40 protein-coding genes and 2 pseudogenes (1 of these 42 only partly in view) are annotated in these 57671 nt (G+C 42.3%); 15 read left to right on the top strand and 27 right to left on the bottom strand.

Features of this window, described 5'->3' with window-relative positions; translation table 11 throughout:
* Nucleotides 1-149 precede the first annotated feature (149 nt).
* Entirely contained in the window at nt 150-4319 is a 4170-nt protein-coding gene (locus ACSAZL_RS15035; protein WP_440945435.1) for a DUF7286 family protein, read from the top strand.
* Nucleotides 4316-4918: a sarcinarray family MAST domain-containing protein gene (locus ACSAZL_RS15030; protein ID WP_440945434.1), complete on the top strand. Its 603-nt coding sequence runs from the start codon at nt 4316-4318 to the stop codon at nt 4916-4918. Before ACSAZL_RS15035 ends, ACSAZL_RS15030 begins: the two co-directional genes overlap by 4 nt.
* A 145-nt stretch (nt 4919-5063) precedes the next feature.
* Here ACSAZL_RS15030 and ACSAZL_RS15025 read toward each other — a convergent pair whose 3' ends face one another.
* From ACSAZL_RS15025 to mmrce1, 7 genes and pseudogenes are all read right to left on the bottom strand, one after another.
* Nucleotides 5064-5612, bottom strand: coding sequence for a rubrerythrin family protein (locus tag ACSAZL_RS15025; RefSeq protein ID WP_440945433.1), 549 nt, complete (start codon nt 5610-5612; stop codon nt 5064-5066).
* Nucleotides 5613-5922: 310 nt separating this feature from the next.
* A complete protein-coding gene (locus tag ACSAZL_RS15020) occupies nt 5923-6435 on the bottom strand; it encodes a GNAT family N-acetyltransferase (RefSeq protein ID WP_440945432.1) in 513 nt (170 codons plus the stop codon).
* 231 nt (nt 6436-6666) lie between these two features.
* Entirely contained in the window at nt 6667-7344 is a 678-nt protein-coding gene (locus ACSAZL_RS15015; protein ID WP_440945431.1) for an endonuclease/exonuclease/phosphatase family protein, read from the bottom strand.
* Nucleotides 7345-7543: 199 nt separating this feature from the next.
* On the bottom strand, nt 7544-7756 hold the full coding sequence (locus ACSAZL_RS15010; protein WP_440945430.1) for a hypothetical protein: 213 nt from the start codon (nt 7754-7756) through the stop codon (nt 7544-7546).
* Between the two features lie 59 nt (nt 7757-7815).
* Nucleotides 7816-8075 (bottom strand): annotated as a pseudogene (locus ACSAZL_RS15005) (MmRce1 family CPBP family CAAX prenyl protease); the annotation flags it as partial.
* Nucleotides 8076-8106: 31 nt separating this feature from the next.
* Nucleotides 8107-9438 carry an MFS transporter gene (locus ACSAZL_RS15000; protein ID WP_440945429.1) on the bottom strand — a complete coding sequence of 444 codons (1332 nt, stop codon included), beginning with the start codon at nt 9436-9438 and terminating at the stop codon, nt 8107-8109.
* Complete coding sequence (mmrce1, locus tag ACSAZL_RS14995) at nt 9435-10304, bottom strand: MmRce1 family CPBP family CAAX prenyl protease (RefSeq protein WP_440945428.1); 870 nt, start codon at nt 10302-10304, stop codon at nt 9435-9437. Before mmrce1 ends, ACSAZL_RS15000 begins: the two co-directional genes overlap by 4 nt.
* A 415-nt stretch (nt 10305-10719) precedes the next feature.
* Here mmrce1 and ACSAZL_RS14990 point away from each other — a divergent pair, with 415 nt between their 5' ends.
* Together ACSAZL_RS14990 and ACSAZL_RS14985 are read left to right on the top strand one after the other, a co-directional pair.
* Nucleotides 10720-12624 carry a metallophosphoesterase gene (locus ACSAZL_RS14990; protein ID WP_440945427.1) on the top strand — a complete coding sequence of 635 codons (1905 nt, stop codon included), beginning with the start codon at nt 10720-10722 and terminating at the stop codon, nt 12622-12624.
* Entirely contained in the window at nt 12621-15845 is a 3225-nt protein-coding gene (locus tag ACSAZL_RS14985) for a DNA double-strand break repair ATPase Rad50 (protein ID WP_440945426.1), read from the top strand. The genes ACSAZL_RS14990 and ACSAZL_RS14985 overlap by 4 nt, the downstream gene beginning before the upstream one ends.
* A 221-nt stretch (nt 15846-16066) precedes the next feature.
* On the opposite strand, the gene ACSAZL_RS14980 is transcribed toward ACSAZL_RS14985, so the two are convergent.
* From ACSAZL_RS14980 to ACSAZL_RS14955, 6 genes are all read right to left on the bottom strand, one after another.
* Nucleotides 16067-16861, bottom strand: a complete 795-nt coding sequence (locus ACSAZL_RS14980) for a C15orf41 family protein (RefSeq protein WP_440945425.1) — start codon at nt 16859-16861, stop codon at nt 16067-16069.
* 601 nt (nt 16862-17462) lie between these two features.
* Nucleotides 17463-18212 carry a hypothetical protein gene (locus ACSAZL_RS14975; RefSeq protein ID WP_440945424.1) on the bottom strand — a complete coding sequence of 250 codons (750 nt, stop codon included), beginning with the start codon at nt 18210-18212 and terminating at the stop codon, nt 17463-17465.
* A gap of 61 nt (nt 18213-18273) precedes the next feature.
* On the bottom strand, nt 18274-19125 hold the full coding sequence (locus ACSAZL_RS14970; RefSeq protein ID WP_440945423.1) for a ribose-phosphate diphosphokinase: 852 nt from the start codon (nt 19123-19125) through the stop codon (nt 18274-18276).
* Between the two features lie 97 nt (nt 19126-19222).
* On the bottom strand, nt 19223-19690 hold the full coding sequence (gene moaC / locus ACSAZL_RS14965) for a cyclic pyranopterin monophosphate synthase MoaC (protein ID WP_440945422.1): 468 nt from the start codon (nt 19688-19690) through the stop codon (nt 19223-19225).
* A 278-nt stretch (nt 19691-19968) separates the two neighbouring features.
* Entirely contained in the window at nt 19969-20154 is a 186-nt protein-coding gene (locus ACSAZL_RS14960) for a hypothetical protein (protein ID WP_440945421.1), read from the bottom strand.
* A 243-nt stretch (nt 20155-20397) separates the two neighbouring features.
* Nucleotides 20398-21900 carry an NAD(P)H-hydrate dehydratase gene (locus tag ACSAZL_RS14955; protein WP_440945420.1) on the bottom strand — a complete coding sequence of 501 codons (1503 nt, stop codon included), beginning with the start codon at nt 21898-21900 and terminating at the stop codon, nt 20398-20400.
* A gap of 719 nt (nt 21901-22619) precedes the next feature.
* On the opposite strand from ACSAZL_RS14955, the gene ACSAZL_RS14950 reads away from it, so the two are divergent.
* Complete coding sequence (locus ACSAZL_RS14950) at nt 22620-24086, top strand: DHH family phosphoesterase (protein WP_440945419.1); 1467 nt, start codon at nt 22620-22622, stop codon at nt 24084-24086.
* A gap of 228 nt (nt 24087-24314) precedes the next feature.
* Here the strand turns inward: ACSAZL_RS14950 and ACSAZL_RS14945 are convergent, their stop codons facing one another.
* The 3 genes from ACSAZL_RS14945 to gmd (ACSAZL_RS14935) all read right to left on the bottom strand — a co-directional run bounded on the left by ACSAZL_RS14945 (nt 24315) and on the right by gmd (ACSAZL_RS14935) (nt 29010).
* On the bottom strand, nt 24315-26816 hold the full coding sequence (locus ACSAZL_RS14945; protein ID WP_440945418.1) for an oligosaccharyl transferase, archaeosortase A system-associated: 2502 nt from the start codon (nt 26814-26816) through the stop codon (nt 24315-24317).
* A 101-nt stretch (nt 26817-26917) separates the two neighbouring features.
* Nucleotides 26918-27946 carry a GDP-mannose 4,6-dehydratase gene (gene gmd, locus ACSAZL_RS14940; protein WP_440945417.1) on the bottom strand — a complete coding sequence of 343 codons (1029 nt, stop codon included), beginning with the start codon at nt 27944-27946 and terminating at the stop codon, nt 26918-26920.
* 26 nt (nt 27947-27972) lie between these two features.
* Complete coding sequence (gene gmd / locus ACSAZL_RS14935; protein WP_440945416.1) at nt 27973-29010, bottom strand: GDP-mannose 4,6-dehydratase; 1038 nt, start codon at nt 29008-29010, stop codon at nt 27973-27975.
* Nucleotides 29011-29399: 389 nt separating this feature from the next.
* Here gmd (ACSAZL_RS14935) and ACSAZL_RS14930 point away from each other — a divergent pair, with 389 nt between their 5' ends.
* From ACSAZL_RS14930 to ACSAZL_RS14905, 6 genes are read left to right on the top strand one after another with little or no spacing between them, the layout of a single operon-like run.
* The gene (locus tag ACSAZL_RS14930) at nt 29400-30470 is read left to right on the top strand and encodes a glycosyltransferase (RefSeq protein WP_440945415.1); all 1071 of its coding nucleotides are present in this window, start codon (nt 29400-29402) and stop codon (nt 30468-30470) included.
* The gene (locus ACSAZL_RS14925; protein WP_440945414.1) at nt 30460-31239 is read left to right on the top strand and encodes an ABC transporter permease; all 780 of its coding nucleotides are present in this window, start codon (nt 30460-30462) and stop codon (nt 31237-31239) included. Before ACSAZL_RS14930 ends, ACSAZL_RS14925 begins: the two co-directional genes overlap by 11 nt.
* Nucleotides 31239-32459 carry an ABC transporter ATP-binding protein gene (locus ACSAZL_RS14920; RefSeq protein ID WP_440945413.1) on the top strand — a complete coding sequence of 407 codons (1221 nt, stop codon included), beginning with the start codon at nt 31239-31241 and terminating at the stop codon, nt 32457-32459. Before ACSAZL_RS14925 ends, ACSAZL_RS14920 begins: the two co-directional genes overlap by 1 nt.
* A gap of 17 nt (nt 32460-32476) precedes the next feature.
* Nucleotides 32477-33844 carry a methionine biosynthesis protein MetW gene (locus ACSAZL_RS14915; protein ID WP_440945412.1) on the top strand — a complete coding sequence of 456 codons (1368 nt, stop codon included), beginning with the start codon at nt 32477-32479 and terminating at the stop codon, nt 33842-33844.
* Between the two features lie 11 nt (nt 33845-33855).
* A complete protein-coding gene (locus ACSAZL_RS14910; protein ID WP_440945411.1) occupies nt 33856-36231 on the top strand; it encodes a glycosyltransferase family 4 protein in 2376 nt (791 codons plus the stop codon).
* Nucleotides 36231-37415: a glycosyltransferase family 4 protein gene (locus ACSAZL_RS14905; protein WP_440945410.1), complete on the top strand. Its 1185-nt coding sequence runs from the start codon at nt 36231-36233 to the stop codon at nt 37413-37415. Before ACSAZL_RS14910 ends, ACSAZL_RS14905 begins: the two co-directional genes overlap by 1 nt.
* A 125-nt stretch (nt 37416-37540) precedes the next feature.
* On the opposite strand, the pseudogene ACSAZL_RS14900 reads toward ACSAZL_RS14905, so the two are convergent.
* The 7 genes and pseudogenes from ACSAZL_RS14900 to ACSAZL_RS14870 all read right to left on the bottom strand — a co-directional run bounded on the left by ACSAZL_RS14900 (nt 37541) and on the right by ACSAZL_RS14870 (nt 46671).
* Nucleotides 37541-38718, bottom strand: a pseudogene (locus ACSAZL_RS14900) (IS256 family transposase).
* Nucleotides 38719-38989: 271 nt separating this feature from the next.
* Nucleotides 38990-41230 carry an ArnT family glycosyltransferase gene (locus tag ACSAZL_RS14895; protein ID WP_440945409.1) on the bottom strand — a complete coding sequence of 747 codons (2241 nt, stop codon included), beginning with the start codon at nt 41228-41230 and terminating at the stop codon, nt 38990-38992.
* Between the two features lie 92 nt (nt 41231-41322).
* Nucleotides 41323-41910 (bottom strand): class I SAM-dependent methyltransferase, encoded by a 588-nt coding sequence (locus ACSAZL_RS14890; protein WP_440945408.1) that lies wholly within the window; start codon nt 41908-41910, stop codon nt 41323-41325.
* Between the two features lie 126 nt (nt 41911-42036).
* Nucleotides 42037-42930, bottom strand: a complete 894-nt coding sequence (locus ACSAZL_RS14885) for a lysylphosphatidylglycerol synthase transmembrane domain-containing protein (protein ID WP_440945407.1) — start codon at nt 42928-42930, stop codon at nt 42037-42039.
* Nucleotides 42908-43849, bottom strand: coding sequence for a glycosyltransferase family 2 protein (locus ACSAZL_RS14880; RefSeq protein ID WP_440945406.1), 942 nt, complete (start codon nt 43847-43849; stop codon nt 42908-42910). The genes ACSAZL_RS14885 and ACSAZL_RS14880 overlap by 23 nt, the downstream gene beginning before the upstream one ends.
* A gap of 512 nt (nt 43850-44361) precedes the next feature.
* Nucleotides 44362-45534, bottom strand: a complete 1173-nt coding sequence (locus tag ACSAZL_RS14875) for a glycosyltransferase family 4 protein (protein ID WP_440945405.1) — start codon at nt 45532-45534, stop codon at nt 44362-44364.
* Nucleotides 45535-45543: 9 nt separating this feature from the next.
* On the bottom strand, nt 45544-46671 hold the full coding sequence (locus ACSAZL_RS14870; RefSeq protein WP_440945404.1) for a glycosyltransferase family 2 protein: 1128 nt from the start codon (nt 46669-46671) through the stop codon (nt 45544-45546).
* A 387-nt stretch (nt 46672-47058) separates the two neighbouring features.
* Between ACSAZL_RS14870 and wrbA the strand changes: the two genes are divergently transcribed.
* Together wrbA and ACSAZL_RS14860 are read left to right on the top strand one after the other, a co-directional pair.
* Nucleotides 47059-47688 (top strand): NAD(P)H:quinone oxidoreductase type IV, encoded by a 630-nt coding sequence (wrbA, locus tag ACSAZL_RS14865; RefSeq protein WP_440945403.1) that lies wholly within the window; start codon nt 47059-47061, stop codon nt 47686-47688.
* Between the two features lie 1147 nt (nt 47689-48835).
* Nucleotides 48836-50863, top strand: coding sequence for a glycoside hydrolase family 15 protein (locus tag ACSAZL_RS14860; protein ID WP_440945402.1), 2028 nt, complete (start codon nt 48836-48838; stop codon nt 50861-50863).
* A 225-nt stretch (nt 50864-51088) separates the two neighbouring features.
* Here ACSAZL_RS14860 and ACSAZL_RS14855 read toward each other — a convergent pair whose 3' ends face one another.
* Nucleotides 51089-51526 carry a GNAT family N-acetyltransferase gene (locus tag ACSAZL_RS14855; protein ID WP_440945401.1) on the bottom strand — a complete coding sequence of 146 codons (438 nt, stop codon included), beginning with the start codon at nt 51524-51526 and terminating at the stop codon, nt 51089-51091.
* 152 nt (nt 51527-51678) lie between these two features.
* Nucleotides 51679-52905, bottom strand: coding sequence for a M20 metallopeptidase family protein (locus ACSAZL_RS14850; protein WP_440945400.1), 1227 nt, complete (start codon nt 52903-52905; stop codon nt 51679-51681).
* Nucleotides 52906-53418: 513 nt separating this feature from the next.
* On the opposite strand from ACSAZL_RS14850, the gene ACSAZL_RS14845 reads away from it, so the two are divergent.
* Entirely contained in the window at nt 53419-54360 is a 942-nt protein-coding gene (locus ACSAZL_RS14845; RefSeq protein WP_440945399.1) for a nucleotidyltransferase domain-containing protein, read from the top strand.
* 43 nt (nt 54361-54403) lie between these two features.
* The gene (locus tag ACSAZL_RS14840; protein WP_440945398.1) at nt 54404-55684 is read left to right on the top strand and encodes a condensation domain-containing protein; all 1281 of its coding nucleotides are present in this window, start codon (nt 54404-54406) and stop codon (nt 55682-55684) included.
* 60 nt (nt 55685-55744) lie between these two features.
* Here the strand turns inward: ACSAZL_RS14840 and cas6 are convergent, their stop codons facing one another.
* Both cas6 and ACSAZL_RS14830 read right to left on the bottom strand, forming a co-directional pair.
* The gene (gene cas6, locus ACSAZL_RS14835) at nt 55745-56380 is read right to left on the bottom strand and encodes a CRISPR system precrRNA processing endoribonuclease RAMP protein Cas6 (protein WP_440945397.1); all 636 of its coding nucleotides are present in this window, start codon (nt 56378-56380) and stop codon (nt 55745-55747) included.
* Between the two features lie 293 nt (nt 56381-56673).
* Nucleotides 56674-57671 carry the 3' portion of a PGF-pre-PGF domain-containing protein gene (locus ACSAZL_RS14830; protein WP_440945396.1) on the bottom strand. The gene runs 502 nt beyond the window's last position, so the window shows 998 of its 1500 coding nt (coding positions 503-1500); its start codon lies beyond the right edge, outside the window; it ends in the stop codon at nt 56674-56676.

The following is a 57671-nucleotide window of genomic DNA, read 5'->3' as shown; positions in this document are numbered from 1 at the left end:
TAATTATCGAATCTTTTTCTTTTGATTTTAATCTCTTCCGATCTAAAGAAAAGTATTTATGCATATAACTCTGTAATATTTTTTACTTTAAACTCTCAATTCTTCTATCGTTTATAATCTCTCAATTCTTCTATCGCTTATTTTCCGGGGTGAAGCACATAGCTGGGAAAAGATCTATCAAGTGTTCCTGTTTTTTTCAGAATACCCATGCTTATATTCCTTATTCCATAATCGGGATTTTCATTGTCCTTGTCGCAACCTTCACCTCTGTCTACCTTCTGAAAATGGACAGTGAGGTTGCCGAAACAATCTATACTACAGAGAAAAGTGACCCCCGGCAGACAGCTATATCCCTTGCGGCATCCGATCTTGCTCGCTGCCTTAACTATGCCGGGATGGAAGCCCTGGAGTGGCAGGGAGAGCACCCCGTGATCCTGCCCGAAGGCGTTCCGGTTGAAAGGTTTTCTGAAGACAATTTCATGGTAACTCCGCAAAACCAGAACTCTGAGAAGGGAGACAGCCTTCAAATCTCCATAAACCTGCCTTCGGATGTCTGGGGTAAAATCGAGTCGCTATGGAAAAAAAGGAATGTTGTCCTGGTCGTGAACGATTCTGCAGGACGGGAAATCAAACGTGTAAATTATGGGCAGGCTACCGGTTTTCTTCAGAAAGTATCATTCGACGAATATCTGGAAGTTCCGGAAACGGCAGAAGCCGGGTATGCATCCATCGAACTTTATTACGGAGACGAACTCAAAGCCTCGGACTGGTTCCAGATTGAAGCAAGCCCCATAAAAGATATTACGGCAGAAGCTTTTAACCGGTTACTTCTGGCAAATTACCAGGACAACAGCCACACTTTTCTCGAGTATGCCATTAACGTGGAACCTGACATAGAACCTGGCCAGATAAGGGTAAGGAAAGTTAATGGGACCCTGCAGCGGGAAATTTCCTCTGATGACAAAAAATACACGAACAAAAAATATACGATCTACTACATCTTCGAAATCCCGGTTTTAAATTACACCTTTGTGGATCTCGAATCCGGAGAAACGTACAATCTGAGTATGAACCTCTCCACCCTTATCCCCTCAAGGGAACCCCTGCTTGAAGAACTTGTAAGGGAATATGAAACCGCACTCGGGACCTCCTCAAGCCTGGACTCTACTTCAAATGTCGTGCTCGGGGCAACAAACCTGAGGACTTTTATCTACGGCCCCTGGCAGCATTATGCAAACGGGCCTCTGAACATCCTGACAAATCCTGCCCTTGCAAGTTCGGTTAACGGGGCCACGCTCTACACCCAAAAAAGAGTCTTTGACTCGGTTGATCCCCTGGCTCTTGCATACACAACTTACTACAACGGAAAGGTTCTTTATGAAGACGTCTGCGCCTCCAGCAATTCAAAAACCAGCCCAAGCCTGCTGAATTCAACCAATTTGAATGCAGCCGGATTAAATACGACTGGTTCGAGTGCTTCTGTGCCTTCTTATGAGGCGGATGAAGGAATAAACCTTACGACTGCGTACTCTTCCCTTGCAGCAAACAGGTCTTTTTGCCTGAATGTGAAAGAAGGTATAGAACAGTCTCTTGAAGAGGTAAACACTTCCTATGAAGAGCTTTTCAGATATTCGGAAATAACAGTTTCAGCCTCCGACTACACACAGGGAGTCCTCGACGGCTGGGTCTTCAACGATCATGTGTGGGCCGAGAAAACCCCAGACCTTATCCATGATGTTGCCGACAGCGTTTACACGGCTCCGGTTAAGGGCCAGATCCGGAGGGACGGGTTCAATTCTCCTGTCCCTCTAACTTCGGCAATTACAGCGGATTTTGACCCGGATTCGGTTTCATATAGCGGACACGCTGTTGGCTGGGACTCGGATTATTTGGCATCGGGTACGCACAGAGGTTCACTTGTGCCCTCTTACACCTGGAGTGATTCCGTTACTAATTCTTATTCGAAAACTCTTGACCCTGAAATCGACCCTCCAAGAGGGCGGCTAAAAAGCTGGCAAATTACGGATACCTCTATTGATTTAAAATCTGTGGAGATAGCTGCTGTAAGAGTTGAGCCTCTATACTACTACAGGGCTAATGACCGGCTTCTTGCCGAGCACAGGACCGGTGACGGCTATCTCAGTAGCGAGGACCATATTTTTGATTGGGGCATCCGTTATGCTATATATTATGACATAAGGACAACGTGGGAAATTGATTACGACTATAAATATACATATGTCTGGTATACTGTCAGCCATAACGCGGACGGAACCGAAACCGAAGAAGCAAATTACGGCACATCAAGCAGCTCTGATTCCGAAACCGTAAGCAAAACCGATCTGGAATCTTTCTACCATACAGAAACCGAATCCGAAAACCTTACAGTAATCTATCACCAGCGCCCACCCACCGGAGGCTATACGGGACTGTTAACCTATACCGACCCTGTAGAAAGAGAATACAGGAAAACAACCCTGTATACTGCCGGTGCAGAGAGGTTTGACCCTTGCTGTTCCGATGCTGCAGACAAGTACAGGGCTGCCTATGTGAATATAAGGACACTCGAAAGCACCTTCCGGAATTACCCTGACAGGATGTATCTCACACAGCGTACTGTCAAATGCGATATCCCACCCTGGCTGCACAGGGTAATGGCTGAAGAGGTGCTGGCAATGCTTGATGCCATTGAAAAAGACAACCCCACCTTCAATTATTCTCTTCTTGAATCCCCAGGCCAGGACCCTACAGACCTCCAGGTGGAAACTGCCAAAAAACTCATTCTTGACCTCAAGGCAAGCCGGGAAGCCTACGTAAACAAAAAGCAGCACCTCACCCCAGCCGGCAAGATGTACGTATCCAGTGACTCCGCCCGCTATATTGCAAGAAACGAAGCTTACAACAGGCTGCTCAAAGATATCGATCAAAAGAACAAAAAACTGGATTCTAACCTTAACTCTTACATCCTTGATGCTCTTGAGGAAAAAGGCCTCAGTACCGGCGCGTTTGACAGCGTGACTTCAGGCCCAATGACCCTTTTCGATAACCCTGCAATGGAGAGGGCTGCCTCGGCTCTCGGGCAGGATATGGGCATTATCTCCACAATGAAAGTTACAGGCCAGCCCGAAAGCAAATACAACTGGACCGAAAACCTCACCCTCATCGTTGACCAGAAGCCGAACTACCTCTACCACGATCCGGACTTCGACCTCAGGGGAGAGTACGAATGGGCTGATTCCATGGGCGGGAAAACTATTTACCCCCTCGGCGTCCGGAATACCTGCATTTTTACAACCAACATCTCCGAAGAAATTGCAGATGCCATCTCTTCAAGCGGCGAATACGTAAAAACCGAAACTTCACAGCAGATCAGCCGGAGCATTTCCACCCTGAACACAGAAATTAACCTGCTGGAGCAGAATCTCAGCGAACAGGAAGTTTCTCTGGACACAAGCCGCCTTAACACAGAAGTCTACAACCTGAAACTGGTCTACGCCCGGGAAATGAGGTATCAGATTACTGAAGAGGTCGCCGCTGAGATAAGCTCGAACCCTGTTGTTTCCGGCTGGATAGGAGAAGCCCGCGTCCGTGCAGTCACAGTCGGTTATCTTAACAGCCTCTCCGATGAAGAGATTATCGAAAAATCCACCACAGACCAGCTCGCAACCGAACTTGCCGCCATCGTAAAAACAGATATTCGTAACTCAAAGCCTCCGGTCGAGCCTGATGAACTTGAAGCCACTTTGAACAGGGTCGATACGGATGTTAGAATCGGTGTTGCAAACGGCATCTGTGCGGTTACGGCCAGCAAAGGTGAAATAATTGATATTCTTTTTGGACATATTGATGGTGAACTGAAAAACCTGGCAAATGAGACCGTTGATATGTATTCGGGAGAGGTAGCTGACAGAGTCACAAAAAGGCTGGATCGGACAATGGCAGCTGTTCCATGCGGGCTCCCTGTATTGCCACCACACTGGGTTTTTACGGTTAATGTTTGGACATATGAAATTGTGGGGAAATATCAAGTGTTTACTGTTATTGACAGCGATAATGAGGTGATCCCAAAACCTTACTTTGGGCATAAAGGACAGAGGTACGTGAGACAAGATTCCGATGTTTATGACCCTATAAAAACTGATGAAGACGGATACTACTTGTTATTAGGAGGTAATGCACCAATTTATTTTAGTTTTGATGGATATGCAGCAACCGTAGTCGGACCTGGAGTAAAAGGTGTTGGCGATAAATTTGGAGGGAGCGTTGAAATCTCAACTGGTTATGGAAACCTTTCATCTGAATATGAGGGATTATCGTGAAAATTAGATACTTATTGATTGTAATAGTTTTTGGAATCTTTTTTTTACCAGTTACAGCTATTGCTATCAGTTCTTATGGAGAAATGGATGTTTACTTTAATGATAATATTTTGCCAGGTAAGGAAATTGCAAAACCTACTTTAAAAATCAATGAGCCCTTTAATATCAAAATAAACATGACTGCCTATCAAGAGTGTAAAGTTTCTGGTAAACTTACAGAATTAGGAGAGGGTTACTTCGAGGTTATAGAGGGGCCTTCTGAAATGAACCAGTATTCAAGAACAGTTTTGATGGCAAATGAATCTCACATTTTTGAATGGACTGTTATACCAACCGACAAGTGGGCTGGTGGATCAATGCCTATTAACTTCCATTATTCAATTATAGAAAAAGGTAATCCTGAACCTGTAGTAAATAGCGAGTTCACAGTCGCCTACTGCACCATTTCCAATGAATATTACGAAGGCGAAACTCCTACTTCTAAAGAGCAGCCAGTTCCGGAAACCGAACCTTCCTCCACATCCGCAGCCGCTCCAGCCTTTACACTTGCCTGTGCGCTTTCGGTTCTTGCATTGGCTTTTGCTCTGTTCCGCAGGTGAAAATCCTGTTTAGAACTTTATTTTTGAGCTTATCCTGATACCGTGCTTAAAAAACAAGATCAAAAGAAGTAAATTTTGAGTTGGGATAAGCTCGCCTGTCATAGATGAACTTATCCGACAAAAACTTCCAAAACAGGATAGGCACTTATCTAAATGCGGTGAATTTCTCCTTTACCGCATTGCATACGGGACATCTATCGGGTGCCTCTCCTTCGAGAGTGTATCCGCATACCTCGCAGACCTGGATATCTCCGAGTTCGACATCATTTCCTGAATTAACTGCCTCTAATGCTTTTTCAAAAAGCTGTCTATGCAGTTTTTCGCTGGCGTATGACCATTCAAAGCTTCTCTGTGCGTTTTTTTCTTCTTGGAACTTAGCTACTTCTATGTATACGGGATACATTTCCTCGATTTCGAATGTCTCGCCATCTATTGCAAGTTGAAGATTTTTCAGGGTATCTCCCGGTCCAAAGGCTGCCATGCTGTTTGCAACAAATCCCCCATTGAGGTGTTTTAACACCTTGTAATGGTCGCCTGCATGTACGTATTCAGCGTGAGCGATTGCGCGGAATAAGCGGGTTACGTTAGTGAAATTCTCTTCTTCGGCCTGGTTTGCAAAATGCAAGTATCTCATGTGTGCCTGACTTTCCCCACCAAATGCATTGATCATGTTCTGTTCTGTCATTTTTCTCATTTATATAACCCCTAGTTTATAAAATTCGGTAGTTTATATCCTCAAGACTTACGTACTTTGGGAGTAAAATAAAGTGTGGTCAGGTCTGTCACTGAAATTCTTATCGAGACCTTTTGAAGTTACATGCTATTTCTTCGGTTTAACTGTGTAAGTCTGAGTTCACGCTTTATTTGAGTTTAGAGAATAAAAGTCTTTTTAATCTGTTTAATTATTTTGTACAGTTTTTTCTAAATTATGATTACATACTACATAGGTGAACGTGCATTTTTTACATCGATTTTTACATTATTTTCTACAGGGGTATTGCAAACTATGTTTCAAAAACTCTGCTTTCCTGTGCAATTTCCTTAATAAATAATATTCCTAAATTTTTCATGCCAACTTTCTTTGCAACAGCTTCGGAGCTTGCATTTTCAATATGGCAATATGCCCTTATCTTCTTCTCACTTTGAGATTTGAGATTCTGCAATAATGCTTTTGTTGCCTCGGTTGCATAACCATTATTCTGGAACTCCCTGTTAATGGACCAATAAATTTGTATGTCCTTTCCGTTGAAATCAGGAGCATAACCCACAGAACCAATATAATCATTTGTGTTTTTAATTGCAATTGCAAAAGACACTGCATCCATGTCCTCTGAATAAGAATTTATAGTATAATCAAACAATTCTCTGATTTCGTTTTCAGTTTTCTGCTCATCAGAAAATAATAGATATTTGGTAGCTTCGGGATCTGTCATAAAATTGTGAAAAGCTTCAAAGTCTCCTCTTTCAAATTTTCGAATTACCAGCCTTTCGGTTTTTATTTCCCTGGTGATTTTCATTTTATTCTCCTTTTTCGGTTCTTCGGTGTTTCGAGTGGGTAATTAACATCCATTTCCTAACTATAAGAGTTGCAGATATAAAATTTGTAAACATTTGTTGATGAAAATAACATTCGAGCTCGATGTTTATTCTTTTGACCAACGACTTTTTAAATCACAGTCATTTTCAGCCCACACGAAACTGCGAAGAGCCGTTTTGTTCAAAATTGACGACTCGAGAAAGCCAATGAATTACTCGAATTCCGCCATTAAAGGCATGTGATCGCTCAGCGAAATCCAATCTTCATATTTACCAATAGAAAAAGTCTTAATCTGATCTACAAAATCCGTTGATGCAAATATGTAATCAATATGGTAAGGGGTCTTTTTATTTTTCCTGAAGAATAAGGTTGGTTCTTTCTCATGACCAAAATCTACATTTGCAGATCTATGGTATGCGCTATATATCTCAAGTTGTTTTAGAAAGCAAATTACATTGGTGAGTGTTCCGTAAAGAGGATACTCAGGTTTTCTATCCCAGATTACGTTCCAGTTGAAATCTCCTGCAATTATCACCGGAGATTTGAGCATATCTTTATAATAATTCAGCGATTTCCAGACCTCTCCTATGTACCTTCTTTTAGGATCTTCTTTATTATTCTGTGACCATATTGCAATAAGGTTTGTATCTTTCGGGTTGGCTATTTTAATCGGGAGAATATATTTATATTCTTCACAATAGGACTCATGCAACGAAATTTCGATGTCGTTGAAACTGAAAACTCCTAAGCCTTTGTTTTTATTGTCTCCTATCCACAAAACATTGGAATAAAAATCATCAGTAAATTTGCCCGGATGTTCGCATTCCGGAACAATCAGTAAATCTGGATTGTATGGAAGAATTTTCTCATACTTTTTCCTGAATGCCATATTACAATTCCAGCTTACAATTCTCATTTTGACACCATTAAAATGATGATATCCAACGTTGATACGTTTTCAAAGTGATGATTCTTCAGTGCATGCTCGTTTTTCAGAGATCTTGTGATATTTTTGATTGATACTATTAAAAAAGTAGATGATTTGTCTCTCTACTTTTCCGGCGTGATTGATGATTTCTCTCTGATTCTCAAAGCACATCGGTTTCAGCCGTTCGTTTAAGGTTGATGCAATTCTCCTCGGGGGCTACCAAAAATACAAAAATAAAGGTAGGGGAGACCTGGGTCACATACTCGGGCAGTACCGAACACAACAGTGCGTCCGAAAATGAGGTCCGTCTTACAACATTATCACTCTTTCCATAGAAGGGCTGGAAATCAGCAGGAGGACTATTCCTACCCACAATTTCCTTTTCATTACGGCAAAAATTGATAGGGAAATTTAGTTAACCTCAGAAATTTGTCACTCAGTTAACTCCAGTGGTCCTGTCATTTTTGGTAACTCGTCAACTCCAGTAGTAAGATGTTCTTTCGAAAAGGCCATCTCTTTGTCTAATATGATAATAATGGCAGCAACGACAGTAACAACCACAGTTTCAATGCACTTTTCAAATTGGGTCATTTGCAGAGCTTCCTGCGAGATATTGATGCAAATGTGAATGAGAATCATTGCCAGAACACTTTTTCCGTTTTTTATGCAGATCAGCTGATAATCACTCCCATAGCCGTATCCAATTTCCTGAGAATTCTAAATTTACGTTTCAACATAGTATTTATTTTGGGATAGTTCCCCATCCTTATCCTCAACATCGTCTAATTGTTTTATTTTTCTATTTTTCCGGATCAACAGAGCAACCACAGAAATCATTATTCCGGAAATTATAAACATTAAGGCAATTCCTCTGCTTTCTCCCGATCCTACAATTAAACCAGCTGTTCCAACCAGCAAACCGTCAGATTCTAAAAGTGGATTGAAAATCTTATCTGCTAAAAAACCTGCAACTGCAAAAGCTATGATGGAGCCAAGATAGGTAACCATAGAAATAATCGACCATATACGCCCCTGTTTACTGTTCTCAATGTTTTTTCGAATTAAAACTTCAATAGAGGTGTTAATAAAAGGCAACGTGGCAAAAAACATAAATCCTGCTACAGTAATAAAAATCACATTTGTTGAGAGTCCAAGATTAGCAAAAAATATACCTGATACAAATAATGAGATAGATAATGTCTTTACATATTTGTTTTTGCTGCCAAATACCCCAATAAACAAGCTTCCAACTAATATGCCGGATGCACAGATTGATTGAATGGTTCCAACTGCTTTTACTGTTGTTAAATTTAGCATCATTGGAATAAAAAGAGATTGAAGCAATCCAACAAAAAAGAGTATGAGTGTGGTAGTTATTACCAGATTAACTATTCCTCTATTTTTTGAAAATTCCCGAATACCTTCTCTAAGGTCAGCCATGTTGTTTTGTTCTTGTTTCGTTATTTGGGTTCTGCCTAAGATTTTTCCTATCCATATGACAATGGAGCTGGCAATTAAGAAAGTGGTAACATCAATTAAAAAAACAAATTTGATATCCATTATTGTGAGTATAATTCCGGCTAAAAACGGGGAAATTAAGTATTGAGCTGAACTTGCTAATTGCATTAATCCACTTGCTTTAGCATATTGATTTTCAGGTAGAAGGTCCGTAATCAGGGCCTTATAGGCTGGTTCCTGAAAAGCTGAAAAAACTGAGCTGATTGCAATCCCAAGGTAAATTTGCCAGAGTTCAATATTGCCTTTTAGCATCATAGCAAATATGAAGAGAAGCCCGAGCGTTGATCCTGAATCCCCGAAGACCATCATTAAACGTCTGTCATGACGATCTGCCAGTATACCTCCGTAGGGCTTTAGTAAGAAGGGGGGCAAAAAAGCACACATAAGTATAAAGACGTAGCTTGAGGCTGTACCGGTTTGTTGATATACGTATATTCCTAAGGAAAAAGTAGTAAGGCCACTACCTATTATTGAGATGAATTGTCCAAACCAGATAAAAAGAAATTTGGAATAGTGATCTGTACAATTATTTGTCACTCAGTTAACTCCAGTGGGCCTTTCATTCTCGGTAACTCGTCAACTTCAGTAGTAAGATGTTCTTTCGAAAAAGCCATCTCTTTGTCTAATATGATAATAATGGCAGCAACGATAGTAATAAGCACAGTTTCAATGCATTTTGCAAATTGGGTCATTTGCAGAGCTTCCTGCAAGAAATTGATGGAAATGTGAATTAGAATCGCTGCCAGAACACTTTTTCCATTTTTTATGTATGTCCAGCTGATAATTACTCCTATAGGGACTATGCTGACAAAAAAATTCACCGCATACCAGACATTCTCATGAAAAACCTCGTACTGATACATGTTATTGATAAAGATCAGCGGGAAGTGCCAGAGCGACCAGAGTATACTGAAAACAACCGATGCCGTAAAGAAAGTGTGCCGGCTTTGCAGGCTTTCAAAGCCGTATCCTCTCCATCCAAGCTCTTCAAAAATTGAAGCCAGGATAAGGGTCAGATACGCAGGGATAAACCCTGATGAAAAAGAGTAACCTTCAGCAAATTGAAATTGAGAAGTCGATCCACCAAATGGAAGAGAAAGAAGAATAGATACCAGAACAGTAAGTGGCATTAGTAAAATAAATGTCAGTAGTACTTTTGGGTTTATTAACCTGAGATTAACAAACCGGTTGATAAAATCCCTTTTTAAATCCGAATTTTTAGACGTAAATATCATAAATAATGCAGTAAGAAAAGGCACCATCAGTCCAAGAAATAGTAATAATTCATACAGTCCGTTATCATCACCAAAACTTAAATATGCCGCTGGAAACCAGAGAGCATAGGTTATAATATAAACAATAATATAATAGACTCCGGGTTTGTACTTATAGTTAGGAATCATCTTCCTTCCACCTGAATTTTAGATGCTTTGGTATTGGCCTTACTTTTTGTACGCAGGTTCATTTTTAATAGTCAAAGGTATAAAAAATTTATTAATTCTTTTTGAATTAGATAAAAAAGTGAGAATAGTAGAACCAGTTATCTAACCCCCAATATATCCTTAGTCCTTGTTATGTAATATGTTTCAATAGTAAAAAAGGAATGTCAGTTCACCTTTATTCCTGTCGGAAGTGTTCCGATTTTGATATGTATATGGGAGGACAGGCTAAGCAACGAAGAAGTAAAAGTGATAAGATTCCTATTTTTTGACGGGTTATCTGTATTAGTTTCCATATCCGGCTGAGCCACGAGTCTGTGGAAATCAGTTAAATACTAATATACAAATCCCTATACCGTAAAAACTGGAGACTGATATTATGGACCGGGAAATAAGGATACTCCACACTGCAGATACGCACCTGGGATACCGGCAGTACCACAGCGAGGTACGGAGGCAGGACTTTTTTAAGGCATTTGAGACGGTCATTCAGGATGCGGTTGACATGCAGGTTGATGCTGTCGTGCACGCGGGGGACCTTTTTGATTCGAGGAACCCGACCCTTGAAGACCTTCTTGAGACTATGAACATCCTTTCCCGGTTGAAGGCTGCAAACATACCTTTTTTTGGCATTGTCGGGAACCACGAGAGCAAGCAAAATACCCAGTGGCTGGACCTCTTTGAGGAGATGGGGCTTGCGGAAAGGCTCGGGAAAACGCCGAAGCTTGTCGGGGATACGGCAATCTACGGGATTGACAGTGTTCCGAAGTCGAAGATTCCTCTTTACGATTATTCAGGGTTTGAAGTGCCCGACTCCCTGCCGGAAAACTGCAAAAAGCTCCTTGTGATGCACCAGATCGTGCAGCCTTTCCCGTATGCAGACTGGGACTGCGTTGAGGTGATTGAAAACCTTCCCTTTAAGGTTGATGCAATTCTCCTCGGGGACTACCACAAATATGAGAAAATAAAAGTAGGGGAAGGAGAGACCTGGGCTACATATTCGGGCAGTACCGAAAGAAACAGCTCATCCGAAAATGAGCCCCGTTCTTACAATATTATCACTCTTTCCGGGGAAGGGCTGGAAATCAGCAGGAGGACCATCCCTACCCGCAATTTCCTTTTCATCACGGCAAAAATCGACGGGGAAGAAAAGCCTTATGAACAGATCTTTTCTGCCGTAAATGAGCACCTTGAAGAGCTTCCGGAATCGGTTGTCTTTCTGGACATTTCCGGAGACTCGGGGACAGTCCTTTCCTTCAGCGAGATCGAAGAATACCTGCTGAGCAAAGGGGTGCTGGTGTCAAGGGTTAAAGACCTCAGGCTAAAAGAGATCGTTCCGGAAGAGGTTATAAAAGTTGCATTTTCTGACCCGGACCATGCGGTTGCCGAAGAGATCCGCAGGATGAGTTTAAACGACGGCGGGCTGATAGTCGATGAGATCATCCGGAACCCTGATGTGGCAAGGTCAAGGGTGGACGAAGAAACCGAAAACCGGCTTTCGAGATTGATTGAAGCAATAGATTTCAAAGACCCGGATTTCAGAATAGAGATCCCTGCCAGCCCTGTCATAATTGAAATCCCTGGAGCGCCCATGCCGACAGATGCAGTTGAAAAGGTTGAAACTCTTGACCCTGCCGGAGAGACCGAATTTGCGGCGGGAATTGCCGGCAGAGCTGAAACCTTGAGGGCTCCTGCAAGAATTAAAAGCTCCGAATCTCTTAACGACGCTCTCAAGAAGAGTTTTGAAGCTCCTGATAAGGTCCGTGAATCCCTGGATGTGAAACCTGAACCTCTTCAGGCCAGCTCAGCATTTGAAAGCGCCAGATCCCCTGAAACCGCCAGAAAGTGTGAGAATACTAATACTGTTTCAGCAGGTACGGCTGCAAATGTTGAAACGCCCGGAGTTACTACTGGTCCTAAAATTGATGTTAATTCTTCGGTTGAAAAGCCTGCACCCCCCGAAATTTCACAGGAAACATCCGGGATCCCTGCAGAAATTTGCGGCGAAGGTGGAAAAAGAGCTGATTCCGAGATCGGTGCCGTCAATAAAACCGAAACAGAGGCTGGAAAGCTGTCCGGGTTCGGAGTAGAGGAGATACCCGAAAAAGAGGGGGCGAATAAAGTAGAAAAGCCTGCAGCTGAAAAACCTGCGGATGGAAAGCTCCCTGATGAGAAAACGGCTCAGGTTCCTGACAAAACTGCAAAACCGGTAAAACAGAGTCAGAGGAAAGGAAAAGAAAAGTCTGCTGTGCCCAGACAGTATAACCTTGGTGATTACCTGTGAAGCTGAAAAACCTGTACATAGAAAACATCCGGAGCTACAAAAAGCTGGACTTCACTTTCGAAGACGGAGTGACCGTAATTTCCGGGGTAAACGGGAGCGGGAAATCAAGCCTGCTCGAAGCCTGCTTCATGGGGCTTTTCGGAAGCAAGATCCTTTCAAAGGACTTTGTGCTTGCGGATATGATCTTTAAGGGAGCCGAGAATGCAAAAATCAACCTGGGCTTTGAACATCTCGGGCGGGAATACCTTATTGAGCAGGCTTTCAGGTACTCTTCAAAAAGTGAAAACGCTTCCAGCTCAAAGTGCGTGCTCTATGCTGACGGGGAAAACGTTGTTGACCAGGCGACCCGAACCTATGAAGAGGTCTGTGCCCTCCTTAACATGGATGAAGAAGCATACCGGAACTGTGCTTACATCCGGCAGGGGGAGATTGACGTGCTTATCAACGCAAAGCCAAAGGACAGACAGCGCATGATCGACGACCTGCTCCAGCTCGGAAAGCTGGAAGAGTACCGCGAAAGGGCGGGCTATGCAAAGACGGCTGTCCGAAGGCTTGAGAGGGACACAAAAAATAGCCTTTCGGGCGTGAAAACCGAAATCGAAGGGATTGAGATCACGGAACCCTTTAAAGCCCTGAACGGGCTCAGGCAAAAGGTGAAAGAAACTGACGCTGCTTTAAACGAGTTGAATGAAAAAAAGGAATTTGCAGCTGCCCGTAAAGGAGAACTCGACCTCAGGATTGCCGAGTACAAAGAACATCTGCAGGAAATTGAGGCTTTAAAAGAGGCTATCCATAAGACTCAGGAAGATAAAGTCGGCTGTTTTAAGGAGAAGGAAACTTTTTCAGGGGAAGTGCAGGGACAGAGGCGTATTTTGCTCGAACTCGGGGAAGAAAATGCCGGTTTGAAAGAAGAATGCGGCTTTGGCAACCTCGAAATTGAAGCTCTGCTTTTGCGCCAGGAAAAAGAGGAGTCCTCTGCCAGGGAAAAGGTAAACGCTGCATCAAAAGAGCTTGCCCTTCTCCTGAAAGAAGAAGAAAACTGTTTACAGGCCTTACAAGAGCTTGAAAATGAGAAAACTGAGGCTGAACGCACCCTGCTTGAGTGCAGGGCCAGCATCGGGGCTGCAAATAAGGAAATTGAAGGGTACAGGGAAAATATAAGGAAGCTCGAAGGGGAAAGCAAAGGGCTGAGAGAAAAGGCAGGCTTTAAAACAGACTCAGGGACAGCGGATGGAATTGCCCTGTTGGTAAAGGAGCTTGAAGAAAAGGAGAGCCTTCTCAGGGATCGGAAAAATGAGGTCTCAACAAAGCTTGGGCTTGCCCTTAAGGAAAAAGAAACCCGAGACCTGAACCTTGTCGAGCTTGAAAAGGAGCTGCAAAACTCAAGAGCTGCAGTCCGGAAGGGAAGCACGGAAATTGAGGTTCTTGAAAAGGAACTCAGGGATAACTCTAAAGCTGTATTGGATATCCAGGAGCAGAAATCCGAAGTTCTGGCGGAGCTGAAGGGGCTGGGCTTTGCCGCCGACCAGCTCGAAAACCTGGAGGATTTCAGTGAACTTCTGCTGGAAAACAAAAACAGGCTGCATGGAAAGGAAAAAGAGCTAGAGGTTACTCTGAGGGAACTTGAAAACAGCCTCCGTAAAAACCGGGAGCTGCTCGCCGCGGGAAAGTGTCCCACCTGCGGGCAGGAACTCAAAGGGTCAGAAATTGCCTGCACAGCCGAGGAATGCGAAGAGAAAAAAGAAAAACTTACCTCGGAACTTGCGGACATAAAACTCCAGCACACGGAACTTGAGAAAAAACTCACCCGGCTCAAGGACGCAAAGAAGCTGGAAAAACGAACCTCGGATTATGATATTGAAATTGAAAAACTCCTGGAGAAAGCAAAAGCTTCCGGAAAACTGATAGAGACACACGGGGCCCGGATAGAGGAGGACTCCCACAAACTTGAAAGCCTCGGTGCGCGAAAACAGGAACTTGAAACCTCAGGGAGTCAGCTCCTTTTAAGTATTAAAGCTCTGCAAATCAAGGAAGTGGAGGCTCAAAAAGCACACAGCGAAGGTGAAAAAGCCCTCCGCGAGGCAAAAGCCTTTGACAGGAAGTTTGCCGAAAACGCCGCTGAAATCGAAGCCCTGCACGGAAAAATCCGGACCTCTCTTGCGCTGATCGAAAATTACGGGCAGAGGCTTGGGGAGCTAAATGATAAATTAAAGGGATTTGCAGAAAAGGATGCTCTGTTAAAAGAAAAACTCAAAGCTTTCGAACTTGCTCTCGAAGCTGTACGGAAGAAAGAAGATGAGGCAAAAGAAGCCCATGCTGAAAGTGAAAAACTCCTCAGGCAGGCGAAAAAGCTCCAGGCTAACCTGCTCCGCATGGAAAACATCAAACATAAAATCTCCGAGCTTGAGGCTGCCATAAGGAACCTGACAGAAAAGGTGGGTTTCTTTGACCGCGAGATCCTTGAACGCGGTGAGCGTATAAGGCAGCTGGAAGAAAAACTGGAAGGGAACAGGCTTTCCGAACTCCAGCAGAAACGAGCTCAGTTTGAGCAGGCGCAGGCAAAAATTACCGAAAACATCCGGGAAAAAACCACAGAAAAAGATGCCCTTCTCAAAGAAATCGGCATGCTTGAAAACAGCTTAAAACGCCTCATGGAACTCAAAGAGGAACTAAAAGCTCTCGAAAACAGGCGGCTTTACCTTGAAGCCGTATACGGCAATGCCGAAGAGCTTGAAAATACCTACATGCGCATCCGGGCTGATATGCGGGCAAGGAATATAGGAGCCCTTTCGGTTCTCTTGAATGAGATGTTTGGCTTCATGTACACAAACAACGCTTACTCCCATATAGAGCTTGACCCCGAATACAACCTGACCGTCTACAGAAAAGACGGCACCCCTCTCGAACCCAAACTCCTCAGCGGAGGCGAGCGTGCAATCTTCAACCTCGTCCTGCGCTGTGCCATATACAGGCTCCTTTCTCTTGGTTTTGGCGGAGATAAAGCCGACGGGCTCCCTCCCATAATACTTGATGAACCCACCGTTTTTCTGGACCGCGGGCACATCAGGCAGCTCTTGAAACTCATAGACATGATGCGCAGCATCGGAGTCGGACAGATCATAGTGGTCTCCCACGACGACTCCCTCATCGATTCTGCAGACCATGTCTTCCAGGTGGAAAAAGACCCTCTCACCAATATGTCTTCAATTACAAGGCTGTGAAAAAAAACCCTTAATATTCGTAATTCGGAGTTCACCAGTCCTCCTGGCCGAAAATAACTGCTATAACCCATGAGTTAGATAACCCATAAGTTAATCCTTTTGAGCGAGCGAAGCGAGTGAAAAGGACCTCGGGCTGTTGCGATTACATCGCAACTCCCAGAAAATCTCCGATTTCCTGCAATCCAGAATCGCAATTCGGGTGGGATAACGAACTTACTTATTTACCAGTACACAAGGTAATTGAACAGTTCGTCAGTCTGCTCCTGATATCCCTCAAAAAAACTGTAGTCTTTTATCAGGTAGCCTTCGTCATCGGAGGGGAGGTCTTCAAGGTATCCGTACCAGTAAACTACCATGCCTTCTCCGAAAATGTCGGCATACTCCCGGAACTGTTTCTTTGCGTAATGCTTGTGTTCGAAGTCGTCTCCGAAGAGGGCTTTGCTTTCAATCCACTTGACCATATGGTCCTCTATGCAGATCGGGGCTGAAAGGACGAAATCCGGGGTCTTGCCGTCTCCCTGAGCCCTGATTTCAGCTTCGGTGCAGTAGGGTATCTCCCTGTCGTCAAGCCATTTACGGATGATCTCTTCCCCCATTTCGCCTTTTTTGCACTGCATCTCATGGGCGCGGGGAGAAAAGAAATAATCGGCATCAAGGGCTTTTTTGACCTCTTTTCTTAAGCGGCGGTTTTCTATGCAGTCGAGGTGCTTGAAGAGCCAGTTTATGCTTTTTCGGGAGAGGTCACAGTTCTTGAGGATCAGGGAAGCCATGAGGGTTGGAGGGAAATATGTATACTCAGCAAGTTCAAGAATGGACCTGCCCTGTTTCCACCTCATAAAGAGTTCCTTTTCTCTGGAATAAACCCTCCTGTGCTTGAACCTTGTCATTTTCACGATCTTCTGGTTAAGAATGGTAGCAAGCATCCCTGCAGGTCTGGAATATTCTTCTGAGAGGCGGAAAACGTCTCCAAAGTTATGCAGGGAGCCGTATATCTTCTGGTATGTCTGGCGGTCCATCCTTAATCATCATAGTCCTGTTCTTGTTTTAACATAGAAAATAAAATCGAATAACATGAACGAAAAGCGAGTTTTTTACAGTATGCAGGAGCCTTCTTAAATCCGAGCCGTTTATCCCTCTTATCCACACGCTCTTACAGCAATTCTCCTGCTTTACTTGAGGACGCAAAATCTCAGGAGGCTAAAGTCGGAGTCAAGTCACAATGCCGGAAGACATTCGTCAGGCAGGTTCTGCAGACCTGTCTGGAAACTCAGGAAACGAAGAAAGCATTTTTCTCATTTATTGGGCTCTATGCGTTTTTTTTGCGTTTTTTTTCCGTGACTCCGGCCTGTGGCTCCGTTTTAAACTAATTCTAATAATTTCGGGCAATGATAAGTTTATTCCAGGTCAATTCCGGGTAATGATAAGTTTATTCCAAGTCAATTCCGGGTAATGATAAGTTTATTCCAGGTCAATTTCTAAATTACCTCTAATAATTTCGGAAAACTCCGGTTTACTCTGTTAACCGAGTTGCCTGAAGTTATCCTTAATTAATTCTGCTCTTATAAGTTAATTTTGACTTATTCCAGGGGTCATTTCTTCCCTCAGCAGAGGAATTTTTTAACTCCAGAACTCCTCTTCGTAATTATCGGGGAGGTCTATGTCCATTACTTCATCAAGTTTTTTACGTTTATCCCTGTTTTCAGTTGTTTTTCCTGGTTTTTCTTCCCTGCCGGAAGGATAAATAATTTTCTTTTCTCCTTCGTCACAGGACGAAAAGATTGTTGCATGCTTATCCCTGGAGATTACTTTCTCCTGGACTTTTGGTTTTTCCTGAACCTTTGGCTGTGGCTTTGCATATATAATCGTGTCTTCTTCGACAGGATCTTTTTTCAGCCTGGCTTCCAGCCGGAGGGAAGCTTTCTCAGCCTCGCTTGAGGCTTGCCTGCCCTGCATCCTTTTCTCGGGGCTTTCTTCGGGGTGTTTCTCCGTTTTTTCGTCCACGATTGCTTCATGGCGTCCGAAGAAACATTTCTGGGCATCTTTTTCCTGAGAAGGTTTTACCTCTCTTCTCTCAAGATGTTTTTCAGGAGATTTTTCAGGAGGTCTTTCAACAGGTCTTCTAGGGGTCCAATCTCCTTTCTCCGAGGTGTTCATCCGGGGGAGGGGCTGTCTTCCTAACTTGCGGAAAGTTTCTTCAGCGTAGGTGTCTTTTTTCCGGTCATCCCTGCCGGACCTGACTTTACTTGTTGCATTGTAGCCTATAATGCAGGTGGGTTCTCTCGTTCTCCATTCCAGGCAGAAGAGGTGGCATTCCCGCCCTTTACATGTCTGGTTTTCATCAAGTGGGCAAACTTCTGGGAGGGTCATAATACTAAGAATACGCAGAATATAAAAAATAGTTAACGGTAATAAAATTGGAGTAAAATGATCAGAGCCTTTTCAGGGCTTCTGCAATAAGAGGAGAAACACTCAACAGGCTTTCGGCCTTTTCGAGGGTATCGGTTGCGATTATATCTTTTACTCCTGCATTGAATAGCCTTAGAACTGCATTTCTTGTAAGGACAGGGTGCACACAGGCAAGGTGGACATCAATTGCTCCCTGGGCTTTGAGCATCCGGATTGACTCGGCCATCGTCCCCCCGGTAGCAATCATGTCGTCTACCAGGACAACGTGCCTGCCGGTTACATCAAGGTTTTTTGTCTTGATCACAACAGTATCCCCGCTGAGCCTTGTTTTCTGGAGGTGGTCATAGTCAAAACCATGCCCTGAAGCCACATTCTTCACAAGCTCCTGGGCTCCTTCGTCGGGGGCGACCAGCATGGGGTTTTCGAGGCCCGAACCTGCGATGTATTTCCCCACAAGGTTTGCCGCATCAAGATTTACTGCAGGGCAGGGGAAGTGCTCAAGTATACTTCTTTCGTGAATGTTTATCGTGAAGACCCGGTCGGCGTTAATACAGCGAGCAATAGCGCGGGCACTTATGGGTTCTCCCGGCTTGAACTTCTTGTCCTGCCTGGCGTACCCCATGTAGGGAATTACAACATTGATTTCAGCCGCCCCCTCGCAGGCATCGATAAGCTGGAGCAGGGAAACAAGATCGGAATCCGTGGGCGTGCTCTGGATAAGGGTCACTTTTTCGTTTTCTATTTCGGCTGCGATTTTAAGGTAAAGTTCCCCGTCAGGGAAACGGTTAAACTCGCAGAGCACAGGCTCTGTCCCGAGAGCCCTGGCCGTGCGGCTGGCAAGTAACTGTGATGCTGGTCCACCTATGATCTTCAAGATACATACCTCAGTTTGCCGTCTTGATATATTCCATCCTTTAAAAAGCTTATTTTAAATGGACCCCATTTTTTAGGCTTTTACCTCTTCGAACCTTTTACCCTTTGAGCTTTTCAAGCACCCTGATGTTTCTTATCAGGGTATGCGGGTAGTTCCCGGTTTCATCCTTTTCGGCGGATTTTACCATGTCCCAGACGGTAAGCAGCGCAACCGAAACTCCTGTCAGAGCTTCCATTTCCACTCCTGTCTTCCCGACAGTCCGGACCTCTACCACTGCAGAAACCGCATCTTCTCCTATCTCGAAGTCCACATCTATCCCGGTTATCGGGATCTGATGGCACATAGGAATTATCTCGGGAGTCTTTTTAACTGCAAGCACGGCTGCAACCCTTGCAGTTGCAAACACATTTCCTTTCTCCACGGTTCCTGTCCTTATTTTCTCTATTGTTTCTGCGGAAAGTACGATTTCTCCTGCAGCCCTTGCCATCCTGGTAACATTGTTTTTTTCGCTTATATCGACCATTCGCGCCCTGCCGGCTTCAATATGAGTAAATGACTTTTCCACAAAAATCACCGCGTTTTTTATCTCTCTGGAGCTCTACACAGCTATCTGGAAGGCTACAGAACTTTTAATCTTTTTGTAATTTCTGATCTTTTTGCCAGACTTTTTGCTGGAACCTCTTTGCTAGAAGTCCATTTTGTCCGCAGTCCCTGGTTCCTTAATTTTCTGTTCAGCCAATTTTCTGCTCAGTCAATTTTCTGTTCAGTCAATTTTTTGTTCAGCCAATTTTCTGCTCAGTCAATTTTCTGTTCAGTCAATTTTTTGTTCAGCCAATTTTCTGTTCAGTCAATCCGGATTTGTTTCCGCTGCGAATAGTCCTCAATTGCCTGTCCCAGTTTCTCTGCCAGTTCCTCGGCTTCTTCAAGGTTAAGTTTTACAACTTCTTCATCTTCCCCATGGAAAATCGTAAGCCTTATTCTTGTCCTTTCAATTTCCACATCTATTTTTCTCTCAAAATCGTGTGTCATTCTCCGTTCCCCCTTCATGGTATAGAATTTATGTTGCAATACAGAAATATTACTTTTGCATTACTTCAGTTTTTTCAGCTACTATTTGAGTATTATCCGAACCATTTTTGTCCACACCTTCTTTATCTGAGCTTATTTTGGTCCGACCTTTTTGATACGATCTACTTTGATCTGAGTGGTGCCTGATTTTTATCCATATATTGCTTCCGTACCATTTTCAGAGCTATTTTAACTGCAAGTGTTTCACCCGATTCCTGCCTCTTTGATTATTTCAGGAATCATTTCAATCATGTCAGTTGCAAGCAGTGAATTTCCCGCTTTCTCAAAGGCCAGGTCTCCGGCTGCCCCATTGATGTAAGCTGCACAGGCTGCGGCAAGGAACGCCGGGTTTCTGGAAAACAGCGATCCTGTAATGCCTGCCAGTACGTCTCCGGTCCCTCCTACGGTCATGCCCGGGTTTCCTGTCCTGTTCAGGAGAGTCTGTTTTCCGTCAGAAATAATGTCCACCTTTCCCTTCAGGAGAGCCACCACACCTTTTTCCTCCGCAAATTCCCTGACAGCTTTTTCGCGGGCTTCAAGGGAGTCCGGAGTTTCCATGTCTCTCAGGCGTGCAAATTCTCCTGAGTGGGGGGTCACTATTATTTCACAGTTCCCTGCAAGGGTTTCGAAGAGCGTGCCTGAAAGGGCTGAAAGGGCATCGGCATCAAGGACCGCTTTCCTGCAGAAGGGCAGAAGCTTTCGGACAGTTTCCAGGGTCTCTGTTGCTCTCCCAAGCCCCATTCCCATTACAACCACATCATTGGAGTTGATGAGGTCCGGGAGGATGGATAGGTCTTCGGGGCAGAGTACGCTTGAAAAGAGTTTCCGGACAATAAGGTCTGGAGAGTAAGAAGCTACGATTCCGGCTACTGATTCGGGTGCTGCTACCGTTACCAGATCCGCCCCCGTCCTTAAGGCTGCAAGGGCTGCAAGTGCCGGCGCTCCGGAGTAAGGCCCCCCTCCGATGATAAGGATCCTCCCTGCATTTCCTTTGTGCGCTTCCGGCTTTCTCTTCTGAAGCATCTGCAGGTCGCCGGGGCCTGCATAGTGTTCGGCATCCGCGCAGACTCCGATCTCTGCAACCTTTATCATGCCTGTATACTCTTTTGCCTGCTCATTCAGGAGCCCGGCTTTCATGCGGTGAAAAGTTACGGTAAGGTCTGCATATACAGCTTTTTCAAAGCTCCCTCCGTCAGGATCAAGCCCCGACGGGATATCCACGGAAATTACTGTTTTTCCGGCTTTCCCTTCGCTATTTATAAGGTCTATTGCAGTTGACTCGGGCTCCCTTATGCTTCCCTTAACCCCTGTACCGAAGATGGCATCAATAAGCAGGTCAGCCTCCGAAAACCACCCTGAGGCTGCAAGCTGACCTGAATCTCTGATTTCAAGGGTCTGCACCCTGCTGAATTTCAACAGGGAATAATTGTGAAACGCTTCTTTTGTCCCTATATCCCGGTCTTTTCCGAGCAGGGCCACCCTGACACTATATCCTGGAATGCCTGCAAGGTGTCTGGCAGCAACAAAAGCATCGCCTCCGTTATTCCCTCTACCTGCCACAAACAGTACCTTTCCGCTGGCAAGCTCTTCCTTTACACTTTGTGCAACAGCTGCACCCGCATTTTCCATTAACTGGAGCGGGGATAATCCAAGGTAAGAACAGTTGGTATCGATTGCCTTCATCCGTAAAGAACTGATATATTTCATGCTGATTGCCTGCAGGTCTTTTTATCTGATTTTTCTGGTTTTTCCGGTTTATCTGGTTTTTCCGGTCTTTGTATTTGTTGCTTCATCGAGATTCTTCAAGAATCCGTATGTTCGATAATGCACTTATCTTTTTACGAAATCCGGATTCTCCATATTACCCGAATTTCCTGGCTATTTTTATACCGAGATAATTCAAACTGAAAAAAATTCATATGGAGTCATTAAGTATATACGCTACATTCCAATATAACATGTATACAGGGTAGAGTCCCTGGTTAAACCGTAAGAAACCGGGCTATGCCATCACATTAAACAGGCTTATACGGAAATTAAGGCAAGGCTGTTGCCGGGAATGCTGATTCCATAATAAGTAACTTCATTAATAGTAACAAATGTATAGTAAGAGGCGCTAATAACTAAAGTTAGAAGAGCTGAGGATAAAGGTTAATATCAGCGCTTAAATTGTAAAAATGAAAATGAAGCCAATTAGTTACTTAAGATTAATTTAAAGCCAATTATTAAGATTAATTTATATAGTGGATTCTGTATTGAAATAATCTTAAATAGCCCTATGTCTAACAATGTAATGTTTTTACTTAATTCCTTTATCGGGATTTAAATAGAGAGAAATGTAAAAAATTGTAACCAGGCAGGAATCTGTTAAATGTTTGCTTTCCTTTTCACATGTCTGGACTTACAGGAGAGCAGGAGGATAACTTTTGGCTAATTCTTCAAAAGATGCGGATAGCAGCCTTAAGAGCACGGTTAAACCCAGATACCTTATTCTGGGTAGCGGCAGTGTTGGTTTTGCACTTGCAAAAGAGCTCAGGGAAAGCAATAAGCTTGTAATTATTGTAGATAAGGACGAAGCCAAGGTTGAGACTCTCAGAGAAGAAGGCTTTGAAACCATTCTTGGAGACATCTCTGACACCGAGCTTGTTAATAATATTGACCTTAAAAATGTCGTTGCAATACTCTTCCTGAGTTCCAACAACGAGGCTAACAGGAAAGGAATTGAAAACTTCAAGAAAGTATTAAACCCTGATATCCAGATCTTTTCCCGTTCTTCGGACATAATCAATAAAGAAAAGATGGAAGACCTGGGGGCAGACTACGTCTTCATGCCCTCGAAGCTTGTTGCCAGCTCCCTTTCCCGTTCCCTTGAGAGGGCTGAATCAGTCCACAGAGGCAATAGGCTTGCCCGGTGGCTGAAAGGGATCAGAGATAAAAAACTTGCTATCGTAATCCATGACAACCCGGACCCGGACGCGATCTCAAGCGGACTTGCTTTAAAGGAAATCGCAAAAAACCTTGGAGTTGAAGCGAATATCCTTTACCACGGCAGGATCGGGCATCAGGAAAACAAGGCTTTTGTAAACCTTCTCGGGATAGACCTCAGCAAGATGGAAGAGCATGACCCGAAGAACTTTGATGAAATTGCCCTGATAGACTGCTCCATCCCCGGTGTTAATAATATGGTCCCCCTCAACTCCTATGTGGGGATCGTGATAGACCACCACCCGCCCGGAGAGACCGAGATAAAGGCTGATTACATAGACATCCGGCCCAACTTCGGGGCAACAGCCACTATTATGACAAAGTACCTGCAGCAGCTCAATATCAATATCTCGAAGACCCTCGCAACGGCTCTGCTTTACGGGATCAGGACGGACACGCAGGACTTCAAGCGGAAAACCGATCCTGCAGACCTCTCAGCTGCGTCGTATCTTTATCCCCTTTCGAACCACGGGATCCTGGACCAGCTCGAGCAGCCTTCAATGGCTACCGAAACCCTCGAAGTGCTCGGGGAAGCCATCCGGAACCGGCAGGTAATCGGGAGTTACCTCCTCTCAAATGTCGGGAACATCCGGGATAGGGACACTCTGCCTCAGGCTGCGGACTATCTCCTTAGCCTTGAAGGGATCTCCACAACCGTTGTCTTCGGAGTCACTGAGGACCGCATCTATATCTCGGGCCGCAGCACGGATATCAGGGTCAACCTGGGAGAGATCATGCGCCAGGCTTTCGGAGAAGACGCTGGAGGGCATGCAAATGCAGCAGGTGCCCAGATCCCCCTTGGAGTTTTCAGCGCCACAAAAGACCGGCAGACCCTCTTGAGGCTCGTTAACGAAGCAGTTGTCAAGAGATTCCTAAATGCCGTTGGAGTTGAAAGTACGGGAGAATAAGCCGGAAAAAAATAGTGGTCGGAAAAAGTATTGTTTTCAGCGAAAGGAAAAAAAATACTTTTTTCAACGAAAGTCATCATTTATCTTTCGATCATTTATCTTTCGAAGGGAGAAAAGAAGGAAAGATTTTTCTCTTTCCCTCTATTATTTTCGGATTTCTTATTCTCTGGGTTTCTTTTTATTTTCAAATTTTTTCATTCCCCGACTTTTTCCACTTCTAAAGCCTTATTATTCGTTGTCTGCTTCATTCAGGGGAATATTTGCCTCTATTCTGGTCCCGTTCAAAATGTCGTTCTCAGTTACCTTAATCCCTTCAATAGTTGAGTTTTCTCCTGCAGTCAGCGAATAAGCAGAGGTTGCATAAACTTCATTTCCTGTATTTTCGGTCGAATAGGGCACGGTTATTTCAAATGAGCCGTTCTCATCTGCGATATCCCCGTTCTGGTATAAGAATTTCCGTCCCGTGTTTGAACTGACTTCAAGTTTTGCAATAACGGTCTCGTTAGGGCCTGCAGTGCCTGAAAGTGTGGCTCCCTTAACATATTCAAATACCTTTACAGTGTTTCCGTTACTGCTTTCATTCTCTGTGGTATTCGGCGTACTTTCATGGATCAGCCTGAGGTTTCCAAGACCTATTCCGTCAATTTCGTGAAGCTTGTATACCTCTGTATCCATATAGGCCTGTTTGGCAGACGCAACTGTCCTGATGCCTGTTTGTTCTTGAACAGTCGTGACCTCGTAATAGTCTTCAATCTCTTTTCCTGCGAGTTCGACAATAGATCCGAACTTACCTTTTGCCATCTGCGTGTCGGTTATAACATATTTCACATTGAGTTTATCCATTATTTTTTTAGCTTCTTCTTCGGAATTAGAGATAAAGAAGCTTGCAGAATCTTCTACCCCTGCCTGGAAGTTATTGGAGATTGCGGGCCTTTTTCCTATATATATGATCCAGTTTCCGTAGTCCCACCAGCTAAGGACCCCGTACTCAGGGGTTTCTGCGGGTTCGAGATAATAGGAAGTTGCAGGGGTTGAGGCTTCAAGCCATTTGAGAGAGTCCTGCCATCCAGGGTCGATTGAAGCGGCATCCTTTGCAAAAGCAATTCCTAACCATATGGAAGGCACAAAGACAAGCCCTATCAAAGCCACTCCTGAAACCAGTTTGAAGTAGTCAGGTTCGGTTGACGTGCTCTTTGATTCTGTTACATGTCTGTTTTTTGATTTCGTTTTTGATCCCGTTCTTTTTCCTTTTTGGAGAGGGGAATCCGAGGTTTTCTCTGTCACTTTTCCAGATTTTGCCAGCTTTTTAACTTCTTTTCCGAAATCAAGAGATTCCAGTAACACCCAGAGGATATACGCGGTAAGAATTGAGATATTTACTGCAAAAAGGTAGGTAAAGCGCCTCTGGGAAAGGGCAAGGTATGCATAAAAAAGTGTCCATAACAGGAAAAATATCCCTTCTGGCTTTGCCTTTTCGCCTTTTAACTCAAGGCCGAACAGGAAAAATCCTGCCAGTGCAGCAAGGAGAGTAAGCCCGAAGCTTCCCAGTACCGATGAGAAGGTAAGTTTTCCCTGTGAGGTCAGAAACAGGGGCACTGCTTCGGAAATTGTGCCTATGTATTCCCCTTTTCCCGAAAAGAACCTCAGGCCTTCAATAATGAAACCATAATATTCGATGGAAAATATCCGGACGAGAAGAAGCCCTGAGCCTAAGACGAGTATTAAAACGCCGGGGTAGTACTTCCAGTCCATTTCTTTCTTTGAGATGTATGTTGAAAAGCCCCATAAAAGGAGTAAACCTGCTAACAGGATCAGTACATACACTACCTGGAACCAGGAAAGATACACTGCACTCATTTCAAGCCCGGGGCGGATTTCCCCTGCTGAGAGGGGAATTGTAAACAAAAGTGTTGCAAACAGAGTTATAGCCGAGCAGATAAAGAGGTAATCTGACCCTTTTCCTACTTTAAGGTCGATTGTTCTCTGAACCAGTGCATAGAGGACAATAAAGCTGATAAAGACAGGAGCTCCTACCCAGGTAAAGATAAGGAGCGAAAAAAATATTCCTGAAGCTGCTGCAAGTCCCAGGGGATTTAAGAGGTTTTTATCGGAAGATATGTTCTTGAGCGAACTTAATGTAAGGTTTCTTTCCCCTGCCAGTTTTATGGCAAGTATGAAAAGTGCATAGGCTGCTGTTGAGAGTAACACTTCAGCTACATGGTGGTCGGCGGCCCCAAAACGGGATATATATACATGGGCAGGGAGAACCGCAAAAATGAGAGCTCCGAGAAGCCCTGTTTTTTTGTCAAAGACCGAAGCTGCCACCACATAAACCGGAATTACTGTCAGGACTCCAAGCAGTACCGGCAAAAGAGCCCCTGCAAATTCGACAGTATGCGTGTCAGGCTGTCCTCCTCCCAGAATTATTGCAAGCAGCGCGCCTAAGAGGTCAAAGAATGGCGGCCATCCGACCTCAAGACCATAAGGATAGTTGAGATAGGTGTCAAAGTTCAGGGAATGAGGGAAATTGGAGACCGTATATAGAATGCGCCGCATATGATAATAGTCATCATATCCCGTGAAGGTTATGCTCCCGTCTGCAGTGAGTGAAGAATAGGTGAGCATGCGGATAATGAAGCCGGCTAAGAGTGCAGCTCCAAGCACGAGAAGATTTTTTGAGAATCCGTTTCGTACATTTCTGTTTTGGTTGATTTTTTCTGACTTCTCCATACCACTCACGTTTATTTTTTAACTACTTATATATTTTAGATCTAATTTAAGAAATCAAGCTTTTCAACAAAAAGGATTTCTACCCTCACCCGGAGAGATACTTATCTCATATCGCCTTTTACCATCATTCTGACCAGTTCTTCAAAGCTGACCTTTGTTTTCCAGCCAAGTTTTTCTCTGGCTTTTGAAGGGTCTCCTATCAAAAGATCCACTTCAGTCGGTCTGTAAAACATCGGATCAACTTCTACGAGTATTTTTCCGCTGTTAGCATCCCTACCGATCTCGTTAACTCCTTCTCCTTCCCATTCAATATCAATGCCTGCCTCTCTGAATGCAAGCTCGGTAAATTCTCTAACGGAGTGGGTTTCTCCTGTTGCGACAACATAATCTTCGGGTTTATTCTGCTGTAAAATGAGCCACATGGCCTCCACATAATCTCCGGCAAATCCCCAGTCACGTTTGGCATTGAGATTTCCAAGGTAGAGTTTATCCTGAAGCCCTTTTTTAATCTTTGATACAGCTATTGTAATCTTCCTGGTAACGAAAGTTTCTCCTCTCAAAGGAGATTCGTGATTAAACAGGATACCGTTGCAGGCAAACATGTCGTAAGCTTCACGGTAGTTTACGGTAATCCAGTAAGCATACAGTTTAGCTACCGAATAGGGACTTCGGGGATAGAAAGGAGTGCTTTCTTTTTGTGGGACTTCACGTACTTTCCCGAATAATTCACTGGTTGATGCCTGATAAAACTTAGATTTGTCTTCAAGCCCGAGAATTCTTATTGCTTCCAGAATACGAAGGGCTCCAAGTCCGTCCGAGTTCGCAGTGTATTCGGGAGTCTCAAAAGAAACCTGGACATGACTTTGGGCGCCGAGGTTGTAAATTTCATCAGGTTCGATTTCCTTAATAAGTCTGAAAACGTTTGCCGAATCGGTCAGGTCTCCGTGGTGCAAAATAAATTTGGAGTTTTCTTGACAGGGATCTTGCAGGAGATGATCTATACGTCCGGTATTGCTCAGAGACGATCTTCTGTGCATCCCGTGCACAGTATATCCTTTATTCAACAGGAGTTCGGCAAGGTATGCTCCATCCTGCCCGGTCACTCCTGTAAGTAATGCGACTTTAGACATTTTTACCACGCAATTTCAAATATATTTTAACATTTTACGAATTCCAGGTCATTTTTGACCATCATTCTAACCAGTTCTTCAAAATTTACTTCTGGCATCCATCCAAGTTTTTCTCTGGCTTTTGAAGGGTTTCCGACTAATAAGCTTGACTCAAGGGGCCTGTAAAACCTGGGGTCTACCTCGACCAGGACCTCACCTGTTATAGCATTTCTCCCTTTTTTCTCAAGCCCCTCTCCTTCCCATTCGAGTTCAAAACCGACCTCTCTGAATGCAAATTCCACCATTTCCTGTACCGAATGGGTTTCACCTGTTGCAATCACATAATCATCCGGTTTATCCTGTTGCAACATCAGCCACATAGCTTCAACGTAGTCTCCTGCAAATCCCCAGTCTCTTTTTGCATTCAGATTCCCAAGGTACAGTTTTTCTTGAAATCCTTTTTTTATTCTGACCGCAGCCCTGGTAATTTTTCTTGTAACAAAATTTTCGGGCCTTATTGGGGATTCATGATTAAAAAGGATACCATTGCAAACAAACATATCATAAGCTTCACGATAGTTTATGGCAATCCAGTAGGCGTACAACTTGGACACTGCATAAGGGTTCCTGGGGTGAAAGGGGGTATTTTCATTTTGCGGGTTTTCCGGGGAGTTCCCGAATAAATCCCCGGTAGAAGCCTGGAAAAATCTTGTTTTCTTTTCCAGCCCAAGAGTACGGATAGCTTCGAGGAGGCGCAGGGTGCCAAGTGCATTAATTTCTGCTGTATATTCCGGTCGGTCAAAAGAGGTCTGAACATTGCTTTGGGCTGCCAGATTATAGATCTCATCCGGACGTACCTCTTGAACAATTCTTAGAAGCTTCGAATAATCGGTCATGTCACAGAAGTGAAAATGAAGATTTGTGTTTTTCTGCTCTGTGTTTTTCTGCTCTTTATCCTTGTCTTCGTTTCTGGTAGAAGATTCTCTTTTTATTCCATGTACTACGTACCCCTTATCTAATAAAAGCTTTGAAATGTATGTTCCATCCTGGCCTGTTATGCCTGTTATCAGTGCGACCTTTGTCAAGGAATCACCTGGTTTACTCCCAATTCTTCTCCTGCAGAAGATCGGATATTTATTACCTTAAAAACGTAGCTCCCTTTGCAAAAAGCATATCTTCTTAATCTATATAAACTAATTGATACACAATATTTTTGTTAACTTACTGTTAAATTGTTATTACTCTATATGATTTGAATGGATGCCTCCAGGTTATTCTTGTTAAATCCTTTGTTCAGGTTGTAACTGGAGACTCCTGTGGGATAATTAAAGTCCAGCTAAGCGAATCTGGACATTAAATGGGGCTATATTTCGAAGTAAGTGACGGAATTTTTATCAAAATTAGAATTCGGTTCGAAACACATATAAATCCCAATTTAAATTTAACATGAAATAATTAAAAAATGAGAACAAACATGAAAACAGCAATCTTTCATGATTACTTCGGAGCTATTGGTGGTGGGGAAAAAGTTGTCATCACTCTAGCACATTTATTGAACGCTGATATTATCACTACGGATATGGATGCAGTTGATAAACTGGATACAGAAGTAAATGTGATATCTCTAGGGCATACACAGAAAATCCCCCCGTTAAAGCAGATTTCCGCAACCGAAAAATTTTATTCCTGTAATTTTTCAAATGATTACGATTTTTTCATCTTCACAGGGAACTGGAGTCATTATGCAGCTCACAGGCACCATCCCAACATGTGGTACTGCTACACGCCTGTAAGGGCTTTTTACGATCTCTACGATACTTTCTTACAGAGGCAGGATTTTATTACAAGGCAGGCTTTTCGTACCTGGGTACACGGCCACAGGTGGCTTGATCAAAAATCCATTAAGAATATCAATCAGATTGTCACGATTTCAAAAAATTCCCAGAAAAGAATAGAGAAGTATCACCACAGAAACGCTGACATAATTTATCCCCCTGTTGATGTTTCTAAGTTTAAATGTGAGGAATACGGGGATTTCTGGCTCTCGGTGAACAGGCTTTATCCTGAAAAAAGAGTCGAATTGCAAATTGAAGCTTTCAGACAAATGCCTGATGAGAAACTCATTATCGTGGGTGGCTATGCAAAGGGGGACCATGCTGAAAAATATGCAAAACATATAAGTAATAAGCTACCTGACAACGTGAACATACTTGGAGAAGTTTCGGAAAAGGAATTAATTGACCTTTACTCCAGGTGCAGAGGTTTTATCTGCACGGCACTTGACGAAGACTTTGGCCTGACCCCTGTGGAAGCAATGGCAAGCGGAAAACCTGTTGTTGCGGCAAACGAAGGAGGGTTTAAAGAGACCGTTACTGAAAAAACGGGTCTTCTTATAAATGCGGATATTCACAGCGTTATAGAAGCTGTCAAATTCGTATCTCGTGAACCCGAAAGTTACAGGGATGCCTGTCTTGAACAGGCAAAATGCTTTGATCTTTCGATTTTTAGTGAAAAGATAAAAAATGTGGTAAATAATGATCGTTAAGCATCTGAAAGAGCTCTATGGATACAGGAACCTTATCTGGCAGCTGGCATGGAGCGAATTTAAATTGAGATATAAAAATTCTATACTGGGTTATTTCTGGTCACTTCTGGAACCAATGCTTATGCTCCTGGTTCTATATGTGGTTTTTTCGAATTTGATGAAGGTCCAGGTAGAGTACTACCAGTTGTTTTTGCTTCTTGGAATCATTTTATGGGGTTTTATGAGCAGGGCTACTACTATTGGAATGTTTTCCATAGTAGGAAAGCCAAATATGGTTAAGAAAATCTACTTCCCAAGGGATATATTTGTTATTTCCTCATGTATAACAGCTTTGCTGATGAGTATTTTCGAGTCTTTGATATTCATAATGTTTATGTTATTTTTCCGCGTACCAATTTCCATCAACCTTGTCTACACGCCGTTTATTCTGGTCTGCCTGTTTATCGTCTCACTCGGCCTCGCTCTGGCGCTTGCCGCCTTGAATGTATATTACAGGGATGTACAGTTTATCTGGCAGGTTCTTTTGCAGATCGGATACTTTGCAACTCCTATCCTCTACACCATCGACATATTCCCTGAAAATCTACAAAAATTCGTTCTATTGAATCCGATTGCACGGGTACTTACTTCTGCACGGGATACTATTATTTATTCATCTCCAGCTAAAACAGAAGACCTTTTATTTATGGCCCTTTCATCAATAGTCTTCCTTCTGATAGGATATGTTATTTTTTCCAGATTGGAATCAAGATTTGCGGAGGAAATCTGATGACGGCAATTGAGGTTGAGCATCTGCACAAAACATTTCGTATACCTCATGAAAAAAGAACAACTATCTTTGAAACTCTGACCGATGCTTTCAAGCCTCCAACTTATGAAACTTTCCATGCACTCAGAGATATTAATTTTACAGTTGAAGAAGGTGAAGCTCTTGGAATTATTGGAGAGAATGGAAGTGGAAAGAGTACTTTATTGAAAATTATTGCAAACATTCTTCGCCCGTCATCCGGGAGAGTTACTGCCCTAAAGAAAATCACACCTTTCCTTGAGCTCGGGGTCGGTTTCCAGTCCGATCTGACGGCTGCAGAGAACATAAAAATCTATGCAACCATCATGGGCATGCAAAAGAGGGAAATTAACGATAAACTGGACGATATTATTGAGTTTGCAGGGCTTGAAAAATTCAGGGATACCAAGCTCAAAAATTTCTCATCAGGTATGCAGGTAAGGCTTGCTTTTTCAACAGCAATTCAAACTGATCCGGAAATTCTTTTGATGGATGAAGTTCTGGCAGTGGGAGATATGGAGTTTCAGCAGAAGTGTCTGGACGTCCTTAGCCAGTATCAAAAAGATGGAGTTACAATTGTTTTCGTCTCACACGACCTTGGGTCAGTAAGGAGGTTCTGTGATAGAACACTGCTTCTGAATAAAGGAGAGCAGGTTGTTTTAGGGGGCACCGGAGAAGTAATTGACCGTTATGTGTATGGCGGTGGAGATGAAGCACCTGTATCGGAAAGCCAGAATGAGTTGGAAGTTGTTGAGTCGGATGCGGAGTCTGAAGGTAAAAGTTCTAGGTGGGGAGATAAGACCATTGAGATCACAGGTGTGGACTTCTATGATAAATTCGGCAATAAAGGCTCAAGGTTTAACTCCTTTGATCCTATGACAATCAGGATTTTTTATAGTGCAAATAAAAAGGTCTCTGATCCAGTGTTCGGAATTGCTCTGTATTCCGAAAACGGAGAAAACCTTTTTGGAACGAACACGGAATTAAAAAATATCGAAATTGGCACTCTTGAGGGCAAAGGGCATGTTGACCTGATGATAGAGAGAATTCCTATGATAACAGGAAGATTTCTACTGACAGTAGCCGTGCATACTCACGATCAAAAACCGTACGATTGGCATGATAAACAGTATTCTTTTAATGTAATGCCAACCAGTAGAGATGCTGGACTTTTTGAAGTGCCTTGCAACTGGAAAATCTGAGTTCGGATGTGGGATTTATGGATTCATTTGACATTAATACTGAAACTGATGAAGAGGAAATCAACGTTGAAGAAATAATGAGAAAAATAAGGGAAAATATCAGTGAGCGGAAAGGATCAGGTTTTTTTCCGGAGAAAAACATGGGATATCCTCAACGGGGTCCTTTCACTGAGTCATCTCTAGGTGGAAGTAACATCCAGAGGGACCTTGAGTATCTAAACTCCAACTGGGATATTCAGAACAACAGTTATTTCATAAGTTCTCATCGTTCGGTTGTGGGGAAATTCCTTATTAAGGGTAGAGAACTCGTACATGGAGAAGTCAGACGGTATGTGGATCCCGTTATCTGGAAACAAACAGAGTTTAATGGGAGTACAGTTCGCCTTTTTAATGATGCTGCAGACAGGTTCACTTCTTTTGATAGAAAGATAGAGCAGCTCCAATCCGAAATGGATTCAAATATAGAGGAGCTTAGACCTGAATTAGAGAATAAGATCGAAAAACTCAGACTCGAGTCCGAAAAAAAGGTCGATCAGCTAAGGTCTGAAATGGATAATAGTATAAAGGCAGAAGTTAGTTCTGTAATTGCTTCAATAAATCTGGACCTTGAAAATAAGGCATGGTTGGCCGGTATACTTGAGGGAAAAATAAAAGAAGGGAGCAAAAATGAAATCATTGAAACCTCTGATTCCAGTAACTTGGACATTAATTATTTCAGATTCGAAGAACAGTTTAGAGGTTCAAGAGAAGACATAAAGCAACGACAGTCTCATTTTATGCATTATTTCGTTGGCTGTTCTAATGTTCTGGATATCGGGTGTGGAAGGGGTGAATTCCTGGAGTTAGCAAAAGAGCTTGGTATCGGTGCAAAGGGTATTGATATCGATGATATGATGGTTGATTATTGTATTTCAAAAGGGTTGAATGTCGAGAGAAACGAAGCAATTTCATATCTTGAAAAACTTGATGATAAAAGTTTTGATGGAATTTTTATCGACCAGGTAGTTGAACACCTGGAACCCAGTTACCTGATTAATCTGCTCCAGCTATGTTTTCAGAAACTCAAGTATGGATACTACATTTTTGTGGAAACCGTAAACCCACTTTCTCTGTTCTCATTTGCTAATTTTTACATAGATATGACTCATAAAAAACCAGTTCACCCTGAAACCCTTAAGTTCCTGCTGGCTTCAGCCGGGTTTAGAGATCTGGATACCAGATACATATCTCCTGTCTCAGAGGAAGCAAGATTGCAAAAAGTTCCGGTTAATAATGGCATGGAAGAATGGGCAAAGAACTATCTTGATACCTATAACCGGAACATCGAGAAGCTGAACAATATCCTTTACGGGGCACAGGATTATGCCGTAATAGGTAAAAAATGACGGTGAAAGTAATGAGAATTGCAATTGTTGCACCAAGCCCGGTACCTTTTACCGTTGGAGGAGCGGAAAAACTCTGGTGGGGGCTGCAGAATTATATAAATGATCATACAACTCACCAGTGTGAGTTATTGAAGGTACCCACCCGGGAAAATAATTTTTGGGACCTGATAGAGTCATATTCTCAATTTTATAACCTGGACCTTTCCTATTTTGACATGGTCATCTCTACCAAATATCCAGCTTGGATGGTAAAGCATCAGAATCACATTGTATATCTCCAGCACCATTTAAGAGGTCTGTTTGATACCTATCATTTTTGTAACGAACCGGTATCTGTTCCGCAAAATTTGCGAGTTAACCTGGTAAATGACATTCTTAAGCTAATAGATACGGATGCTCCTTCTGAGAAAAATATTGAAAAACTCTTCGAAAAACTGAATCAACTAAAAGCCGATCAACAGAAGTATAATAGTGAAACCTTTAAGTTCCCGGGTTCATTTATCAGAGCTATCATTCATTTTTTCGATGCATATGCTCTTGCTTCAAATCGGATTAGAAATTACTATGCAATCTCGGAGAATGTAAAACAAAGAAAAGATTATTTTCCTCATGATGCCAGAGTTGGTGTGATATATCATCCGTCAAAAATTGAAAATTTTGTCTGCAAGAGTTATGATTATCTCTTTACTGTAAGCCGTCTTGATGTCCCAAAACGTATTGATCTCCTTGTAAAGGCAATGAAACATGTACATTATAACGTTAAGTTTAAAATTGCTGGCACAGGTCCTGAAGAGAATAGATTAAAAGAACTGGCAAAAGGGGACGAGAGAATTGAGTTTATCGGATATACGAGTGAAGAAGATCTGATTAATTTATATTCAAATGCTCTTGCGATACTGTATATCCCCTATGATGAAGATTACGGTTTAATTACAATTGAAGGAATGATGAGCCATAAGCCGGTTATAACTTCGACCGATAGCGGTGGTTCTTTAGAATTCGTAGACAATTATGAGACCGGTTTTGCTGTTGACCCTAAGCCCGAAAAAATTGCAGAAAAAATTAACTACCTCATGGAAAATAAGGAAAAAGCCATCACAATGGGGAGCAAAGCATATCGAAAAGTAGAAGGTATCAACTGGGGCAATGTTGTCTCTCAGTTGTTAGATGATAAGCAACTGATACCTGATTCTAAAAAGAAAATTCTTGTATTAGCTACTTATTCTTGTTATCCACCAAGGGGCGGAGGTCAACACAGGCTCTATAATATCTATTCGTTGCTTGCAAAAGAGTTTGATGTGACGATCTGTTCAATTATTGAGACAAACAAGCAGTATCAGAATCTTGTTCTGGATAATGGCTTAAGACAAATCTGCATTCCTCAGAGCATAGAACATGCCAGGCATCAGTGGGAAGCCGAGAAAAAAGTAGGTGTAGACCTCTACGATGTGGCTATGATAAATTTCGTTGATTATTCTAAAGAATATGTAGAAAAAGTGAAAGAACTGGCTGAAGACTCGGATATTATAGTTTTTTCACATCCTTATCTATGGCCTTTAAATAAGTTTGTAGATCCCAACAAAAGAGTAATCTACGAAGCTCACAACCTTGAATATTTACTTAAGAAAGATTATGTAAAAGATGCCCGATATACCACCGAAGTATATAACACTGAAAAAGAAGCATCATTAAAATCGGATCTCATATTCTGCACATCTGAAGAAGATAAACAGAATTTAATTGAAATTTATGGTTCAAGGTCTGAAAAAATTCTGGTTACTCCAAATGGTGTTGACACTGCAAGGATACCCTTCATAACAAATGAGGAAAGGGAGAGGCAAAAGAAACTTACAGGATTGTCAGGTTCTATTACCGTTATTTTTGTTGGGAGTTGGCATCCTCCAAACCTTGAGGCATTAAAATTTATTACTGGTGAACTGTGCAAAAAACAGATAAAATATAAATTTATAGTAGTTGGCAGCGTCAAGAATTATTATTTTAACGAATATGGAAAGCTTCCCAAAAACGTTCTGGCTTTTGGAACCGTTGACGAGGATGAAAAATACGAGATTTATAAACTGGCAGATATTGCCATAAACCCCATGTTCAGCGGGTCAGGTACAAATCTCAAGATGCTGGACTATATGAGTGCAGGAATTCCTGTTGTCAGTACTCCTATAGGTTCAAGAGGTCTGGATCTCGAAAATGAGGTTCATGCTCTTATCTCTCCCTCTGAAGAATTCCAGGCAGAAATTTCCAGGTTACTTGAGAGTGGAGAATTGCAGCAAAAATTAAGAATAAATGCAAGAAATCTGGTTGAACAAAAATATTCCTGGGAAATAATAGCACAATCAATTATTGATAAATTAAAGGAGGAAATTAATTGATGAAAGTCGCATTTATAGTCCAGAGATATGGTGAAGATATAATTGGTGGTGCGGAATATCTAACCAGACTTGTTGCTGAACATATGACTAAATATTGTGATGTGGAAGTACTCTCTACCTGTGCAAAAGATTATCACACATGGAAAAATGAGTACAAAAAAGGAACTGAAACAGTAAATGGTATCCAAGTCCGAAGATTTGCAAATTCAAAAAAACGTGATCTAAATAAACACGGCAAAATTCAGGAAAAGGCTTTTTTTACCACTCATAACCTGAAAGATGAAATTTTATGGATAAATGAACAGGGGCCTTACTGCCCTGAATTGATAGACTATATCTCTAAAAATAAGGGCAACTACGATGCCTTTGTATTTTTTACATTCAGGTATTATCCCAGTTATTATGGAATAAAGGAAGTAGGAAACAAATCTTTGGTCGCCCCTTTCGCAGAAAATGATCCTGCTCTTGACTTGTCTACTACTAAAGAACTATTTACGAATGTCAGGGGTATAGTATACAGTACTCCTGAAGAACAAAACTTAATTAAAGCAAAAACGGACCTGAAAGAAGAAGGAAAAATCTTTGACATTGTTGGATGTGGGATCGAAATTCCTGAAATTATCACGGAATACAAGAGTCTGGAAGATCAGGATTATATTCTCTATCTCGGCAGGATTGAAGGTTCTAAAGGCTGTTACCAGTTGTTCGAATATTACCTTGAATTGTTAAAGGAGTCTCCAGAAATTCCTTCTCTTGTTCTGGCAGGATATGATGTCATAGGTGTTCCAAAGCATGATAAGATAAAATATCTTGGTTTTGTTTCCGAGGCTGAAAAATACTCTCTTCTTAAAAATGCCCGGTTTTTGATTATGCCATCTCCCTATGAGAGTTTATCATTAGTTACGCTTGAGTCAATGGGGTGCGGAACTCCTGTACTTGTAAATGGAGAATGTGATGTCCTAAAAGGTCACTGCAAAAGAAGTAATGCAGGTCTCTGGTATCAGAATTATGATGAATTTCGTGAATGCCTGAATTTCTTATGCTCAAACAGGGATATTCTGGATAAAATGGGAGATAATGGAAGAAAATTTATTGAAAAAAATTATACATGGAAAAAAGTAGAAATGAAATATTTACATTTGCTGGAAGAGCTTACAAAAAAGGTGGCTCTACTAGAAAATTGATTCACAAAATTTTTGGAAAATAAATGGGTCTACTTATTTAAAAATCCTTACATTCAGGAAATTGTTGGCAGTGTGCCAATTTTTCTGTAAAATTCTCTCTATATCCTTTTAGTCTTCTTTTTTGATTACTGTTCCATTATTAAATACTTATTTCCTGTGATCCAATCTTCATTAATATCGATCAGTATTGAGACTGATTGTCTCAATACTGATTCCTGGTTAGGGAATGCCCCTACCACCTTGCTTCTTCTTTTTATCTCCTTGTTAGTTCTTTCCATGATATTTGTTGTCCTTATTCTTCTCCAATGACTCTTTGGAAACTGCATATAATTCATTACATCATACTGAAACCTTTCAAGGGTATCAGCTGCGCCTTTATATCCCATCTTATCCAGTTCCCTTATCAAATCGCTGTATTTCTGACGGTCTACCAATGCTTCTTTTATCTTCTCTGCTACTTCTTTTTGCTTTTTTTTTGGAACCTTTTTTAGAGCTTGTCTTGTCAGATGTACATGGCACATCTGCCAGCTTGATCCAATAAAGGATTCTCTAACTGCTTTTTGTATTCCTTTATGACCATCAGAAACAATTAACTTGACACCTCTTAAACCTCTTTCTTTCAGGTCTTCGAATAGATCTTGCCAGAGTAGGGAGTCTTCACTATCTGCCAATCTTGTTCCAAGAATCTCACGATAACCGTCATCCCTGATTCCAGCAACTATAAAGAGAGCTTTATTTTCATAATGAAGTCCGTCTCTTACTTTCAAATAGGTTGCATCGATAAACAGATAAGGAATTTCTTGTTCTATTGGCTTTGAGAGGAATTCAGAAACCTTTTCATCAAGCTCTTTTGTAATTCTGGAAACAGAAGAGGCTGAGATTCCCTTAATTCCTAAGGAAGTCATAACCTTATCCACCCTTCGGGTGGAAACACCTTGCAAGTAAGATTCGGCTACAGCGGATAAGATGGCCTGTTCAACTCGAGAATATTTCTCAAAAACCTCTGTTTCAAAGGGAAATTCACGGAATTGAGGCTTTAATAATTCAAGCTCTCCATACTTGGTAAGGAGAGTACGGGGTTTGTAACCGTTTCTACTGGCTTTGCGAGAATCAGTTCTCTCATAACGTTTTGCACCAGCCTGGAGGAGGGCTTCCTCCTCCATTACAAGGTTTAAAAACCAGGTAATTAACTGGCGAATTCCATCTTCCTGATCGAAAAGATAATCTTTTATGAGTGAGAATAAATCTACCATTGACTCTGCATCCTGTTTTTTTGTGGTGAAGAAAAAGGATACAGAGTCAATCATATTTTACAGAACTTTCGGTACACTGCCAAATTGTTGCTGAAAAAGACCTGTAAGGCTTAAAAGCTGCATTCAAAGATTGCATATGACTTTCCAAGATTTCTGATAAATTTATCAATTTTGTTTCCCTGGTGAGTGGGGCACCGAATGTTACAGTTTTTTCCTCAACTAATTACACTTTTTATTCTGGATTTGTACAGCAGTATTTGATTTGCAGTTAGACAGATCACTTTACTCGGTACATCATTGAAATTAACACACGTAGAGTCATTATGGAGTTAATTTGATCTCCGTTATTGCAATGCTCAAGTCCCTGCTGTCTTTGCTTCCGAACTCCGGGATATCAAGTGGTTTGTCGGTTCCTTCAGGCACTGTTAATTGAATGAAATTCATTCCTTTTTTTAAACTAAGGGGTACTTCTATCTTTGTAAAATTCGTGGGCACAGCATTTGCAGAAATAGGCTCATCGTCCACATGTATTTCAAGTGATCGGGCACGATAGAAACTCATAACTTCCATGCTAAGTGTTGTATCCAAATTAGTATCTGAATACAAATATAAGGTCGAGTTATTTTTCATCCATCTTACAGGTTTATTCTCCCAAAATTCTACATTGTAAAATCCATCATTCAGGATTATCGAACCTCTTTCAAGCTTTGATATATATACCGAATTAACAGTTTTTTCAGTTACTGAGGTGAAAAGAGGATTCAGAATATACGTTTTAGCTTCAATTTTCTCACTGTTAATATTCATTAAATTTCCAAGAGAATAGAAATACGTATCAAATAGGAGGAAAGCTTTATCTTCAGTTTCATTAACATAACCAGAATCTATAGATTGAGCCGCTATATTGATATCCCGAACATTTATATTGTCATTTTTCCATTTGAATCCTCCTACATCATAATTATACACATAGTAAAATGGCCAGTGAGTATACACAGCGTCCGGATTTTGTTTGCTGAGTTCTTCATACCCTTCTAGACGAGCATTTCCTGAATTGGCATAATAAAAAGTCCAGTTTGCTGCAGTTATAAAATTAAAAATCAAAGTTGATGCAAGAATAAATACTACAATAAATTTGATTTTTTCAGAGTAGTCTGACCTCAATATTTTTGAAATACTTGAGGAAAATAGAATTATTAAAGCTGGAAATGCAGGCATTAAATACCTGTAATCCAGAAGGCTGGTATCAATCGCAGGTTTCAAGCCGTATCCTGTTATTTTTCCATTGATTAAAAAGAAAGATGAGAAAGCAGCAATCCAGATCAGCATGGCTAATTCTTTTCTGCCAATTTCTATTTCTGTTCTATTTAATATCACCGAACCTAATAGGCATAGTATCAACAGCCCAAGTAGAATATAATATGGCCGGTAATTGTCAAAAGGAATCAGAGGGAACCAGAAACCCAATTTACTTGGATACATCTCGGACATTACTATTAATAAAATCTGAATTCCCAGTAGTGAGTAAAGAAGGGGCTTATCTTTCTTCCTAATCTTTAAAAAGGCAAATATTGAGAAAAAAAGTATACCGGAGTATATGTACTGTGAGAGTTCCTGTTTAAGAAATCCTGCCCATATTGCTATCGCATCTATTCCGAAGTTTAGTGGGGTGATTATTGAAAAATCATCCATTATTTTTGAATAATACATTGTTTCGAAATAGTAAATTATAGAAATCAAAAACATCAAAACAATTGATATTAATGTTTTTCTGGTTATCTGATGATACACAACAAGGCAAAGAAAAATTGCCGGGAACAAAACAAGGCCAGGAACTTTTATCGAAAAGGCAATAAAGGAAAAGAGCAGGGATAAATAAAAGAACCTGTTTGACCGGGTATTGATGTATTTAAACAAAAAAAGGAATGCTATAATTACAAAACTGGTAAAAGGCATATCCAGATAAGCCCATTTATTTACGAGAATAAATACTGGGAACATAAGGGTAACTATCAAAGCTATAAATGCGGTCAGGTCTTCGTACAACTCTTTGGAAATTGCATATATCCCAAAAATCCCGAAAATATCCAGAAACATATTTATTAAATGAGTTAAAGCTTCTGATTCACCAAATAATCTATAAAATCTTCCCCATATAAGATATAATAATGAATGTCTTTCTTCAGTACTGCCCAGATAGGGGTGGGATAGGTAGTATTTGGCGCGTACAACATGCTGTATAGCATCCCACCTGTATGCAAAATCAAAGCCTGAAAACCAGGTTAATAGAAGAGCAGATACAATAATAATAAGGATCGTTTTTGACTTATTCCTGTAATATTTATATATGCAGAGGGAAAACAGGGGTATTATGAGAAATTTTAATATATTTAAGCCATAAAGCAACTGGTAGTTTTTGAAATAATGGCCCGCAAATAATAATATAATAAAAATCGCACAGATGGATGAGCTAATCACATCAAAATAATTATTCTGTGTTATTCTGCAATATAACTTTTCACAACCTGTATGAAAATCATTTTTTTGAAAGAATGCATGCATGCAATAGTTCTCCTCTTTAAAAGTTATTTTTGCAGTTTATCTTCTCCGTTATGCCTTAAATCTAAATTTTGGCTTTTTCTTGTTTACATTTCTTATTTTCTGCATAACACCATTGTCCATGGAAACGGTTTCCGTACCTCTAGAACGTTAAAGTATGTTCCTACCAATTTCACGAACTCTCTTGAACCCCAATTCTGAGCATGTTCTATATCGTTTCCAAAGCGCTTCAGGTTTTTGCCCCTTAAAAAGTTCATCGTGCGGAAGTAAGGTTCATTAGGCGCACTGAATAAGCAATAACTCTTGGATACTCGCCTGATTTCCTGAAGGGCTTTTTCCGGATTTTCAAGGTGTTCCAGGACTTCTGTTGCAATTACAAGGTCAAAACTATTTTTTTTGAACGATAGGTCGTATACGCTTCCTGCACAAAAATTGCAACCAGGATTTTTTCGTTTTGCGATGTTCAATGCGTTCTTTGAAATATCCACACCTGTAACATCTTCCCTGTTGAGACAATTGATGATAAACCCTTCCCCACAACCTATGTCGATGATGCTGTTTACATCTTCTAATGGAACTATAGTCTCACTCAAATCTTTTATAAATTTGGATATGACCATTCCCATAAGCGGATTTCTGGAGGTATACTTTTTATAGTTCCCACTTTCAGAATCTTGATTCATCTAAATCCCTGCATACAGATAATTTTTGAAATCATGATATTGATCTTTATTTCTCAACCAGCTAACCTTTAATTTATATTTTAGTGCTTATTTTGTTTTCAGGCTTTTTTAAAACGACTCAGTTTTTTAAGATTTTTTCCTCAAAGTAAGTAGAAACCCCAATAATGCAGGAGATAATGAAGTTAAAAAGTACAGAACTAGAGGGCATGAGAACCCATAAGCTGAGTTCTCGTTTAACATCTTGAAGATAGTAACGCTCGCAAACTCTCTAACTCCAAACCCTGATATGGAAATGGGAATATTACCTAAGATTACAACTATTGGCAGGGAGAATGTAAGAATATTATTTAAAGCCGGACTTAGCGATTTTATTACTATCCAGTATACGATTAGATTCAGGATATAATATCCAAAAGTCAGAGAAAAAACAAAAAACAATGATTTTTTATTCCCCGTAATTTCCCTGATTGTTTTTATATAATTTTCTGAATGTTCTTTCCCCCTAGAGAAACTTCTGAAAAAAAAGGTTATTATTCTCTCATTCATAATGATAATTATTCCTGCAATAAAAAGCAGCACAACTAAAATCATTAAATAAATCAGATTTCTGTCTTGGAAAAAAAGGACAGTTGATACAACACTTAATAATAGCAGACAGACAATGTCTATTACCCTGTCCATTATCACAGTAGGGACACTCCTTGATTTTTCGGTGTCCAGATAAAAAGCTCTTGACACTTCTCCCGCCCTACCCGGGGTGAGTGCTCCATAAAATGTACCTATCAATATTATTTCTAATGACCGTTTAATAGGGATTTGGACATTTATACAGTTAAGCAGAGCCTGCCATTTTCTCGCTTTTATCAGGTACATCAGAGCAATAAAAGGTAATGAGAGAGAAAGCAATGCCAGATCCATTTGAGTAAAGGTTCCGTAGATCGCCTTCAGGTCAAGTTTACTTATGAGGTAAAGCATTAATCCTGAAGTAACCGCAATTTTACCTGCCGTTTTCCATTTCATAGCTATCGTACTTGATAATATAATCATCATTGTTTCTCGAGTTTGTGATAAGTTCTCCTATCAGACCAAGGGAGATAAATTGGGCACCTATGACCGTAAGTAATATCCCGAGCATAAGAAGGGGTCTATCTCCTATTTTTTCTCCTGTTATCCATAAAACCATTAAATATACTGATATAAGCACCCCGGTAAGTCCGAGAAGGAACCCTATGCCTCCGAACATATGAAGAGGTCTTTTCTTGTACATCATCAGAAACGTGACTGTTATAAGGTCAAGGAAGCCTTTCAATAACCTTTCGATCCCATACTTTGACTCTCCATGTATTCGCGGATGATGCTCTACTTCAATTTCGCCTACAGAATAACCTTTCCAGTGAGCAAGTGCCGGGATGTAGCGATGAAGCTCTCCATATATATTTATGTTTTTTACAACATAGTTATTGTATGCTTTATACCCGCAGTTGAAGTCGTTGATTTTAACCCCGGTTATGAATCGAGTTAACCAGTTAAATAATCTTGAAGGTAGAGTCTTTGAAACCGGATCTTGCCTTTTACTTTTCCAGCCGGAAACCATATCGTAGTTCTTTAGTTCTTCAATAAATCTGGGGATCTCTTTCGGGTCATCCTGCAGGTCTCCATCCAGAGTAATAACAATATCCCCTTTTGATTTTTTAAACCCGCAGGAAAGAGCTGCAGCTTTTCCGTAATTCCTCTGAAACTCTACAATTTTTACTTTACTATCCCTGATTCTTTTTATCTTTTCAAAAGTACTATCTGTAGATCCATCATCAATAAAAATTATTTCATATGTTTTATCGAGTAGTGAAAGAGTATTGTATAATTTCTCGTATAGCTCAAGTATACTTTCCTCTTCATTATAAACTGGGATTATAATTGAAATATAGGGTTTATTAAACATGTATAAATCCTCTGGGACGGAAGATACTCCTGGAAACTACGTTGGAGCTTCTGTTGTATAAATCTCTCTATTTTTTGCTTCTTTTTCGAAATGTACACGAAATACCCCGTTAAATTCTGAAGAGCATGATTTTTGTTCCTTTCTTACGAATTGAGCCTCAGAAGAATGGTATTTGACAGTTCAAACTATCAAATCCCAATAGTCCTGACTAGAAATGTTCAGGCTGTTATGCATGGGCTGCACTTTTAGCCCATTTTTATATACACTCTTCCCACTAAATATTATAACTCGGAATTTAATCACCTTTCTTATGAAAGTTATGCTTTAATTACTTTCTTATTAAAACAAGATTTAGAAAATTTCGATAAACCTCTGACTTCAATGAATTGCTTATGTACTTATAGTAAACAACCAGCTAAATAGAGGAGTTACGCTGAATCCTATGAATTGTTTTTCTTATATAAATGAGGTACTATTTGCCACCTATCTTCATGCCAAAATTTTTTCCAGCTTTAATCTCTTCTTATACGACTTTCATACACTGAACAAATATTTTCTACTATTTCGTCCCAATCGTATTTTTTAGCTTTACTATATGCAGCTTCTGAAGCTTCTATGTTCCGTGAGTTCTTTTCAATCATTTTTTCCACGGCTTTTGCAATTTCCTTTTCCTCCAGTTCCACAACAAACCCGTCCACTCCATCCTTAACAAGCCCCTGTGCTGCGTTATATTTTTGTTTCACCGTCACTACAGGCACCCCGCAGGCGAAAGCTTCGATTACGACCATCCCGAAGCCTTCTCTTGAAGAAGGAAGCACAAGCACCTTTGAAGCCTTGATTTTCCCGATTAATGCCCCGTACTCCTGAAACCCTTCGAATATCACATTTTCCTGCATCCCAAGCTCCCGGGTGAGTTTCTCCAGAGCTTTCCTTTCGGGCCCGTCTCCAACAACACAACAGTAGATTTCTGGAAAATCTTTTTTTAACAGGGAAACTGCTTTTATCAGAACGTCAACATTTTTTTCTTTTATGAGCCTGCCTGCGAAGATAATATCGTAAATTTTGCCTGCTGGAGTGTTCGATGAACCCTGCCCTGCAGGTTTGATTTCAGATATTAACTTCAGGTCGACGCCGTTGGGCAGAACGGTTATCTTGCTATCTGTTCCCTTGAGGGTTTCCAGCCTGTCCTTTGTCCAGCCCGAGACCGCAATGTTATTCTTTGAGATTGTTGCAACCGCTTTTTCTATTAAGAATCCGAAGAGACCCTTCGTTTTCCCAAGGTATTCATACCAGTAATCCCCCCATACCTCGTGCCAGGTGAACACAGCAGGGGTCTTTTTCAGGACTGAAACAGCTTTTACGGTAAAACAGGAAAAATAGGGAAATACGCTTACGTCAATAAGGTCAAATTTCTCTTCCAGAAGGACTGGAAACAGCTTTGTAGCAAACACAAGCGCCTCGGTAATCGAACGCCTGCCGTTTACATACAGTTCCCTGGCTTTGCAGACGCCGTGAAGGGTCATGCCTTCATGCCTAATTACGTCTCCGCCTTCCCACCATTTGATCCCGAAAAGGTGCACATCGTGCCCCTCTGAAGAAAGCCGCTTCCCCAGCTCATGGATGCGAATTTCTGCACCCCCTTTGACCCAGGGATAGACAGCATCATATACGAAAGCAATTTTCATTGCATCACTTTACCAGTCAGTATCAACTTCGAGGAGCATTACGCTTACAAAGACTGCAGAAAAAATCAGCTGGAGCCCGACTGCTGCCAGGACCATTGAAATAACTGCAGATTCTACTTCTTCAAGAGAGCCGTATCCGGAACTGACCCACGTATAGGTTACTTTCAGCCCGAGAACGAGCCCTGAAATAAGGATAAGGGAGCCTCCGAGCAGTTCTTTTTCAAGGGAGTGGTAGCTTAGCAGTTTCCTGCCTGCCCTGTCATCCCGGTACATGCCGTGGATCAGGCCATAGGTTTTCATATATCCGCCAGTGGCCAGAATTTGCCCGCCAATGATTAAGAGCATACTGCCCAGGATAAATGAGTGGAGGCGGTTATATGCTGCACTTTCCGTGAGAAGAAGGGAAGCGGTTATAAGAAAACCCAGGATAAACACAAAAGCGCCGGGCAGATAGAGGAAGGGGACTGGCCTGTATAACATCATAAACCTTACATGCCGCCAGCCGTCCTGAAACGAGCGCAGCTTGGAGGGAGCTTTGCGGGAGTAGTAAGTTATAGGGACTTCTTTAATCCTCAACCCGCATCTTGCAGCTTCGATTACCATCTCGGATGCAAGTTCCATACCATGAGTTTTAAGGTTCATTTTTTCAAGGGCTTCTCTGGTAAAAGCCCTCATCCCGCAATGTGCATCAGAAATTTTTGTTTTGAACAGGAAATTTAGCATCCCGGTCAGAATAGGGTTTCCAACATACTGGTGCAGCCAGGGCATAGCTCCTTTTTTTATTTCACCTTTGAGCCGTGTGCCCATTATGAAATCTGCTTCTCCTGCCATAAGTGGGCCCAGAAACTTGTCAAGCTCAAGGAGGTCATATGTATTGTCCGCATCTGCGATAGCAATATAATCCCCCTTTGCTTCGGCCAGCCCTTTGAGGTAAGCATTCCCATATCCTTTTATCGGGCCTATCACCTTTGCACCCATGGATGCTGCAATCTCTGCGGTTTTGTCCGATGAATTGTCCGCAACGATTATTTCCCCCTCTATACCATATTTTTTGAATACGGTCTGAGCTTTCTGTATGCAAATACGGATAGTTTCTTCTTCATTCATAGAAGGCATTACGATAGAAAGGGAGGGCATGTCCTGCTTATACAGCATATTTCCTAATAACTATTTTGATACTTACAATGCAGGAGTAGTTAATTCTTCCCGAATATTTCCTGCTACTGTTTGAAGCCTGAGGATTGGAAGAGCTGAAACACAAAGCAAAAAAGATTCAGACTTCTATTCACAAGCTCTGGTGTATGTTAGTAATCTATATAATATATCAGAAAACTCTTTTTAGGGAAGGATCCCGAGTTTTCCGGAACTCACAGGTCATTCCAACCAATTTGGGAAAATATATAGCCTGAAAATAAATAGCTCGATATGGGGATTCAAATCATCTGGTGCTTGGACTGTAGCAGTCTGGCGCTGGGATTTAAACAGACTGCTATACCTTAAACTGGTTTTTGATAGGAGGATAGAATGGTTAAAGTGAATATAATATTCTACAGTATGTACGGGCACGTCTATAAAATGGCAGAAGCTGTCGCTGCCGGGGCAAGGGAAGTTGAGGGGGCTGAGGTAGGGATTTATCAGGTGCCTGAAACCCTCCCTGAAGAAGTCCTTGGGAAGATGGGGGCAATAGAAACGAAAAAGCTTTTTGCCCATATCCCTGTGCTGACAAGGGACATGAATGAGGAAGTACTTGCAGGGGCCGATGCGCTCATTTTCGGAACTCCCACTCGTTACGGAAATATGACTGCCCAGATGCGTGCAGTCCTTGATGGTCTTGGGGGGCTGTGGAACAGGGACGCCTTTGTAGGGAAAGTAGGAAGTGTTTTCACCTCCAGCGGAACCCAGCATGGGGGACAGGAATCCACAATCCTCACGTTTCATGTAACCCTTCTTCACCTCGGAATGGTTATCGTGGGCCTTCCGTATGCGGAAAAACGGCAGACAAGGATGGACGAAATTACGGGCGGCAGCCCGTATGGAGCTTCAACGATTGCCGCAGGAGACGGAAGCCGACAGCCGTCAGAGAACGAACTTGAAATGGCCAGGTACCAGGGAAAGCACGTAACTCAGATTGCAAAAAAAATCGCTGGAAGGTAAAGCCTTTAATAATAAAAAAGGATGGAAAAACTTTCCCTTCTGCGGGTGTTTTCCCTTTCAGTTTTTAGAGTTCTTTTGCCTGCAATTAGAATGCTCAGTTAAAGCTTGGTAAGGCTCTTCCTCTGCGCTCAAATCTGTCCTGAGCTGTTGTCAGGCATGCCAGAGTGCAGTATACTGCCTTTTCCTCAGCACTCTTGAGGACAAAGAATTCTTTCCCGCAAACGGGGCATATTTTTTTTACATAAACCATAGTAGACACGCACATTTTTGTATGTGGATACTTCTTTAAAGACTTAGTTTTATAAGTCATACTAACAAGAACTCGACCGAATATAAACTTTCGTATGAAATTTATATATATCCTTAACAAGAAATTAAATTGATTTTTATGGGTCTATCAGGCAGTATATTACACAATCGTGAACCGTAAATGTATGTTTCTTCTGCCCTTACATCGTAACTTTTTCTTTTTTTTGCAATATCATCCCTGAAGAAGACTTTTTTTTCAGGCTAAAGTTGTTATTCTCACACATATTTCCTTCCCTTTAAATGTTTCAGCGGTATATTCGATTCTTATAGGGACCAGGTTTGAAAATAGATCCGACTTCACCGGTCATTCTGGACAAAAATTGTACTTTTCGAACTTAAGCCCCGAGCGTGCTCAGCAAACAGGGAAAATTTGAAAAAAGGTTTTCCGTTAAAAAAATGGTTCAACCACTATATAACCAGCCGTAAAGTGGTTAAGCTTTAATAAATTCTGGATCTAGAGGATGGTACAGGTTTATTTATAGTTCAGGCTTAAAAAGAATGTTAGGTTCTGAAAGCGAAGTCTAAGAATCCGGATAAACCACAATCCATATCATGTTTGCGTTGATAACCATATCACGTTTTCATTGCTTTCTTATAATAGAACTTAATCAAAGAAATGTTCAGAACATAACCTGAAATTGCGGAATATGACTTGAAATTACTGACTAAAATACAAAATTAAGGAATAAAACACAAAATCATGGGATTTAATTCGAAAAAAGGAATAAAAAGTAAAATCACAGAACGTAATTCGAAATTACGGAATAAAACGCAAAATTAAGAAACATAATTCTAAATTACAGGCTAAAATGCGAAATAATAAAATATAGAGTCGGAGGTGTCCGGAATTAGGCCGCTGATTTTCGGAAATGGAAAAATCCTGATTTGTGAAGATGAGAAAGGGACTATAAGGGATGTCTATTTCCCATATGTAGGGCTTGAGAATCACGGGAACTCGATAAAGGTCGGTGTATGTGACCTTGATTCCCTTTACTGCAGCTGGCTTGAAAACTGGAATATCCGGCAGCGGTATAAGCCAGAGTTTAGGGTGGAGTTTTGTAGCAGGATTCTTGAAAGCTCAGGAAACCCTGAAGAAGCCAAAGCAGGGGAAGGGGATGAAAAGGAAAAAAACAGTGAAGGAGTGCCTGAAGCCTGTAAAGGAGTAGTCTCAAATATCGGGGAAACTGTTTTTGAAAATTCTGAGCTTGGGCTTAGAATTACTGTATGGGAGACGGTCCATCCATCTGTGAATATTTTCTACAGAACATTCGAAGTCAGGAATATCTCCAACTCCTCAAGACGCCTCCGCCTTTTTTCCAACCAGAATTACAGGATCCTCGAGCATAAGATCGGAGAAACTGCTGTAATTGATAAGCATACCCTTATCCATTACAAGCGCGACCGCTATTTCCTGCATGCAAGTGAACCTGCTTTTGACCAGCATGCTGTAGGAACAGCCGAGTGGAAGGGGCTTGAAGGTACCTGGAAAGACATGGAAATAGATGCGAACCTGAGTGGAAACCCTGTGGCGCACGGCTCTGTGGATTCCACCCTGGGCTGGACCCTGCCCGAACTAAAACCCGGGGAGGCAACAAGGGTTCATTACTGGATCGTTCTCGGGAAAAATTACTGCAGTGTACTTAAAATCCATAAGAGGGTAAAAGAATTCGGAAAAAGGGACATTTTCCACTATAATTTCAACTTCTGGCACTCATTTATCGAACGGGTATCCGTGCTTCCCGAATATGCTTGGATGCCGCAGCTTCCGGAAAAGGTCGTAAAGTGTTTCTATAGAAGTCTCCTTACGGCTGTAGCACATATGGATATCAAGGGTTCGGTGATCGCATCCTGCGATTCGGATATTAAACAGTTTGGAGCAGATCTCTATACCTACTGCTGGCCCAGAGATGCCGCCTGGGTCTGCCTTGCTCTCGATCGAGCACGGTATCACCATCTGAGTGCCGAGACATTTGAATTCTTTTCAAAAACCATCACTCCAAGGGGCAACTTCCTTCACAAATACACGCCTGCAGGAGATTTCGGGAGCACCTGGCATCCTGTGCCTATGGTACAGATTGATGAGACAGGACTTCCCCTCTATGCCCTCTACAACAACTGGGAGATTGCAAGGAGTGTATGGACTACAGGCAGGTATTATAGGTGCCTTGTAATTCCTGCAGCTAATTACCTGACAAAAGCAATTGAAAAGGAGACAGGTCTTCCTATCCCGAGTTTTGATCTCTGGGAAGAGCGAAAAGGTGTACATACCTACAGTGCCTGCACGGTCTATGCAGGGCTCAGAGGAGCCTGTGAACTCGCTCGTTCCCTTGGAGATTACGGCAATGCAGACATCTGGAAAGAGGCTGCGGATCGGGTAAAAGAGGCAATTATCAGGAGACTTTACGACAATAAACTCAAACGTTTCCGGCGTTCCCTGAAAGAAGCAACCCTTGATTCCTCCGTATTTGCAGTCTGGTATTTTGGGGTCCTTCCTCCTGATGATCCCCGAGTTGTCCGGACAATGGAGGCTATCGAACGTGAACTGCTGCGCCCCTCAGGTGGGATTGCCAGGTATCTCAACGACAGTTATTATGGCTACATGAACAGCTGGATTATCTGTACTCTCTGGCTGTCCCAGTGGCACTCTGCAACCGGAAACCTGGAAAGAGCTCTTGAGCTTCTGGAGTGGTGTGCTGATCACGCCCATCCAACAGGCCTTATGTCAGAACAGGTGGATGATAAGGGCAGGCCCCTTTCTGTACTTCCGCTTGCCTGGTCCCATTCAGCTTTTGTGCTTGCTGTGCTTGAATATCTGCAAGCCCTTGAGAAAAGGGAGGGCGGCATCTGTGTCTTACCGGGAGAATAAAACAGTTTTTTTAAACCCGAATTGCGCCTCGGCAGAGTCGCGGCTCTGCAGCCCGAATTGCGTCTCGGGAGTACGCGGTCTGTTTCGGCAGAGTTGCGGCTCTGCAGTACGCTGCCCTTTTCGCTTCGCTCAAGAGGGCTAATTTTTAGTAAAGAGATTTAATGGAGCTCCTCTGCTTGATTCAAAATAAGTATATTTCATACCTGCTTTATCAGGAAAGTTTTTTTAAAACTCTTTCTCATAGTACAGGTACCCGTTTTCTTCTTTTAAAAAAGTAAAGCCATGCTTGAGATACATGCCTATCGCTTTTTTGAGGGTCGAATCGGTTTTAAGCACGGTACCTGAACAGTTTTTTTCGGCAAAACCCAGGGCTGCCAGAAAAAGCTTTTTTCCGTTCCCTTTGCCCCTGAAGCTCTTTTTGAGGTAGATGCGCTTGATTTCACAGCGGTTTCCATCAAGTTTGCGGACTCCTGCAGTTCCCACCACCCTGTCATCGTCCAGGCCTACAAAAAAGGTACCCCCTTTTGCAAAATAGTAGCCATTGATGTCCTTCAGGTCAGAATCTTTAAGCCTGTCGTACTCAAAGCCGTGTTCCAGCAAGACTTCCAGGACGACATCGCGGACTTCTTCCTGTCTGGAATCATCGTAGCTCTGGATTATCATGTTGTTTCTCCATTAATTTAATTGACAGCTTCCTGTGTTTATCTTGCCTCTACTAACCTGTTCCGTCGTATTTCAGGTATTTCGGACCTCATGCTTTCTAATTTCCGGGGTCCTTTAAATTCCGGGTTTTTCAAGATACTTCTGAGGATCCTTCACTTTTGGTGGTTGAGGTATTTTTCGGGGTGTTTCAGGAAATCCAGAGAAATGGTATAGAAAATTTCAGCACCTGTGCGCAGAATTTTTTCATCAATATCGAAAGTAGATGAGTGGTTGATCTCCACAATTCTTTCTTCCTGGTTCCGGGTGCCGAGGGAAATAAAGATTCCGGGCACTACCTGCAGATAGCTTGCAAAGTCTTCGGCAGCAAAGGTCTTTTCTATTTCGGGATAAACTGTGAGTTCAGGGAAACTTTCCTGCAGTTTTAAGTTAACCGCATCTGTGAAAACCGGGTCATTTACCAGGACCGGATACCCGTGTAAAATATCAAGTTTGTAATCCGGAAGCCCTGCAAACTCCTCCCCGGGTTTTACGTATCTTTCCTTTATCCTCTCAAGGCACTCTTTTATTGTCAGGTCGATAATTTCCGTAGTCCTGCGGTCAAATGTCCTGTAGCTTCCGAGAATCTCTACACTGTCAGGAGTCCTGTTGAACTGGGCTCCTCCCTGAATCCTTCCCACCCCCAGGACATACTTATCCGGTTCAAGCTGTTTTTCAAGGGCCGGGTAAATGCTGCTTATGAAATCCGTTGCCATCCGGACAGGGTCAATGCAGTTTTCGGGTTTTGAGATATGGCCCCCCTTTCCTTTAAAGGTAATTTCAAAACGGTTTGTGCTTGCCATAAATGGCCCCGGGCGGAAACCTACGCTTCCGGATTCGTGGTTGGTAAATATGTGCATGCCCATAACCGCATCCACGCCTTTTAGCCCTCCTTCGGCAATAACCCTCTCCGAACCGCCCGGGGGAATTTCTTCTGCAGGTTGGAAGATCAGGCGGATTTCTCCCGGAAAGTCCCGTTTTTCTAGAAAGAGCCTTGCAGCCCCAAAAAGCATTGCCATATGCCCATCGTGTCCGCAGGCATGCATTACCCCCTCATTTCTGGAAATGTAGTCCCCATTTCTTTCCGTGAGTTCTTCCTGGACCTGCAGGCCGTCAGTATCCGTCCTCAGGGCAATGCAGGGCCCGGGCATCGTACCCTTTATACTTGCAAGCACGCCGGTGTCCGCAATCCTCCTGGCTTCTATCCCAAGTTCTTCAAGGACTTTCAGGATTCGCTTCTGGGTTTCATATTCTTCGAAACTGAGTTCGGGGTATCGGTGAAATTCTCGCCTCAGCCGGATAATCCAATCTTCAAACGTTTCTGCACTCGGGTCATCTCTCAAACGTATTACCTCGGATTTTCTGCATATGCAGTTTCTTCCGCTTATTTTCGATAATTCGATATCCTTTATTTTTACTTCTTCAGTATATATTAGTCCAGGTATATATTACTCCATTTTCTTCCCAATTTTTTTCCCATTAATCAAGAATTAAAATACTGACAGTTAAATACATGAATGGCACAATACATTTTATCCTGCTGTTAATTTTAAAATAACGGCAGTTAAAGGATTAGCAGTTAAAGGGTTATTAATCTGTCTTTTTAAGACCGTTAAAGGCCGTTATTTTACTGTTATTACTAAGTCATTGTAATGTTATTATGAAGCCATTGTAATGTTATTATAAAGTGTTCTTAGCTCCAATTAATGGTGTTTTTGATTAAAATCAAAAGTATTCTTTACTGAAATTAACGGTGTTCTTAGTTGAAATTAAGAGTGTTCTTAAATGAACGGCTATTTGCGGCAATTAAGTTTCAATAGACCCGAATACTCTTCAAAGTTCCAGGGATGGTATAAATGCTCAAAACACGCCTTAGAGATTTCCTTCTTACAAAAGATGACTGGCTTTTTGCGGTTTCGGACTACTTCCGCAGCGATGGAATAAGAGCTACACTCCGCTACGTTCCGGATGAAACCGGCGAGAGGGAGTTAAACGGGAAAAGATACAAAAAATACGATTTCGGCCCTGCTTTCGAATTTATGAAAAAAAACAGGCCTGAGTGGGTTCAGGACGTGCACGTTGTGCCGGAGTCCGAGGTAAAACGGGTGTTGCGTCCCTCGGACGTGATCCCCGAACTTGTAAATTCCGACAGCCGGGTAAGGGCGATCGTAAAGGTGCTTGACCTGGCAGGAATTCCGAGGACAAGTATGGGAGTCACGGGTTCAATGCTTGCAGGTCTGCAGAATGAAAGCTCTGATATTGATTTTGTTGTCTACGGTCCCATGTGGTTCAGGGCAAGGGATGCCATAGCCATTGCAAAACAGCAGGAGGGCCTTATCGAAGAGATCGATGAGGAGATGTGGCAGAGGATCTACAGAAAAAGGATTCCTGAGATTTCTTTTGACGAATTCATGCTCCACGAGTCCAGGAAAGGCAACCGCGGCATGGTCGAGGGCACTTATTTTGACCTCCTCTTCGTGCGGGAATGGGACCAGATTAAAGAGCCTCTCCTGCGGGGAAAAGATACGGTCAAAATGAAAATCGAAGCCGAGGTTACAAACGCTGACTTTGCCTTTGACAGCCCTGCCTACTACAAAGTGAAGCACGCCGAGATCGACCATGTGCTCTCCTACACCCACACCTATGCAGGCCAGGCTCTCCCCGGAGAGATCATAGAAGCCCGTGGTGTGGTCGAAGAAGTAGGGGATATGAAGCGGCTGGTCGTTGGCACCTCAAGGGAGCCAAAAGGGGAGTGGATCCGGTCCCTTACCTGGCTTGAAAAATGCGGGTATAGGTGAAAAGGTCTGTTTGGAAATGAAGTCTCAAAATATTCCCCAAACGATGCCCGTCACATCGCAGGACATGTTCAATTATACGGCTCGTTATGGGATTTCAAATCATACTCTTCAGGCTGTAATACATTTTAAAGATAAGCTGGATGAGGCGAAACTGGCCCGGGCTGTAAGACTCTCTATTGATGCCGAGCCTGTTCTGGGCTGCTTTTTTGTAGAAAGGGAAAACAGCCCATTCTGGCAGCGCCTTTTTGATCCGGAAAAAATTTCCTGGTGCAGGCTAGAAGAGACGAAGGACAGGGAAGATTCGGTTATGAAGTTTCTGCTTGAACCTTTGAATATGGACCGTGACCCGCAGATACTGGCGCTCCTGCTTCGCCACTGTCAGGAAGACACCCTGTGCATCAAGCTCAACCATGCCTGTTGCGATGGCAGGAGCGCCAGAGAATACCTTAAACTGCTGGCTGGCTTATATACTAAGCTTTGCAGAGATCCTTCTTTTGAACCCGAACCGAATGTGCAGGGAAAAAGAGACCAGAGTGCTGTGCTTGAAGCCCAGGGAATAACCGAACTCAAATCTTCTTCCATTCCTGGGGAAGCGGAGCCTACATGGGCTTTTCCCTGGCAGCGATCTGCAGAGCAGGAATCGATGCAATTCTCTGTAACTCGAATCCCTTCCGGAAATTTTCGGAACATTTCGGCCTATGCAAGGGCCCACGAAGCAACAATAAACGATATTATCCTGACAGCTTATTTTCGAGCGCTATTTGACATGATAGAACCTGAACTTTATGCTCCAATGGAAATCCAGTTTACCGTGGACTTACGCCGTTATTTGCCGGAAGAAGAAAATATATCCATCTCCAACTTATCCGGGATCGAGAGTTTGAGAATGCCCAGAATAAAATGCGAATCCTTTACTTCTACACTGGAAAGGGTTGTACTCGCCATGAAAAGAATTAAAATTCACTTTCCAGGTATACAAAGCGCTCTTGCCTGCGAATTAATGAGCGGAATGAATTTTCGGGAAGTCCTGGAAACGGTTAAAAAAGAGTGGCAAACATCTCTGGTAAGCGGAAACTCTTCCCCTATGCTCACCAATTTAGGAGTAATCAGCCCAACTCCACTCTTTTTTGGAGAAGCAGAAGCTGAAGACGCTTACGTGGTCACTCCAGCCTTCCATGCCCCTGCCTTTATGCTCGGGGTTTCAACATATAATGAGGTACTGACTCTTACGGCAGGCTATTACGAGCCTGCTACAAAGAAAGAGGACGTAGATCATTTTCTCAATATGGTTGCTGGTGGGCTGAGTTCCTGTTGTGACCTGTGATAGAGGGTTTCGAGATCTCTTCAATGGCGAAATGCGGGTATAGGCAAAAAATTATAACTGTTAGCCATTCATGATATTCATAAAGCCTAGCCCGAAAGAAGGTTTTGGTCCTGCACCTATAAGTGAACCGATCCTGAGCAACTGTTTTGCGTTTCCATCCATTTCCTCAACAAGATACTCAACGGTTCCCGTATGGGTATGAAACTCTTTCTTTTTGGTTCTCTGCGAGTTGCTTATGAGCTTATGGAAGTGCGCATTTGAAGCAGTTGTTATCGCTTTACACTTAAAATCCGGGACATTTTCCCCGTCCCCGTACTCGTTTACATATAAAATCAGTCTATGGCGTATCATGTTCAGGAGTTTTTCCAGGTCTGGAGGGAAGTTTCCTGTCTTGATCATTATCGGGGTTTTAAAGGCTATTTTGAGTTTTTTGTCAGACAAACATTCTTCTAAATTTTCACTCAAGAGTTCAATCTCTTTAACAGCTTTACTATTTATTTTGAACCCGTCAAATGCAAGTTCACCCGAGAAGTTACATTTTATTTTATCCAGTTTAAATCTGTTCTGTTGTTTTTCGTTACCTGTCCCATTCTGGCCAAGTAACCTTAATCCGAGGATTATATGAGGCAGATAACGGATGAATTTTCCGAAGACAAGTATATCCACATCAAGAAAACCGTTTTCTTCGACAACCATGCTCCTGCCAAAAAATGGAGGGATGAATACTATAGGCTTTGGAGGAGCTCCATATCCTACATTAGATTCGTTTCAGGCCTTGTCCTTGCAAAATGAGGATTGAAAGTGCCTTGAACCACGATGAGTCGGAGACTGTGATGCTGAACTTGTTTCAGGCCTTGTCCTTGCAAAATGAGGATTGAACATGTTTTCGTAAAGACTAAGTAAAAACATCTAAAGAAGGTAAAAAAAGAGAAAAATGATATAAAAATAGAAAAGAAGGTTTATCCAAACCTTCCCGGGTCTTGAAAACCTTATTTCATCTTCCTTTTCTTCAGGGCTGCATACGATGCCAGGAGCCCGGCTGCTGCAAACGAAATCCCGGCTCCCGGAGAATCTTTATCGGTTTTTTCATTATCCGATGCCAGGTTTTCTTCATCTTCTCCCGATATTTCTCCTGCACTCATGACGTTACTTCCCTCGTTTCTAATCGGAGTTATCTCTATCACCCGGGTATCTTTTTCAGGGCATGCGATTGCAAATGGGGAAAATCCCGGAGTTTCTGAGGTGAAGTAGAAGTAATCCTGGTCTTCTCCGGTCAGGGTTGTGGGGAGGGCGTTCCAGATGTCATCACTGTACCTGTACAGGGTTATACTGCTTTCACTTATGCGGTTTTCGGAAAGCCATGTCCTGTTTACCCTGAAGCTGATCCGGGCGTTTTCAAGGTTTTCGGAGCTTGAAAAGCCGCTGTTTCCGACCCAGATATTCAGGTTCTTGTAGACGGTTCCGGGGGCAGGTTCTTTCACTATTGAAGATGTGTTCTTCAACATCTCCACAATTGTGGCGGTTTTTCCGAAGTTCTTTTTCGGGTCAAACTCGATACTAACTATTTCGTTTGTCTCCCCTATAAAGGTGTAGCAGGTGTGGATTCCTTTGAAGACCTGCTCGCTTGAGACCTCCTTAAGCTCTATGTTCCGACTTGATTCCGGAGAGCCTCCGCCCCCGCCTCCTCCTCCGCTACTTCCGCTGCTTCCACTACTTCCGCTGCTTCCTCCGGAATACGAAGTTTCCTCGGTGACTGTGATATAACCTGTTTTTTTCTCGGTATCGTTTCCGTAGGTAGTGTTGCTTGCTATGAGGGTGACAGTATAGGTGCCTGGGGTTTCATAGGTCCATGCCGGGTTTCTCTCCGTAGAGTCGATGCTTCCGTTTCCGTCAAAGTCCCATTTCCAGGAATCCGGGTTGTTTGTACTCAGGTCCGTGAACTGGACCTTAAGAGGCGCGGTGCCGGAGAGGGGGCTTGCGGAAAATC

The sequence above is a fragment of the Methanosarcina mangrovi genome (assembly GCF_052057765.1).
Lineage (GTDB): Archaea > Halobacteriota > Methanosarcinia > Methanosarcinales > Methanosarcinaceae > Methanosarcina.
Note: the sequence above shows the minus strand (reverse complement) of the source record. Positions and strands in the feature narration are given on the sequence as shown.

Bases quoted from the DNA above. Each gene is read 5' to 3' on its own strand.
- ACSAZL_RS14840 (WP_440945398.1), top strand. From the start codon at position 54,404: ATGCCCGTCACATCGCAGGACATGTTCAATTATACGGCTCGTTATGGG.
- ACSAZL_RS15025 (WP_440945433.1), bottom strand. From the start codon at position 5,612: ATGAGAAAAATGACAGAACAGAACATGATCAATGCATTTGGTGGGGAA.
- ACSAZL_RS14870 (WP_440945404.1), bottom strand. From the start codon at position 46,671: ATGCCCTCCCTTTCTATCGTAATGCCTTCTATGAATGAAGAAGAAACT.
- ACSAZL_RS14905 (WP_440945410.1), top strand. From the start codon at position 36,231: ATGAAAGTCGCATTTATAGTCCAGAGATATGGTGAAGATATAATTGGT.
- ACSAZL_RS14975 (WP_440945424.1), bottom strand. From the start codon at position 18,212: ATGACCCTCCCAGAAGTTTGCCCACTTGATGAAAACCAGACATGTAAA.
- ACSAZL_RS14890 (WP_440945408.1), bottom strand. From the start codon at position 41,910: ATGAATCAAGATTCTGAAAGTGGGAACTATAAAAAGTATACCTCCAGA.
- ACSAZL_RS14930 (WP_440945415.1), top strand. From the start codon at position 29,400: ATGAAAACAGCAATCTTTCATGATTACTTCGGAGCTATTGGTGGTGGG.
- cas6 (WP_440945397.1), bottom strand. From the start codon at position 56,380: ATGGTTGTCGAAGAAAACGGTTTTCTTGATGTGGATATACTTGTCTTC.
- ACSAZL_RS14855 (WP_440945401.1), bottom strand. From the start codon at position 51,526: ATGATAATCCAGAGCTACGATGATTCCAGACAGGAAGAAGTCCGCGAT.
- ACSAZL_RS14845 (WP_440945399.1), top strand. From the start codon at position 53,419: ATGCTCAAAACACGCCTTAGAGATTTCCTTCTTACAAAAGATGACTGG.
- ACSAZL_RS14885 (WP_440945407.1), bottom strand. From the start codon at position 42,930: ATGAAATGGAAAACGGCAGGTAAAATTGCGGTTACTTCAGGATTAATG.
- ACSAZL_RS14945 (WP_440945418.1), bottom strand. From the start codon at position 26,816: ATGGAGAAGTCAGAAAAAATCAACCAAAACAGAAATGTACGAAACGGA.
- mmrce1 (WP_440945428.1), bottom strand. From the start codon at position 10,304: ATGATTCCTAACTATAAGTACAAACCCGGAGTCTATTATATTATTGTT.
- ACSAZL_RS14880 (WP_440945406.1), bottom strand. From the start codon at position 43,849: ATGTTTAATAAACCCTATATTTCAATTATAATCCCAGTTTATAATGAA.
- ACSAZL_RS14915 (WP_440945412.1), top strand. From the start codon at position 32,477: ATGGATTCATTTGACATTAATACTGAAACTGATGAAGAGGAAATCAAC.
- ACSAZL_RS14895 (WP_440945409.1), bottom strand. From the start codon at position 41,230: ATGCATGCATTCTTTCAAAAAAATGATTTTCATACAGGTTGTGAAAAG.
- ACSAZL_RS14955 (WP_440945420.1), bottom strand. From the start codon at position 21,900: ATGAAATATATCAGTTCTTTACGGATGAAGGCAATCGATACCAACTGT.
- ACSAZL_RS14910 (WP_440945411.1), top strand. From the start codon at position 33,856: ATGAGAATTGCAATTGTTGCACCAAGCCCGGTACCTTTTACCGTTGGA.
- ACSAZL_RS14980 (WP_440945425.1), bottom strand. From the start codon at position 16,861: ATGGACCGCCAGACATACCAGAAGATATACGGCTCCCTGCATAACTTT.
- ACSAZL_RS15015 (WP_440945431.1), bottom strand. From the start codon at position 7,344: ATGGCATTCAGGAAAAAGTATGAGAAAATTCTTCCATACAATCCAGAT.
- wrbA (WP_440945403.1), top strand. From the start codon at position 47,059: ATGGTTAAAGTGAATATAATATTCTACAGTATGTACGGGCACGTCTAT.
- ACSAZL_RS14875 (WP_440945405.1), bottom strand. From the start codon at position 45,534: ATGAAAATTGCTTTCGTATATGATGCTGTCTATCCCTGGGTCAAAGGG.
- ACSAZL_RS14925 (WP_440945414.1), top strand. From the start codon at position 30,460: ATGATCGTTAAGCATCTGAAAGAGCTCTATGGATACAGGAACCTTATC.
- ACSAZL_RS14960 (WP_440945421.1), bottom strand. From the start codon at position 20,154: ATGACACACGATTTTGAGAGAAAAATAGATGTGGAAATTGAAAGGACA.
- ACSAZL_RS14990 (WP_440945427.1), top strand. From the start codon at position 10,720: ATGGACCGGGAAATAAGGATACTCCACACTGCAGATACGCACCTGGGA.
- ACSAZL_RS14920 (WP_440945413.1), top strand. From the start codon at position 31,239: ATGACGGCAATTGAGGTTGAGCATCTGCACAAAACATTTCGTATACCT.
- ACSAZL_RS15020 (WP_440945432.1), bottom strand. From the start codon at position 6,435: ATGAAAATCACCAGGGAAATAAAAACCGAAAGGCTGGTAATTCGAAAA.
- gmd (WP_440945417.1), bottom strand. From the start codon at position 27,946: ATGTCTAAAGTCGCATTACTTACAGGAGTGACCGGGCAGGATGGAGCA.